The sequence below is a fragment of the Rathayibacter sp. AY1A3 genome, assembly GCF_002930975.1.
Taxonomy (GTDB): domain Bacteria; phylum Actinomycetota; class Actinomycetes; order Actinomycetales; family Microbacteriaceae; genus Rathayibacter.
Window position 1 is genome coordinate 1 of the sequence record NZ_PSTO01000018.1, and the last position, 57,359, is coordinate 57,359.

A 57,359-nucleotide genomic window follows, 5' to 3' on the forward strand; every position below is an offset into this window, starting at 1 on the left:
CGCCTCCCCCCGGCCCCCGCGCGCACCGCGGCAGCTCGGCGCCAAGCTCGGCGTCTGGGTCCTCCTGCTGATCGGCGCCGCCTTCGCGGGCCTGCCGATCATCTGGATGGCCGCAAGCTCGTTCAAGTCGAACACCGAGATCTTCGAGTACCCGCCGCGGCTGATCACCGACGCGTTCTCGTTCGATGCGTACTCGGGCATCCTCGGCGACCCGACCAAGGTGCGCTTCTTCATCAACAGCTACGTCGTGGCGATCGCCGTGGTCGTGCTGACGCTCGTGGTCGCGATCCTCGCCTCCTACGCGTTCAGCCGCTACGAGTTCCGCTTCAAGCGCCCGATCAACGTGATCATCGTCAGCGTCCAGGCGGTCCCGCCGATCACGCTGCTGATCCCGTTCTTCGGCCTGATGGTGGTGCTGCGCCTCTACAACACCTACCAGGGCCTGATCCTCACCTACCTGGTCTTCACCCTGCCGTACGCGATCATCATGCTGACCGGCTACTTCAACACCCTCCCCCGGGACCTCGACGAGGCGGCGCGGATGGACGGGGCCGGCCCGATGACCGTGCTGTGGCGGATCCTGGTGCCCATCGCGATCCCGGGCATCGTCTCGGTCGGCGTCTACACGTTCATGATCGCGTGGAACGAGTACCTGTTCGCGCTGACCCTCACGCGCACCGACGACATGCGCACCGTCCCCATCGGCATCCAGCTGCTGATGGGCCAGAACTCCTACGAGTGGAACGAGATGATGGCGATGAGCATCCTCGGATGCATCCCCGTCCTCCTCCTCTTCCTCTTCTTCCAGCGGTACTTCATCGGCGGCATGACCGCCGGGGCCGTCAAGAGCTGAGGCGCGCGACCGCGCGCCCGGAACCACCACAGAGAAGGACGATCACAGAATGCTTGTATCCGGAAAAGACCTCCTGGACGTCGCGAACGCCAACGGCTTCGCGGTCCCGGCCTTCAACGTCAGCGACTACGCGATGATGAACGGGCTGTTCGAGATCAGCGAGGAGAAGCAGTCCCCGCTCCTGATCGCCATCCACCCCGACGAGCTGAGCCACACCGGCGTCGACATCCTGCACGCGATCATCGCCCGCGCCCACCGCTCGAGCGTCCCCGTCACCATCCACCTCGACCACGGCGCGACCTACGAGCAGGTGCTGCTGGCGATCAAGTCCGGCTTCACCTCCGTGATGATCGACGGCTCGATGCTCCCCTACGACGAGAACGTCGCCGTCACCAAGCGCGTCGTCGACACCGCCCACGCGGTCGGCGTCTCGGTCGAGGGCGAGCTCGGCACGATCGGGAAGACCGACGACGAGGCCGAGGACGGAGCGGCGAGCATCATCTACACGGAGCCCGACGAGGCCGTCGACTTCGTCTCGTCGACCGGCGTGGACAGCCTCGCGATCGCGATCGGCACGAGCCACGGCCTCTACCCCGCCTCGATGAAGCCGGCGCTCAAGCTCGACCTGCTCGCCGAGATCAAGAAGCGCGTAGCTGTACCCCTCGTCCTCCACGGCGGCTCGAACAACCCCGACGCCGAGATCGCGGAATCGGTGAAGCGCGGAGTGAACAAGATCAACATCTCGAGCGACATCAAGGCGGCGTACCACAACCGCATGCGCGAGGTGCTGGCCGACCCGTCCGTCCGCGAGCCGAACACCATCCAGCCGCCGTCCATCGCGGCGATGAAGGAGACGGCCGCGCAGAAGATCGACCTGTTCGGCTCCGCCGGCAAGGCCTCGCTCTACTAGGCGCGGGAGACGTGGTGAACGCGAGGATCGTGCTCGGACTGGGCGGGACCGTCGACTACGAGATCGACTGGGACGACGCGGTCGTCCAGGCCCTCGTCGACGACTACCGGATCGCCCCGGACGAGCTCACGACGACGGCGCCGGTCGACACCGAGCGCGATCTCGTCGTCGCCCTCCTCGCGTTCCTCGCCGTCGGCGCGGGAGGGGAGAGATTCGCCTCCTCCTCCTGCGTCGTCGAGGAGTTCGCGCAGCGCTTCCCCCGCAGGATCACCCTCGGTGGGACGGGCGTCCGGGCCGGCTACGCACTCGCGGTGCACGGCCTCGTCGCGACCCAGCACCTGGTGAGCATCGACGACCACGTGCGCCGGCTGCTCCCCGTCGGCAACGACTACGTGCTCAGCGCGACGGCCGACAGCACCGACCCGCACCTGATCGTGCAGTTCCCCCGCGGCGCGCGGGTGCGGGTCGGCGATGCGGAGCTCGTCGCTCCGCACCCCAACCGGGTCATCGTCTCGAACGACCCGCCCAACCGCGAGCTGCTGCTGGCGGAGGAGCTCGGCACGGTCCTCGCGGACGCCCGCATCGTCCTCGTGTCCGGCTTCAACTCCATCCAGGACGAGGCGGTCCTCGACGACCGGCTCGCCACACTCCGCCGGCACCTCGACGCGCTGCCCCGCGGCGCGGTCGTGATCTACGAGGACGCGGGCTTCCACCTCCCCGAGCTCCAGGCACGAGCGCGGGCGGCGCTGCTCGATCGGGTCGACGTCCTCAGCATGAACGAGGACGAGCTCCAGGCGATGCTCGGCCGGCCGATCGACCTGCTCGACACCGTCGCGGTCGTCACCGCGCTCCGCGACGCCGCCGCGCAGCTCCCGGGACCGGTGCTGATCGTGCACACCCGGCACTGGTCGGCGGCCGTCGGCGGCCGGGCGCATCGGTACCGGGGGGCTCTGCGGGGCGCCGTCACGATGGCCAGTGCCCGCTACCTCCTCGGGGACGGCTTCACCGCCGCCGACTACGACCGCGTCGGCGGACTCCCTCCCCAGCCCGGCTCGCAAGCGGTGTGCGCAGCGGTGGAGTCGACGCTCGAGGCCTGCTGCGTCCCCGGGCTCGTCCTCGAGACGGACCGGCCGACGACGATCGGCCTCGGCGACACCTTCGCCGGCGGCTTCGTCTCCGCCCTCGCGCGCGACGAGTCCTGACGGCGGGCGAGGCCGGGCTCCGAGCCTCCGCAGGAACGCCGACGGCCCCGGACCCCGCTGCTGCGGGACCGGGGCCGAGGGCGTCGTCCGGGGAGGACTCAGCGGCGCTTGGACTGCGCGCGTCGCTCCTCGCGGTTGGCGGGGGCGTCCGAGCCGCCCGGCTTCTGGCCGAAGGCGCCGGTCGTCGGAGTCTCCTCCGCCTCGCCCTCGGGGAGCGCCTTGCGGGCCTCCTCGGCGCGGGCCTTCGCGGTGGCCGCCTGCTGCACCTGTCCGCGCTGGTTGCGGACCTCGACGCCGCCGGTGTCGCTCGGGGCCGAGTAGCTGAGCTTCTCGGCCGGAGCGACCGGCTGAGCGAGGCCCTTGGCCGCGACTCCGGCGACCTCGCCCTGCTTCTGGGTCACCTCGACCTCGAGGTTGAAGAGGAAGCCGACGGTCTCCTCGCGGATCTGCCCCATCATCTGCTGGAACAGGGCGAAGCCCTCGCGCTGGTACTCGACCAGCGGATCGCGCTGGGCCATCGCGCGCAGGCCGATGCCGTCCTTGAGGTAGTCCATCTCGTAGAGGTGGTCGCGCCAGCGGCGGTCGATCACCGAGAGCACGACGCGGCGCTCGAGCTCGCGCATGGCGGGAGAGCCCAGCTGCTCCTCGCGGTGCTGGTAGGCGAGCTGCGCGTCCGAGAGGATCTCGCGGCGCATGAACTCCTTGTTGATGCGGCCGCGGCTGCCCGCCTCCTGCACCACCTCGTCGATGGTGAGGCTGATCGGGTACAGCGTCTTCAGCTCGGTCCAGAGGGCGTCGAAGTCCCAGTCGTCGCCGTTGCCGTCGCCGGTGTGCACCTCGAGGATCTCGTCGATCACGTCGACGAGGAACTTCTGGGTGCGCTCGTGCAGGTCGTCGCCCTCGAGGATGTGGCGGCGGTCCGAGTAGATCGCCTCGCGCTGGCGGTTGAGGACGTCGTCGTACTTGAGGACGTTCTTGCGGATCTCGGCGTTGCGGGCCTCGACCTGCGACTGGGCGCTGCGGATGGCGCGCGAGACGACCTTCGACTCGATGGCGATGTCGTCCGGGACGTTGCCCCGGCCCATGAGCGCCTCGGCGGCGCCGGAGTTGAACAGGCGCATGAGGTCGTCGGTGAGCGAGAGGTAGAAGCGGCTCTCCCCCGGGTCGCCCTGGCGGCCCGAGCGTCCGCGGAGCTGGTTGTCGATGCGGCGCGACTCGTGGCGCTCGGTGCCGAGCACGTAGAGGCCGCCGGCGGCCTGGACCTTCTCGGCCTCCTCGCCCACCTTCTCCTTGACGGCGGCGAAGACCTCGTCCCACGCGGCCTCGTACTCCTCCGGGGTCTCGGAGGGGTTCAGGCCCTTGGCCGTCATCTCGGAGACCGCGAGGAACTCGGCGTTGCCGCCGAGCATGATGTCGGTGCCTCGACCGGCCATGTTGGTCGCGACGGTGACGGCGCCGAGGCGGCCGGCCTGGGCGACGATGGCCGCCTCCCGCGCGTGGTTCTTGGCGTTCAGGACCTCGTGGCGCACGCCCTTCTTGGCGAGCAGGCGCGAGAGGTACTCGCTCTTCTCGACGCTGGTCGTGCCGACGAGGACCGGCTGCCCGGCCGCGTGGCGCTCCGCGATGTCCTCGACGACCTGGGCGAATTTGACCTGCTCGTTCTTGTAGACGAGGTCGGCGTTGTCGATCCGCTGCATCTTGCGGTTCGTCGGGATCGGGACGACGCCGAGCTTGTAGGTCGACATGAACTCGGCGGCCTCGGTCTCGGCCGTTCCGGTCATGCCGGAGAGCTTCGCGTAGAGGCGGAAGTAGTTCTGCAGCGTGACGGTCGCCAGGGTCTGGTTCTCGGCCTTGACCTGCACGCCCTCCTTCGCCTCGATGGCCTGGTGGATGCCCTCGTTGTAGCGGCGTCCGGCCAGGATGCGGCCGGTGTGCTCGTCGACGATCAGGACCTCGCCGTTCAGCACGACGTAGTCCTTGTCCTTCTTGAACAGCGCGCGCGCCTTGATGGCGTTGTTGAGGAACGAGATCAGCGGGGTGTTCGCCGACTCGTAGAGGTTGTCGATGCCGAGGTAGTCCTCGACCTTCTCGATGCCGGGCTCGAGGACGCCGACGGTGCGCTTCTTCTCGTCGACCTCGAAGTCCTCGCCCTCGTCGAGGCGCTTGGCGAGGTTGGCGAACTCCGCGAACCAGCGGTTCGCCTCGCCCGAGGCCGGACCGGAGATGATCAGCGGCGTGCGTGCCTCGTCGATGAGGATCGAGTCGACCTCGTCGACGATGGCGTAGAAGTGGCCGCGCTGGACCATGTCCTGCGCCTGCCACGCCATGTTGTCGCGGAGGTAGTCGAAGCCGAACTCGTTGTTCGTGCCGTAGGTGATGTCGGCCGAGTACTGCTCACGGCGCTGCTCCGGGGTCTGGCCCGAGAGGATCACTCCGGTCGTCATGCCGAGGGCGCGGAACACGCGCCCCATCAGCTCGGACTGGTACGACGCGAGGAAGTCGTTGACCGTGACGATGTGCACGCCGCGGCTGGCGATCGCGTTGAGGTAGGCCGGGAGGGTCGCGACGAGCGTCTTGCCCTCTCCGGTCTTCATCTCGGCGATGTTGCCCAGGTGCAGGGCGGCACCGCCCATGAGCTGCACGTCGAAGTGGCGGAGGCCGAGCGTCCGGCGCGAGGCCTCGCGGACGGCGGCGAACGCCTCCGGCAGCAGGTCGTCGAGGGACTCGCCGTTCGAGTAGCGCTCGCGCAGCTCGACGGTCTCGTTCTTCAGCTCCTCGTCGCTGAGGTGCGTGAAGTCCTCTTCGAGGGCGTTGACGGCCTTCGCGTAGTTCTCGAGGCGGCGGATGACCCGCCCCTCCCCGACGCGAAGGACCTTTTCGAGGACAGAGGCCACGGGGTACTCCAAAAAAGTAGAAGACAGGAGTCGCGCGCCGGAGCGCGGACCGCGACCAGCCTAGCCGGGGCGGGCGGCGAGCGGTCGGGGCGACGCGTCCGCCCTGGGCGGACTCCCTGCCTGGGCACGGGGAGGGCCCCGGAGCGGATGCTCCGGGGCCCGGGGTCGGATCTCAGCCGGCGGCCTGCTCGGCGAGCTCGTCGGCCTCGTCGCCGAGGCCGATGACGCCGTAGTCCCAGCCCTTGCGGCGGTAGACCACGCTCGGGCGGTTCGTGTCGGAGTCGATGAAGAGGTAGAAGTCGTGTCCGACCAGCTCCATGTAGTCGACGGCGTCGTCGACGGTCATCGAGACGGAGGCGAAGACCTTCTTGCGGATGACGACGGGGCAGTACGGCTCCTCGACCTCGTCCTCCATCGGCTCCGGCGCCTCCTGCACGGGGATGACGCCCGTGCTCAGCTGCTCCAGCACCGCCGCGTCGGCCGGCTGGATGGCGACGACGCTGAAGTCGTCGGCGGCCGCGTCGCGGAGCGAGGTCGGCCGATGCTGGCCCCGATGGACCTTCTTCCGGTCCTTGGCGCGTCTCACCCGTTCGAGCAGCCGGCCGATGGCGACGTCGAACGCCGCGTACTTGTCGGCTCCGCTCGCCTCGGCCCGGACCACGGGCCCCTTGCCGATCAGCGTCAGCTCCACGCGGTCGCCGCCGGCCGAGCCCTTGCCCTCGGCGTGCCTGCTCGCCTTGATCTCGAGTGCGAGAGCACGATCGGCGAGGTGCGCCACCTTGTCCGACTTCTCCGTCGCGTACGCGCGGAAGCGATCGGTGATGTCGATGTTGCGTCCTGTGATGTCGATGTCCATGACAACCTCCCAGTCGAGTACGGCGTGCCGCCTTTCTCCGGGGCGGACCGTTCACGCCGTGCCCCCACCGTAGACCCCGGCCACCGGATCGTCACCGATAGTTCGTCCGGATTCTGCTGCTACGTTCCCTCCTCGTTGCGCGGTGCCGGCCAGGGCCGCCGCGGCCCGGACCGTCCCGCCGGCGGCACGCACGGCGCGCCGGAGCTCGAGCAGGGTCGCGCCGGAGGTGACCACGTCGTCGACGAGGACCACCGGCGGCCACGACGAGAGCGGACGGCGGGCGCGGAACGCCCCGTCGAGGTTGCCGCGCCGCTCGACGCGGCCGAGCCCGACCTGGTCGCGGACCATCCGCGACCGCCGGAGAGGACGCGCCGCCCGCCCTCCCGCCGCGGCGACCAGCTGCGCGACGGGATCGGCGCCCCGCCGCACGCGGCCGAGCCAGGAGCCGGGCGGGACGACCAGGATCGCGGGGCTGCCGGCGAGCGCCGCGCCGAGGGCCGGACGCAGCAGCGCGCCGAGCGGGGCGAGGCAGGCCGTGCGGCCCTCCTCCTTCAGCGCGACGACGAGGCGGCGCACCGTGCCCTCGTACGGGGCACCGGTGACGACGAGGAGCGGATCGTCCGGCGGCCCGACGACGCGGGTCAGCAGGCAGGCCGAGGCGGCCGCGTCGGCCGAGCAGTCCGGACAGGGCGCCCGGCTCGTCGGCTCTCCGCAGGCGGGGCACTCCAGCGGGAGGAGGACGGCGAGTGCGTCGAGCAGGTGATCGGAGAGCATGCCTCCACGTTCGCCGTCCGGGCCGCGGCGCGGGGGGTGGATCCGTCGGATCGGGACGATCCGCCTGCCCGACGCGCCTGGGGAGGAGCATCCGGAGCGCTCCGTCGTCGACAGGGCTCGTCGCCGCCGACAGGACCGGTCAGGACCCCATGCCGGTCTGCGCCGCGAGCAGCCGGATGTCCGTCGCGGTCGTCTGCCAGGCCGAGCCCCGCTGCTGCCGGAGCTCCCCGCCCTCGGCGAGGATCCGGACCTGGGTCGAGGTGTTGCCCGCGGCGATCTGGACCGTGCCCGTCGTCGTGCCGAGCGCCGTGGCGCCTCCGCCGAGCAGGTTCATCGTGACGGCGTCCTCTCCCGTCGAGCCGCGGACGACCGAGACCACGTCGAGCTCGTCCGTCCAGGCCGCGGCGACCGCGGTCCCCAGGGTCGAGCGGAGGACGACCGGCTCGCCGACCGCCACCGGGTCACCGTCCCGTGAGCGGGTGATGCCGGCCACCAGCACCGTCGCCTGCTGCCCGTCCTGGGCGAGCGCCAGCATCCGGGTGCCGTCGCGCGACACGGCGATCGAGGCGAGCGACTCGACCTCGCTCCAGGCCGTCGCGACCTGCATCGAGCGCGAGCCGTCCGCGGAGTACGCCACCAGCTGCCCGGGCGAGGCCGACGGCACCGACCAGACGTACCCGAGCGGATCGATGGACGGCGCGACGAGGCCCGACCGCGCGTCGAGGAGGACGTCGGCACCGTCGGGCTCCACGAGGCTCACGCCCGCGGCGGTGAGCACGGCGGCCGATGCGTCCGAGTCGGCCCCGCGCTGCTCGCCGAGGACCGCGGCCCGCGGCTGCAGCGCCTCGATCCGATCCGAGATCCCGAGGCCGGCCAGCCCGGAGGAGCCGAGGAATCCGAAAGCGTCGTCGGTCAGCACGAGCGGCCGGGTGTCGACGCGGGGCGAGGTCGGCAGGCCGGTGACCTCGGAGGGGACGTCGATCGGGTTCTGCTCGACCGAGAGCGCGACTCCGGTGACGTTCGAGACGTTCGCGAGGCTCCGGTTCAGCTGCAGGGCCATCAGCCGCCACTGCGCCGGATCGGCCTCGAGAGCGGCCGGGTTCAGGTCGACCACGGCGCGCTGCGACTCGACCGGGACGGTCTCGGCCGCCAGCGTCGTCCCGGTCGGGAAGGCCGACACGACGGCGGCGGAGTCCCGCAGCCACGGCGTGGGGCCGCGCAGCAGCTCGGTGACGATCGTGGTGCTGGTGGAGCTGTCGGCGCGCGAGGCGAACCAGCGCAGGTCCGGCACGAGGTACTGGTATCCGGGGTCGAAGAAGTAGAGCGCGTGCGTCGAGAAGACCTGCTCGAAGGTGGTGCGGTCGATCACCACGCCGCTCGGCGGCGCGCTGATGCGCCACTCGCCGTTCTCCTGGACGAAGCCGTAGTCGAGGGTCAGGCCGGCCGTGGTGGCGACGTCGGTGTAGACGCCGGTCGCGTCGACCTCGGCGACGGGCGTGATCGTCAGCGAGAGCGTGGATCCCGACTGCGGCGAGGCGGAGCGCTGGCCCTCGTCGACCGTCACGTGCTCGCCCGGCGTCCAGTCGGCTCCGGTGGAGAGGAACTCGCGGGCGATCTTGTAGTTGTTCTGCGGGCTCGACGCGGCGTCGATGAAGCCGGTCAGGATGTCGCGCTGCGACGCACCGACGGCGGGTCCCGACGGGAGGAAGTCGTACTGGAGGTCCTGCGGCGCGGTGTCGGGCCGTCCGACTCCGACGTCGCCGTCCCGCGGGATGCCGGCGCACCCGGCCAGCCCGAGCGCGAGCAGCGCGGCGGCCGCGGCGGCGCGGAGGACGCCGCGCCTCACGGGAGCACCCCCGCGGCCCCGACCGGAGGAGCCTGCAGCGGAGGGAGGACGATCGGGCCGCTGTAGGCCTGCTCGCCCGCGTCGACCGGGGGCAGCGGGAGCGGCGAGGCCTCGATCCGCTCGCCGCGGTGCCGGGGCACGGTCAGGCGGAAGCAGGCGCCGCGATCGGGCACGGACCAGACCTGCAGCCAGCCGTGGTGCAGGGCGGTGTCCTCCTGCGCGATGGAGAGGCCGAGGCCGGTGCCGCCGAGCGTGCGGCGGCGGGACGGGTCGGCGCGCCAGAAGCGGTCGAAGACGCGCACCACCTCCTCGCTGCTCATGCCGTGCCCGTAGTCGCGCACCGCGAGGGCGACCGCGCTGGCGTTGCTGTCGACGGTGACGACGACCTCGCGGCCGTCGCCGTGCTCGATCGCGTTGCCCAGCAGGTTGCGGACGATCCGGCGGATGCGGCGCGGATCGAGGTCGGCGTCGAAGTAGCCGCCCGGGGCGGAGAGAGTGAGCCGGGAGCCGTTCGCCTCCGCGATCCCGCGCATCGCCTCGATCTCGTCGCCGGCCAGCTTCACCAGGTTGACCGGCTCGAGCTCGAGCTCGGCCGATCCCGCGTCGTGGCGGGAGATCTCGAGCAGGTCGGCGAGGAGGCTCTCGAAGCGGTCGATCTGGCTGTGCAGCAGCTCGACCGTGCGCTCGGCGACCGGGGCGAAGTCCTCGCGCTGGTCGTACAGCACGTCCCCGGCCAGCTTCATCGTCGTCAGCGGCGTCCGGAGCTCGTGCGAGACGTCCGAGACGAAGCGCTGCTGGACCTGGCTGAGCGTCGCGAGCTCGCTGATCCGGTCCTGCAGGCTGTCGGCCATGCCGTTGAAGGACCGGGCGAGGGTCGCGATCACGTCCTGGCCCCGCTCGGGGATTCGCACGTCGAAGTCGCCGGCGGCGAGGCGCTGGCTCGTCTCGGCCGCGACCCGGACCGGGGCGACGACGATCCGCACGACGACCCAGCTGACCGCTCCGATCAGCAGGATGAGCAGGATCCCCGCCACGTTGAGCACCTGCTGCACGAACTGGAGCGTGCGCTCCGCGTCCGCGAGGGAGTAGCCGATGTACAGCTCGTAGCGCCCGGCCGAGCTCGGCAGCTCGAGGGTCGAGCCGACGAGGATGCCGGGCTGCTGCTGACCGGAGGCGTCGAGCGTCACCGACTGCCAGTACTGCCCGTCGGAGCCCGCCTGCACCCGCTCGCGCAGCGCGTCGCTGATCACGCCGTTCTGCAGCTCGCGGTTGTAGATGTCCTGAGGCGCCAGCGAGGACGCCTCCTGGTCGGGCGAGCGCACGACGGCGATCAGCGCGGAGGAGGAGGCGTCCCGGACGGCGGTGCGCACCGAGCTCATCACCTCCTCCATGTCCTGGCGGGTGGAGACTGTGGCGGCGTCGAGGTATCCCTGCGCGGCCCGGGTCGCGCGCGACGTGTCGCCCGTGACCTGCGTCAGCCGTGACTGGAACAGGTTGTCGCTGATGCTGTACGAGAGGTAGACGCCGGTCGAGCCGATGGCGATGCCGCTGAGCAGGACCGTGATCGCGACCGCGCGGAACTGCAGCGACGTGCGCCACACCCCGAGCACGCGGCGGGGCCACCGGCGCACGTCGGGAGCGGCGAGGCGGGGCACGGTCAGCCCGGGAGGAGGGCGCCGGCGCGGTAGCCGACGCCGCGCACGGTCATCACGATGCGGGGGTCGTCCGGGTCCTTCTCGACCTTGGCGCGCAGGCGCTGGACGTGCACGTTCACGAGGCGGGTGTCGGCCTTGTAGTGGTAGCCCCAGACCTGCTCGAGCAGCATCTCGCGGGTGAAGACCTGCTGGGGCTTGGAGGCGAGGGCGAGGAGGAGGTCGAACTCGAGCGGGGTCAGGCCGATGCGCGTCTCGCCGCGGCGGACCTCGTGGCCGGCGACGTCGAGGCTCAGGTCCCCGACCTGCAGCACCGCGTTCGCGGCGGCGGTGGCGGGACGCAGGCGCGTCCTGATCCGCGCGACGAGCTCCTTGGGGTCGAACGGCTTGACCATGTAGTCGTCGGCGCCGGACTCGAGGCCCTGCACGACGTCGGAGGTGTCGGACTTGGCCGTCAGCATGATGACGGGGACGCCGGACTCGGCGCGGATCGCGCGGCACACCTCGATCCCGTCGATCCCGGGCAGCATCAGGTCGAGCAGGACCAGGTCCGGCCGGGCCCGCCGGAAGGCCTCGAGGGCGCCGGAGCCGTCCGCGCAGAAGGAGACGTCGTACCCGTCGGCGCGCAGGACGATGCCGATCATCTCGGCCAGGGCGGCGTCGTCGTCGACCACCAGAATGCGCGCGCTCATCGGTCTGCTCTTCCTCGTCTCGGGTCGCGCCCGCCCACGGCGCGCACGGTGACCCGACTCAGGCTAACCGACGCACCTCTCCGTGGGCGGGGAGCGGGCTCTGCGGGCTAAGGGGGTCCGCTCGGGGGAGGACCCCGCCCGCACGCCTGTGACAGCATGGAGGGGATGACCGACGCAGCTCAGTGGCCCCCGCCCGCAGGGCGTCCGGACGACGCGGCCGTCCCGGCGCAGGACGGCGACCGGCGCAGGCCGCTGCCCGCTCCCGTCGCCCCGGCCTGGTCGCCCGCGCCGCCGAGCGCAGGTCCCGTACCACCCGCTCCCGCCGGGGGCTCCTGGTCGCCCGCGCCGCCGAGCGCAGGCCCCGTACCACCCGGTCCCGCCGGGGGCTCCTGGTCGCCCGCCGGCGCCGGCACCTGGTCGCCCGGACGCCCAGCGCCCGGCTGGACTCCCCCGCCCAAGCCCGGTCTCGTGCCGCTGCGCCCGCTCGGCTTCGGCACCCTGCTCGGCGCCCCGTTCCAGGTCCTCCGCCGCAGCCCCCGCACGACCCTGGGCGTCGCCCTGCTGGTGCAGGGCCTCGGGTCGGTGCTCGCCCTGGCGGTCTACGGCTTGATCGCGGTGCTCGCCGTCGGGCGCATCGCGCAGGCGGAGTCCGCCGACCGCGACGCCGTCGGCGCGGGCTCCCTCGCGGTCGTGGTCCTGGCCGCCCTCATCCCCCTCGCCGTCTCGCTCGCCAGCGGTGCCCTCGTGCAGGGCGTGGTCGTGCTCGAGGTCACCCGCGGCGTCCTCGGCGAGCGGGCGACCTTCCGACAGCTGCTCGCCCGGCTGCGGGGCCGCTTCTGGGCGCTGATCGGCTGGACAGTCCTGCAGGGCGTCGGCTACCTCCTCCTGGTGCTCCTCGCCGTGGCGCTCGCCGTGCCGCTGTTCGTCATCGGAGCGATGGACGGGACGTCGAGCGCGATCGTCGGCGGGATCCTGGTACTCGTCGGCTCCGGCCTGGTCGCCCTCGCGCTGGGGGTCTGGCTGTCGACGAAGCTCGCCCTGGTTCCGAGCCTGATCGTCGTCGAGCGGCTGCCGCTGCGCCGTGCGGTGGCGCGCTCCTGGCGGCTGGTGGCGGGCGGCTTCTGGCGCACCTTCGGCGCGCTCGCGCTGATGACCGTGATCATCCAGGTCGCCGGCCAGATCGTGGCCACGCCGTTCAGCCTGCTCATCCCGATCGCCGGCGCCCTGATCACCCCGACCGACCCGGATGCGCAGCTCGTCACCTCGCTCGTGGTGACGATCGCCTCCGTCGCCGTGGGCTTCGTGATCGGCGCCGTCGGCACCGTGCTCCAGTCGGCCGTGACGGGCCTCGTCTACCTCGACCGACGGATGCGCCGCGAGGGCTTCGACCTGGTGCTGATGCGCCACGTCGAGGAGCGCGCGGCGGGCCGCCCCTCCCCCGATCCCTTCCCCGTGCCGGAGCGCCCGTGATCCTCGCCGCGGCCCCTCTCGAGCCCGACGCGGAGCAGGCGCGCCGACTCCTCCTCGAGGAGCTCGCCGACCCGCGCTACCGGGCGGCCGAGCCGACCCTCTTCGACCGGGTGGTGCAGGCGGTGCGCGACTGGTTCGCCTCCCTCACGCTGCAGGGCGACGGCCCGCCGGTGCCGATCGCCGCCGTGATCGGCGTGCTGGTGCTGGTGGCGCTCGTGGTCGCCGCGCTCGTCATCGCGGGACGGCCCCGCGCCGGTCGCCGCAGCACCGTCACGGGAGCGGTGCTCGCCGACGACGACACCCGCTCGGCCGCGACCCTCCGCTCGCTCGCCGAGGCCGCGGCCGCCCGCGGGGACTGGGACGAGGCGCTCGTCGAGCGCTTCCGCGCCCTGGTGCGCTCCCTCGACGAGCGGACCGTCCTGCGGGTCTCGCCCGGCACGACCGCGCTCGGCCTGGCGTCGCGCGCCTCTGCGGCCTTCCCCTCCTCCGCCGCCGCGCTGCGCCGCACGGCCGACGACTTCGATCGCGTGCGCTACCTCGGGCAGCCCTGCGGCCCGGCCGAGTACGAGAGGGTCGCGGCTCTGGACCGCGAGCTCGCCGCGGCCTCGCCGGTCCTGGACGCCCTGGCGGCGCCCCGGTGAGCGCCGACACGGTCTCCAGCCCGACCCTCGGCGCACTGCTGCGCCGCGGACGGGTGTGGGTGCTCCTCCTCGTGATCGTCGCGGTCGGCACTCTGCTGCTCACCGTCGCGACCGGGACCCGGGTGGCCGCCCCGGACCTCGACGTCGACAGCGCGACCCCGGACGGCGCCCGCGCGCTCGCCCAGGTGCTGCGCGATCAGGGCGTCGAGGTCGTCCGCGCCGACGACCTGGACTCCGCTCTCGCCGCCTCCTCCCCCGACGCGACACTGCTCGTCGACGACCCGGACGTGGCCCTCGACGAGGCCCAGTACCGCCGGCTCGCCCGCGCCTCGGCCTCGCTCGTCCTGGTGACCCCGGGAGGAGCCGCGCTCGACGCCCTGCTGCCGGACGTCCGCTTCGCCGGCTCCCCGGCCGGCGACGGCCCCTTCCGCGCCGAGTGCCCGCTCCCCGCGGCCGAGCGCGCCGGGACGCTCCCCGCCGGAGGGAGCACGTACCGGATCCTCGACGACGGCGACGCCGTCGGCTGCTTCCCCTCGGGCGACGACGGCTTCCTGCTCGTGAGCACCGGGTTCCCGCAGGGCGCCGAGGTCACCGCGATCGGCGACGCCGACCTCCTCCGCAACGGCACCATCGGCCAGGACGGCCGCGCCGCTCTCGCGCTCGGACTGCTCGGCGGTGAGGACCGGCTGGTCTGGTACCGCGCCGGAGCCGCCGACTCGGCGAGCACCACCCCTGCACCCGCCGACCTCGCGCCCGGCTGGGTGACCCCGGCTCTCCTGCTGCTGGTGGCCGCGTTCGTCGCCTCCGCCGTCTGGCGCGGCCGCCGGCTCGGCCCGCTCGCGGTCGAGCCGCTGCCGGTCGTCGTGCATGCGAGCGAGACGGCCCGCGGCCGCGCGCGGCTCTACGCGCGCGGAGCCCTGCGGCCCCGCGCCCTCGACGCACTGCGCATCGGCACCCTCCGGCGGACGGCCGCGCTCCTGGGACTCGCTCCGGCGACCGGGGTCGACGAGATCGTCGCCGTCGCCGCCGAGCGCCTCGGCCGCGATCAGGCCGCGCTGCGCCGTCTGCTCGTCGATGACCTGCCGGGCGACGACGCCGCCCTCGTCGCCGCCTCCGACGACCTCCTCCGCTTCGAGAGCGCGCTCCGCGCCGCCCTCTCCCCGACGACCGCCCGACGACCGGAAGGCCCCTCCCGATGAGCGACACCACCCCCTCCGCCCGCGACGGAGCGCCGGTCTCCGACGACGACCTGCGCGCCGAGCTCGACCGGGTCCGCTCCGAGGTCGGCCGCGCGGTCGTCGGCCAGGACGGCGCCGTCTCCGGGCTCCTGATCGCCCTCCTCGCGGGCGGCCACGTCCTGCTCGAGGGCGTCCCCGGAGTCGCGAAGACGCTGCTCGTGCGCGCCCTGTCCGTCTCGCTCGGCCTCGACACCCGCCGGGTGCAGTTCACGCCGGACCTGATGCCCGGCGACATCACCGGCTCCCTCGTCTACGACGCCTCCACCTCCGGCTTCGCCTTCCGCGAGGGCCCGGTCTTCACGAACCTCCTGCTGGCGGACGAGATCAACCGCACGCCGCCGAAGACCCAGGCCGCGCTCCTCGAGGCGATGGAGGAGCGCCAGGTCAGCGTCGACGGGCGCACCCTGCCTCTGCCGGACCCGTTCCTCGTCGCCGCCACCCAGAACCCGGTGGAGTACGAGGGGACCTACGTGCTCCCGGAGGCCCAGCTGGACCGGTTCCTGCTCAAGCTCGTGCTCGACATCCCGCCGCGCGACGTCGAGGTGGAGGTGCTCTCGCGCCACGCCGCGGGCTTCGACCCGCGCAACCTCGACGCCGCGGGCGTGCGACCCGTGCTCGACGCCGCCCGTCTGCGCGCCGCGCAGGCCTCGGCCCGGCGAGTCGGAGCCGGTCCCGACGTCCTCGGCTACATCGTCGACCTCGCCCGCGCCACCCGCGAGAGCCCGAGCGTCAAGCTCGGCACCAGCCCCCGCGGCTCGACCGCCCTGCTCGCGGCGTCCCGCGCCTGGGCCTGGCTCAACGGCTACGGCTCGATCACCCCCGACCACGTGCAGGCGATGGTCCTGCCCGTGCTGCGCCACCGCATCCAGCTGGAGCCGGAGGCGGAGCTCGAGGGCGTCCGCACCGAGGCCGTCCTGGGCGGGATCCTGCAGCAGGTCCGCGTCCCGGTCTGAGCCGTGCACCTCACCGGACGCAGCGTCCTCGTCCTCCTCGTCGGCCTGGTGCCGGTCGTCCTCCTGGGCGGCCGCCCCGAGGTCGCCTTCGCCGTGCTCGGCGTCTGGCTCCTGGCCTGGGCGGTCCTCGTCGGGATCGACGTCGCGGTCGCGGGCTCGCCCCGGGCCGTGGTGCTCGAGCGGCGGGTGCCGGACCGGGTGCGGCTCGGCGAGAGGGCCGAGGCGACCCTCCTGGTCACGAGCACCGGCCGCAGGAGGATCACGGGGGTCCTCCGCGACGCCTGGGAGCCCTCGGCCGGCGCCCTCGAGACCCGGTCGTCCCTGCGTCTGCCGCCGGGCGAGCGCCGCGCGGTGACCACGGTCCTGGAGCCGATCCGCCGCGGCGAGCGCCGGGCACTCCACGTCACCATCCGCTCCCGCGGGCCGCTCGGGCTGGCCGGCCGCCAGGCGACGCGGGCCGCGCCGGCCGTCGTCCGGGTGCTGCCCGCCTTCCGCTCCCGTCGCCACCTGCCCTCGCGCCTGGCGCGGCTGCGTGAGCTGGAGGGGCGGACCAGCGTGATGATCCGCGGGCAGGGAACGGAGTTCGACAGCCTGCGCGAGTACGTCCGCGGCGACGACGTCCGCTCGCTCGACTGGCGGGCGACCGCGCGGCGCCGGGAGCCGGTCGTCCGCACCTGGCGCCCGGAGCGCGACCGGCGCGTGATCGTCGTGCTCGACACGGGCCGCACGTCCGCCGCACGGATCGAGGACGAGCCGCGCCTGGACACGGCGATCGAGGCGTCGCTCCTCCTGGCGGCCCTCGCGGCCTCGGCCGGCGACCGGGTCGACGTGCTCGCGTTCGACCGCACCCGGCGAGCCCGCGTGCACGGCGCCACCGGCACGGAGGTGCTGACCCGCGTCGTGGACGCCCTCGCCCCCGTGCAGCCCCAGCTCATCGAGACCGACTGGGCGGCGGTGCCCGCGCAGGTGCGCACCCTGGCCTCCCAGCGCTCGCTGGTGGTGCTCCTCACCGCGCTCGACTCGGTCGGCTCGGCGGAGGGGCTCCTCGCGGTGCTCCCGCAGCTCACCCGCGTGCACACGGTCGTGGTCGCCTGCGCGCTCGACCCCGAGCTGCAGCGGATGGCGGAGGACCGGAGCGACCGGGCCGCGGTCTACTCCGCCGCCGCCGCGGAGCGCTCGCTCGCGGACGTCGACCGGCTCTCGGCCGCCGTCCGCCGTCTCGGCGGGGACGTCGTGCTCGGCAGCCCCTCCGCTCTCCCGCCGGCGCTCGCGGACCGCTACCTCGCGCTCAAGGCGGCCGGACGGCTCTGACCTGCGAGAGGGGCCGTCGTCGGTCCCGGGAGCGCTGATCGACGGCCCCGCTCCGACGGCCGCGCTCGTCCGGCTCGGCTCAGCCGGCCGCGATGCTCCGCGACCCGGCCTCGAACCGGTCGAGGTCGCCCGTCTCCCCCGCCCGCACCGCGCGCCCGCCGACGACGATCATGTAGAAGAGGAACGCGCCGAGGGCGAGCGCCCCGATCCCGATCTTGAGCCACCAGGGCCAGGGTGCCGGAGTGACGAACCCCTCGATCACGCCCGAGACGAGCAGCACGAAGACCAGGCCGATCGCCACCGTGAACAGGCTCCGCGCGTCCTCGGCGAGCGCCTGGCCGCGGGTGCGCGCGCCGGGAGCGATCCAGGCCCAGAAGATCCGCAGGCCCGCGGCCGCGGCGACGAACACGGCCGTCAGCTCGAGCTGTCCGTGCGGCGCGATGTAGAGGAAGAACGTGTCGCCCTCCCCCACATGGAACATCACCGCGATCGACGTTCCGAGGTTCTGCGCGTTCTGCAGCAGGATGTACGGCACGTAGACGCCGACGATCCCGAAGGCCACGCACTGCGCCGCGATCCAGGCGTTGTTGGTCCAGACCTGCCCGGCGAACGAGGCGGCGGGGTTCTCGGAGTAGTAGTCGATGAAGTCGCCTCGGGCGAAGCGCCGCAGCTCCTCGTCGTCGCCCAGCGCGGCGAGCAGGCGCGGGTCGCCGAGGATCCAGAGCGCGTAGAGCGTCGCCACCACCGCGGTCGCGAGGGCGACGGCGAGCGTCAGCCAGCGCAGCCGGTGCAGAGCGGCCGGGAGCGAGAGGACGACGAAGCGGGAGACCGCGGCGAGCGGCTCGTCTCGCGTGCCGGTCAGGCGTCCCCGAGCCCGCGAGAGCGAGACGGCGAGCCGAGTGCCGACGGCCGTCGATCCGGCGGTGGAGGAGATCGTGGCGAGGTCCGCGGATGCCGCCTGGTAGCGCTCGATCAGCTCGTCCGCCTCGGCTCCGGTCAGGCGGCGCCTGCGCGAGAGCTCGTCGAGGCGGGTCCACTGCGCAGTGCGGGCGGCCGAGAGAGCGTCGATGTCCATCTCCTGACAGGATAGCCAGGCACGCCGCCGAGGCCGAGCATCCGGGAGGAGCACCGTGGAGGAGCAGCGCACCGAGTTCGACGACGCCGACCTGATCACCGGCGAGGCGATCGCGCTCGAGGTGCCCGTCACCTCGTTCGTGCTCCGCGCGGTCGGCGCGATCATCGACCTGATCGCGGAGCTCCTGCTCGCGCTGGGCCTGTTCCTGCTGGTCTCCTCCCTCTCCGGGGACGGCGGCCTGGACCCCGCCGCCTCGGCCGCCGTGGCGATCGCGGCCCTCGTCATCGCCGTGGTGATCGTGCCGGTCACCGTCGAGACGGCCAGTCGCGGCCGCTCGCTCGGGAAGCTCACCGTCGGCGCTCGCGTCGTCCGCGACGACGGCGGTTCCATCGGCTTCCGGCACGCCCTCGTGCGCGGCCTCACCGGCGTCCTCGAGATCCTGATGACCTTCGGCGGGCTCGCCGCGGTCGTCGGCCTCCTCTCGCGCCGATCGCGCCGTCTCGGCGACGTCCTCGCGGGCACGCACAGCCAGCTCGAGCGCGTTCCCCGCGCGGAGCCGCTGGTCGTCGAGATCCCGGAGCCGCTGCGGGGCTGGGCCGTCACGGCGGACACCGCGCGCCTCCCCGACGCCCTGGCGCGCCGACTGGCGCAGTTCCTCCGCCAGCGCCACGGCATGACGGAGCCCTCGCGCTCGCAGCTCGCCGCCGCGCTGGCCGACGAGACCGCCGTCCACGTCTCCCCGCTGCCCGCCGCGCCCGCGGAGGACTTCCTCCTCGCCGTGGCCGCACTCCGCCGGGCACGGGAGGAGCGCGCCCTGCTCCTGTCCGACCAGCGGCTCGAGCGGCTGGCCCCCGTGCTCTCGAGCACTCCGCGCGGCTTCCCCGAGCGGCCCTGACGCGCGCGGCAGCGGCCTAGGCGGGCCCCGCGCCGTAGCGGACGGTCTCCCAGCCGCGCGGGACGAGGAGCCGCCGGTCGTGCTCGGCGCAGAGGTCGTAGCCGTGCGGATCCGGCGCAGGACTCAGCGGCCCGACCGCCACCAGCGAGTCGCGGTAGTCGTAGGTCAGCGTGACGACGGCCTGCGCGCGGCAGCCCGTCCGCGAGCAGTGCCGTCCGGTCATCGCCGCCCACAGTAGCAATAGGCTGGAGCCATGCCCCGTGCTCGTCGTTCCGCCGCTCGCCCGACGAGCGGGTCGCGCGGAGGCTCCCGCGACCGGCACGGCCGCGGCGCACGAGGGCCGATCACCGGTCCGCACCTCCCCCTGCTGCAGACCCGCTCCGACTTCTTCGAGGCGACGATCGGCTCGGCCTTCGACTACCTCCGCGGCACCTGGCCGGAGGAGCTCGCCGGCATCCGCGTCGACGTCGCGGCGACTCCCGACGTCGACCCCGACCGGCTGCAGGGCACGGGCATCGCGCGGTGGCGCGTCGACCACGCCGCGCGCCGCATCACGCTCTACCGTGTGCCGATCGAGCGCCTGGCGAAGCTACACCGCCGCGACGAGTGGCACCAGCGCATGCTGATCGAGAGCTACGTGTTCCGCGCCGTCGCGGAGCTGCTCGGCCGCGACCCGTGGGACATCTCCCCGGACCGCTACCGGCACCCCTGAGGCGCCGGCAGCTCTGAGGCGCCGGGACCGCTGAGGCGCCGGCACGGCCGAGGCGCCGCCGCCCCGCGTCTCAGTGCGAGTAGACCGTGATCGGCGAGGAGAGCGGTCCCGGCGGGACGATCGTGTACGAGGCGATCCGCCCGTCGCGCGCGATCGAGACCGAGGCCTGCACCGGCTGAGTGCTGCTGACGACCGCGCCGTCGCCGTCCAGCGGGGTCGCGAGAGCCGCGAACGGGCCGAGCTCGAGCGTGCGGGTGCCGCCCGGGGCCTCGATCTCGACCGAGGCGGTCGAGTCGCTGCCGTTGACCAGGTGCAGTCGCGCGTCGCCCTCGCCCGTGCCGGCGACGCCGAAGGGCGTCGTGGTCGCGGTGCCGGAGGCGAACCAGGCGAAGTCCGTGCCGGCCGAGCCGGTCGAGGTCGTCCGCCCCGCCGCGACGATCGGCTGATCGGCCCGCAGGACGATGCGGTAGGAGCCGTCCGCCAGGCCCGTGAGCGGGACCTCGCCGACGAGGCCGGCGGGGACGACGACCTGGGTGGAGGCGCCCGACCCGCTCGGGTCCTCGTTGGTGACCTCGACCGAGACCGTGCTGTCGGCGTCGCCGGGGGTGAGGATGCGCAGCACGGGGCTGCCCGCGCCACCGCTGCCGTCGTCGCTCGCGGTCTCGGCCGGAGGCGACGTGACGGTGAAGCCGGCGATCACGGCGAGCGTGTCCGGGCCGGCGGAGGGGCCGGTGGTCTCGACGCCCTCCGGGGTGAGCCCGGAGATGGCGCTGCTCTGCATGCTCGCGGCGACCTCGCCGCCCCGTGCGGTCACGTGCACGACGGGCTGGACGACCCCGGGGGCGAGCCCCGCGAGCGGGAGGGCGCGGACCGCTCCGGCCGGAACGACGATGCCCGTGGCGCCAGTGGCCTGGACGGTGCCGGTCTCGGAGAAGAGCGTGAGGTCGACGGTGGAGGCGACCTCGCTCGGGTTCGCCAGGATCAGCACGGAGGTGCGCCCGACGTCGGTCGAGCCGGCCACGAGCCAGCTGTCGGCCGAGGGCTCGGCGCAGGCGCGGGCCGACAGTCCGGAGAGGGTGTCCGTGCCGATGGCCTGGACGGTGGCTCCGCCGGGAGCGGGGTCGGAGCCCGCGGGCACGCTCAGACCGGTGATGCCGGTGTCCGGTGCGGCGACGTCGTCCTCGTCGAGGACCGTGGGGTCCGAGGTGGAGCCCTCGGGCCGGACCGCGGTCGCCGCGCCGAAGAGGGCGCGCAGCTGCTCCGGCTCTCCGGCGTCGATCAGATCGCCGCCGCAGACCAGCGAGCTGTCGGCCGCGACGGGCGTCACGACGACGCCCTCCGCGGCGCTCGAGACCAGGGGGGACGGGAGGAGCTGGGGCACGACCACGGCGGCCGCGACGATCACGACTCCGGCCGCGCCCACCGCACCGCGCAGGGCCGTCCGGCGCCGACGGGCGGCCGAGGGTGCGCGATCGGGCGTCGAGGCCACGGAGCGATCGGCGCGGCGCTCCGCGCGGGAGCGGCGGGCGGAGGACTCGGGCATCTGCTTCTCCTGGTCGGCGGGGTCAGACATCGTCGTTCCCGTCGTCGAACTGGCCGGTGGCCTCGCCCGGCTCGTCGTCGATCCCGGCGACCGCGCCGCTGGAGCGGCCCCGCTCGAGGGAGAGCCCGGTGGGCACCGCCAGCAGGAGGGCGACGACGAAGACGAGGAGGAGGGCGATCGTGTAGGCGATCCCGAAGGGTCCGACCACGCCGGACGGAGCGGCCTCGGTGCGGGTCCCCTCCGTGTCGACGGCCGTCCAGAGGAGCCCGTAGCGGGTGTCGCCGACGGCCGAGAACGCCGCGTTGCCGTCGAGGGAGACGGCCGCCCGCGCGCGCACGGCGGCGGCCGCGTCGCCGACCTGGGTGCCGGCCGGCTCGGTCAGCACGACGAAGCGCACGCCGAGGCTCTCGAGCGCGGAGGGGACGTCGTAGCCTGTCCGCGAGACGAGGTTGCCCGCCAGCTCGTCGATCGCGTCCGTGCTCTCGGCGCCGGTGTTCGCGAGGGTCGACTGCTGGTCGAGGGTCGCGCCCGCTCCGCGCTCCAGCCGGGCGAGGACGCCGCCGTCCGCCTGCGGGACGAGCACGATCGTGCCCACCCGCGGGTCGTTCCGGGCCTCGGCCGCCACGTAGGCGGGGAGCGAGCGGTCCGACGTGGTCGACACCGACGTGCCGGCGCCGGTCGGGAAGGCCACCACGAGCGGACCGACCAGTGCTGCCGCCGCGGCCGTGACGACGAGCGCCGGCACCACGCGCACCGAGCGCACGGCGGCGAGCGAGAGCGACGCGCCGATCACCAGGCCGAGCCAGTAGAGGCTGAGACCGGTGCCGCTCCAGACGGAGACCGCCTCGGAGCCGGTGGTCGCGACCTGCACGCCCTGGGCGAGCGAGGCGGTCACGAGACCCGCCGCCGCGACGCCGACGCCGCCGAGGGCCGAGAGGTTGTTCGGGAGGAGGAGGGCGGCCAGCGCTGCGACGATCAGCGGCACGACGAGCACGGCCGTGACCAGCGGGGCGGCGGAGGCGCCGATCCCCAGACCGCCGAGGAACGCGAGCCATCCGTCGGGCAGACCGGCCGGGAAGCCGGCGAGCAGCGCGACGAGGTCCGACTGCGCGGAGGGCAGCGGGACGCCCGGATCCGCGAGGACGCCGAGCCAGTCGCCCCGCGGTGCGCGGGCGACCACCAGCGGGAAGAGGAGGACGGCCGCGGGGATCGGCAGGCCGAGGAAGCGGCCGATCCGCCGCCCCGAGGTGGCGACGACGACGAGCCAGATCACCAGGAGCGGCACGGCCAGCACCGGCGCGCACGCGACGACGGCCGCAGCCAGGATCGAGGCGCTCGCGGAGGCGGACCAGGAGCGGTACGCGCCGAACCCGGCGAAGAAGAGCCAGGGAAGCAGCACGTGCACCAGTAGCGGGGCGGGGCGCCCGTCGGCCTGCGCGGCGAAGAAGGCGGGAGCGAGGATGTAGACGAGGGCTCCGGCGGCGCGGGCGGTCGCGCGCGGGGTGAGCCGGGCGATCATCAGCCAGGCGCCGAGGGCGGCAGCGGGGAGCGCGACGAGGTAGAGCAGCACCATCGAGTAGCTGGGCGACCAGAAGGTCAGCGAGCCGAGCACGGCGAGGACGGCGGCGAACGGGTCCGCCGCGCCGATGAACCCCGAACCGAGGTCGCGCCAGCCGTAGGCCGCGTTGCGCCACAGCTCGCCGACGGTCGGCGAGAGCGTCAGCAGACCGCCGCCGCTGAGCGCGGGAGCAGCGAGGAGCGGCGTGTAGATCACCAGGCCGGCGAGCGCGGCGACGAGGACGACCCACACTCCCCCGCCCTGGAAGAAGTGCAGCGGATGGCGGTCCCGCCCGGCCTGCACGCGCACGGCGTCGTGGCGCACCGAGCGCAGCTGCCGCACCACGTCCAGCGGGATGCGCAGCGGCGCGACGGCCTTCCAGCCCACGTTCTTCGACGAGCGGAGAACGGTGCGGGCCCGCAGCACCTTCGTCCCCCCGAAGGCGACGACGAGGGCCGCCAGCAGCTCCCCTCCGACCAGCCCGGGCTGCTTGCGCAGCAGGCGCACGACTGCGCGGCCGATAGCCAGGGGGACGAGCGAGAGCCAGTGCAGGAGGAGGAGCGCGACGGGCGCGTAGGCGAGCCGGCGGTGCAGCTGCGCGGTGCGGTGCTGGCGCGCGCGGCGCCGCTCCCCGCTGTCGATGCGGCGGCCGTCGGGGCGCTGCAGCCCGATGCGGGCGGTGGTGACGCGGGCGTCCGGCACGCGGCTGACCCTGTGCCCGGCGAGCCGGGTGCGGATCGAGAAGTCGAGCGCGTCGTCGACGACCGGCAGGCCGGGGTCGAAGCCGCCGAGCTCCTCCCAGAGGGAGTGGCGCACGAGCATGCCGCCGGCGGCGACGGCCAGGACGTCGGGCGTGGAGTCGTGCTGGCCCTGGTCGAGCTCGTCCTCGACGAGGTGGACGGTCGTGCCGTGCTTGGTGATCGACTCGCCGTAGCTGCGGATGTAGCCGGAGCGCGTCCAGTCCATGATCTTGGGACCGGCTACGGCGACGGAGGGGGCGACCTCGACGGCTCCCAGCAGCGCCGCGAGGGCGCCGGGCTCGGGGGCGGAGTCCTGCGCGAGCAGCCACAGCCACTCGTCCTCTCCGGCCGGCGGCTGCATCACGCGGACAGCGCGGGCCACGGCCTGGCCGAAGGGAAGGTGCTCGGCGACCTGCACGAGCTGCGTCGGACCCCAGGACGCGAGGAGCTCGTCGGTCGTGTCCTTCGAGCCTCCGTCGACGAACACCGTCGCGTCGGGCTGACGGGTCTGCGCCCGCAGGGCCGCGAGGGTTCGTTCCAGATAGGCCGCGCCGTTGCGCGCGACGAGGACGGCGGTGACTCGTGGATACATCGCGGACCACCCTAAGCGATGCCGCCGCGCCGCCCGCCTGCGGCTCGCCGCCCCGTCGGTCGGGTCGCGGCGAGGAGGGGACTAGGCCCGGCGGCGCAGCTTCCGGCGCTCGCGCTCGGAGAGGCCGCCCCAGATGCCGAAGCGCTCGTCGTTCTCGAGCGCGTACTCGAGGCACTGCGCCCGGACCTCGCACGAGGTGCAGATCTTCTTGGCGTCGCGGGTCGAGCCGCCCTTCTCGGGGAAGAAGGCCTCGGGGTCGGTCTGCGCGCACAGCGAGTCGACCTGCCAGGAGAGCGCGCCCCCCGGCGCCTCGGTCGCGGTGTCGATACCGGGTCGGACCCCGGGCACGCCCAGACGGACCGGATCGACGAACCAGTCCTCGGGGACTCCGGAGTGCTGTTCCGGAAGCGTCATGCCGTCTCCTACCCCGCCTGCGAACCGATGATCGGCGGCCGCTCCTCCCGGAGCCGCTGCCTAGGTAATTACAGCGGTGTCATTCGCTCAGGTCAAGTCGCGGACCATAAACCCTCAACCCGCCGTGGAGGGTTCACGACACACCGGCGTGTCGCGAACGTGAGATCCGGTCAGGCGGTCGCGGCGCTCCGTGCGCGCCAGGCGCTCTCCACCATCTCGGCGACCGTGTGCCGCATCTCCCAGCCCAGGTCGCGGGCCGCTGTCGCGCCGGAGGCGACGATGCGGGGCGGGTCGCCCGGCCGCCGCGGGGCGACCTCGGGCGTGAAGGCGATGCCGGTGCTGTCGGCGATCGCGCGCATGATCTCCCCGACGGAGGCCCCGGATCCGCTGCCCAGGTTGTAGACCGGGTCGATCGGCTCGCCGGCGGCCAGGCGGCGCGCCGCGGCGACGTGCGCGAGCGCCAGGTCGGCGACGTGGATGTAGTCGCGGACGCAGGTGCCGTCCGGCGTCGGGTAGTCGTCGCCGTTGATCCGGGGCGTGCGGCCGTCCAGCAGCGCCTCGAAGACGAGGGGGAAGAGATTGTGGGGGCTGGTGTCGTAGACGTCCGGGTAGCCGGACCCGACGACGTTGAAGTAGCGCAGGGAGGCGTGCCTGACGCCGTGCGCCCGCCCCGCGTCCGCGAGCAGCCACTCGCCGATCAGCTTCGACTCGCCGTAGGGCGACTCCGGGCTCTTGGGGGTGTCCTCGGTGACGATCTCGACGTCGACCGCGCCGTAGACGGCAGCGCTCGAGGAGAAGACGATCGAGGAGACCCCGGCGCGCTCCATCGCCGCCAGCACGCGCATGGTGCCGGTGACGTTCTGCTCGTAGGTGTGCAGAGGGCGCTGCACCGAGACTCCGGCGTACTTGAACCCGGCGACGTGGACGACGCCCTCGATGTCGTGCTCGGCGAGCACGCGGTCGAGCAGGGCCTCGTCGAGGATCGAGCCCTGGTGGAACGGGACGCCCTCGGGCACGAACGACGCGTGCCCCGAGGAGAGGTCGTCGAGGACGACGGGGTCGATGCCCTGCTCCGAGAACGCGCGCACCACGTGCGCCCCGATGTACCCGGCTCCCCCGGTGACCAGCCATGCCATGTGGATCCTCCTCGGTGCGGGCCCGCGACTCCGCGCGCCGGAAGACACCCTAGCGGCGGGGATCGACGGCGTGGATAGGCCGGATGACGACGGGTGGCGATATCCTGCCGCCGTGCTCCGCTCCGTCGCCCTCCTCGCCCTGCCCGGCCTCGCGCCGTTCGAGTTCGGGGTCGTCTGCGAGGTGTTCGGGATCGACCGCGGCGCTGACGGAGGGCCCGCCCTCGACTTCCGGATCGCCACTCCCGATCCGGGCCGCGTCCGGACGAGCCTCGGATTCGACCTGCTGATCGCCGATGGTCTCGACGCGGCCCGGGACGCGGACCTGATCGCCGTCCCCGCCCACGGCCGCGGGCCCGCCGACGAGCGGGTCCTCGACCTCCTCCGCGAGGCTCACGAGCGCGGCGCGCGGATCCTCAGCGTCTGCAGCGGGGCCTTCACCCTGGCGCAGGCGGGCCTGCTCGACGGCCGGCGCGCGACCACCCACTGGATGCACGCCGCGGAGCTCGCCCGGCGCTTCCCCTCCGTCACGGTGGACCCGGAGGTCCTCTACGTGCAGGAGGGGCGCATCGTGACGAGCGCGGGCACCGCGGCCGGCATCGACGCGGCGCTGCACGTGGTGCGCGAGGAGCTGGGCGCGACGGCGGCGAGCGTCGTCGCCCGGCGGATGGTCGTGCCCCCGCAGCGCCACGGCGGGCAGGCGCAGTACCTGCGGACCCCCGTTCCCGAGGCGCGCGCGGACTCGCTGGCCGAGGTCACCGAGTGGATGCTGGAGCACCTCGACGAGGACCTCTCGATCGAGGCGCTGGCCCGTCGGGCCCTGATGGCCCCCCGCACCTTCGCGCGCCGCTTCCGGGCCGACCTCGGCACGACTCCGCTCGCCTGGCTCACCCGCCAGCGCCTCCTCCGGGCGCAGGTGCTGCTGGAGGAGACGGAGCTGACCCTCGAGGCGGTCGCCGCGCGGGTCGGCTTCGGCACGGCTGCGGTGATGCGCCACCACTTCACGCGCGTCCTGCGGACCACGCCGGCGGCCTACCGCCGCACGTTCGCCGCCTGAGCGGCCGGGTCGTTGGAGGGGTCAGACCGTCGCGACGAAGAGCGTGCCCCGTCCGGTGACGGCGAGAGCGCCCTCCGACGGGGTCACGAACACGCTGCCGCCGCGCTCGACGCGGACCGAGCCCTCGGCGCCCTCGAGCGAGAACGAGCCCTCGGTCGCGACCGCGATGGCGGGCCCGTGCAGGGCGACGCGGGCCGGCTCCTCCGACGCCGGCTGCACGACGGCGAGCACGAAGTCGGGGACGTCCGGACGGTAGACGCGCACGCCCGGCCCGGCCTGCTCGGCCGGGAGGTAGGGCACGGGCAGCGGCGAGAACTCGAGCACGCTCACCAGCTCGGGCACGTCGATGTGCTTGGGCGTGAGGCCCCCGCGCAGCACATTGTCGGAGGCGGCCATCAGCTCCACGCCCGTGCCCGCGAGGTAGGCGTGGATGTTGCCGGCGGGCAGGTAGAGCACCTCGCCGCGGGCGAGGCGGACGCGGTTGAGCAGGAGCGAGAGCACGATGCCGGGATCGCCCGGGTAGCTCTCGGCCAGGTCCCGGACCGTGGTCGTCTCGAGGCGGTCGTCGCCCGCGGACGCCGCGACGACCGCGGACACCAGCGCGGCGACCTCGGCACGGTCGCCGTCGGCGAGCAGCCACGACACGGCGCCGCGGAGGACCTCCGAGGGCTCGCCCTCGAGCGTCCGGGCGAACCGCGCGATCGCGGCCGCCTCCTCCGCCGGGGCGCGCCCGGCCAGCTCGGCGAGCAGCGCCCGGGCGTCCGCCGGCTCACGGAAGCCGCAGAGCGCGTCGAAGGTCTCGCTGAGCGCGTAGATCAGCTCGGGCTTGTGGAACGGGTCCTTGTAGTTGCGATCGGCGGCGTCGCGGGGTATGCCGGCCTCCTCCTCCTCGACGAACCGGCGCCGGGCCCGCTCGGACGAGGGGTGGGCCTGGAGCGACAGCGGCCCGCCCGCCGCGAGGATCTTGAGCAGGAACGGCAGACGGGGAGCGCCCGAGACCGGATCGACCGACCCCTCCACTCCGGCGAGCGCCGCCTCGGGGTGCTCGCCGATCCACTCGGCGAGCGTGCCGGCGCCGACCGAGGCGGGGTCGAGGATGCGCGCGGGCGAGCCCGGGTGCGCGCCGAGCCAGAGCTCGGCCTCGGGGGCGCCGGAGGGCGCGGTGCCGAGGGCCTCCGAGATGCCGGTGAGCGAGCCCCAGGCGTAGTCGCGGGGGGTGTTGCCGATCGGGATGAACACGGGAGCGCTGGCCTTCCGTCCGAGGGGTGGGTCCGAGCCGCTCAGCCGGACGCGCCGGGGCCGCTCCGCTGCGACGCTAGCAGGATCCACAACGCCGGCCCGGGAGGAGGGCCCGCCTGTTGGTGCTCTCCGCCAGCGGACGCGGCACTCGCAGGCGCGCTTCGTACGCTGGGAGTCGCAGCACTGTCGCCGTCGGAGCGGTCGCCGTGCCGCATCCGACGAGCGAGGGAGCACAGAGCATGGACAGCACGACCTTCGAGACCCTGGGGGCCGACTTCTACGGGTTCGAGGCGGCGCTCACGCCCGCCGAGAAGGAGCTGCTGGTCGGCGTCCGCGCGTTCCTCGAGGAGCAGGTGCGGCCGATCGCCGACGAGTACTGGGAGCGCGCGGAGTTCCCGCGGCAGCTGATCCCCGGGATCCACGCCACCGGCGTCATCGGCCTCTCCTGGCCCGAGACCCGCGCGATCGAGAACTCCGCCGTGTTCCGCGGCTGGGTGGCGCTCGAGCTGGGCCGGGTGGACGCGGGCATCGCGACCTACGTCGGCGTGCAGAACGGCCTGGTGATGGGCACGGTCGGCGTCGCCGGCTCCGACGAGCAGCGCGCCGAGTGGCTGCCGAAGTTCGCCTCGGGCGAGGTCGTCGGCGCCTTCGGCCTCACCGAGCCGCACTCCGGCTCCGACTCCGCCCAGGGCCTGCGCACCACCGCCCGCCGGGACGGCGACGACTGGATCCTCGAAGGCGAGAAGCGCTGGATCGGCAACGCGACCTTCAGCGACGTGACCGTGATCTGGGCGAAGGACGCGGAGGACGGCCAGGTGAAGGGCTTCCTCGTCCCCACCTCGACACCGGGCTACCGCGCCACCGCCATCGCGCGCAAGCAGAGCCTGCGCACGGTGCAGAACGCCGACATCGTGCTCGAGGGCGTCCGCGTCCCGGAGTCGCTGCGCCTGCAGGGCGCGAACTCGTTCCGCGACACCGCGAAGGTGCTCCGGCTCACCCGTGCCGAGGTCGCCTGGCAGGCCATCGGCGTCGCGATCGGCGCCTACGACGCGGCGCTGCGCTACGCGAAGGAGCGCGTGCAGTTCGGCAAGCCGCTCGTCGGGCACCAGCTGGTGCAGGACCTCCTGGTCAAGAGCATCGGCAACATCACGGCCAGCATCGCCCTGGCGACCCGCGTGTCCGAGATGCTCGACGCCGGCGAGCAGCGCGACGAGCACTCCGCCCTCGCGAAGGCCTACGCGACGGCCCGGATGCGCGAGACCGTCGCCTGGTGCCGCGAGGTGATGGGCGGCAACGGCATCGTCCTCGACTACGGCGTCGCCCGCTTCTTCGCCGACGCGGAGGCCCTCTACTCCTACGAGGGCACCCGCGAGATGAACACGCTGATCGTCGGCCGCTCGATCACCGGCACCGCCGCGTTCGTCTGAGCCTCCCGTCCAAGCCGTCCTCCCCGAGGGGACGCCCCGGCCGGGGAGCGAGCGGCGGCGCGCCCGGCACGCCGCCGCGCCGCCCCCGCTCCCTAGACTGGTCGCCATGATCCGACGCGCCGCCCCCGCCGCTCCCCGAGCGCTCGCGGTGGCGGTGCTGGCCGTGCTGCTGGCCGGCCAGTCGCTGCGGAACCTCGCCGGATGGTGGGGCTGGGGCGTCGTCGTCGCGCTGCTCCTGGGCGCCTCGATCGCCGTGCTCGTCCGCGCCCGCCCCCGCCCGCGCTGGGCCCGCACGCCGAAGTCGCTGGTCCTCTTCCTCGGGCTCGCGGTGCTCTCGCTGCTGTGGTCCGCCTATCCGGGAGCGAGCGCGATCGGAGTCACGGCGCAGCTCGCGACGACGCTCGGCGGCGTCGTCCTCGCCGTCACGCTGAGCAGCCGGGAACTGCTCACGGCTCTCGGACGGGCCCTGCGCCTCTCCGTCGGCCTCTCGCTCCTCTTCGAGCTCGTGATCGCGGTCGTCGTGCGGCAGCCCGTCCTGCCGTTCGGCGTCGAGCCTCCCGCCGACGGACCGACGCCCGACGCCTTCTACTGGTCGCAGGCAGCCCTCTTCACCGGCGAGCCCGTCCAGGGGATCGTCGGCAACCGCAACCTCCTCGGCTTCCTCGCCCTGCTCGGCCTGATCGTGATCGCGATCGAGCTGGCGGCCCACTCGGTCCGGCGCCGCTGGGGAGCGGTCTGGGTCGCCCTGTTCGTCGCGACCCTCCTGCTCACCCGCTCGGCCACCGTCCTGCTCTGCCTCGTCGCCGTCGTCCTCGCGGCCGCGTTCGCGCTCTGGGCTCGCCGGAGGGGCGAGTCCCGCCGCCGTCCCGTCTACCTGACCGCCGCGGGGCTGGCGGTGGCCGCCGTCGCCGGAGGCGCCGCGGGCTGGGGCGCCCTCCTGGGCCTGCTCGGCAAGAGCGAGGACGCCACGGGCCGCCTCGACATCTGGGACTCGGTGATCGCGCTCACGCTGCAGCGCCCGGTCCTCGGCTGGGGCTGGGTCAGCTACTGGGCTCCCTGGGCCGCCCCGTTCGACACCCTCGCCGAGCGCAAGGGCGTGCTCTACCTGCAGGCCCACGACGCCTGGCTCGACGTCGCCCTCCAGCTCGGAGCGGTCGGCCTCGTCCTCTTCGCGGCGCTCGCCGTCTCGACGCTGTGGCGCTCCTGGTTCCGCGCGGTCGACCGCCCGCGGCGCGACGCGACCTCGACCCTCCCCTACACGGCCGTCAGCCTCGCTCCGCTGCTGATCGTGGTCGCCCTCCTGGCGCAGTCGCTGTTCGAGAGCCGGATCCTGATCGAGGGAGGCTGGCTGCTCCTCGTCCTCTTCGCGGTGCAGACCAAGCGACCGGCGACCGAGACGCCCGAGGTCCTCGCCGCGACCCCGCTCCCCCTCGCTGACGCCTCCCCGAGGCGATGAGGCCCCGCCGCCCCTCGCTCCCCGCCTCCGTCGCCGACGCGACGGCGTCCCCGCAGTTCGCGGCGGCCCTCGCGCAGACCACTCTCGTCACCGTCCTCTGCGCCCCGGCGGTCCGCGGGCTCATCGGCTGGCCCGGCTACATCGCCGCCGTCGCCACGCTCACCGCCCTCGCCGCGGTCATGCTCGTCCTGCGGCGCGGGCGGCTCGACTGGGAGGGCCTGCTGCCCACGAGCATCCTGGTGTTCCTCGGCTGGATCGCGCTCAGCGTACTGTGGAGCGACTACACCTGGGCCACGGTCTCGAGCGTCGTCTACCAGTTCGCCCTGGCGTTCCTGGCGATCGCGATCGGCCTCACGCGCGACATCATCCAGATCATCCGCTCGGTCGGCGACGTGCTGCGGGTCGTGCTGATCGCCTCGCTGGCCGTGGAGGTGCTCTCGGGGGTGCTGATCGACCAGCCGCTGCGCTTCCTCGGCGTGGAGGGCCTGCTCGCGGTCGGCGGGCCGATCCAGGGACTCGTCGGCACGCGCAACCAGCTCGGGCTGGTCTGCCTGCTGGCGATCGTGACGTTCTCGGTGGAGCTGATGACCCGCTCCGTCGCCCGCGGGCCGGCCGTCGCCTCGATCGCCCTCGCCGCGGTCACCCTCCTCTTCACGCGCTCCGCCGTGAGCGCGGGCGTGCTCGCCGTGGCCGTCGTCGTCGCCCTCGCTCTGCGCTGGGTGCGCCACGGCGACGGCACCCACCGCCGTCGGCGGCAGTTCGCGGTGCTCGGCGTCGCCGCCGCGGCCTCCCTCACCGTGTGGCTCCTGCGCTACCGGGTGATCGAGCTGCTGAACGCGGGCAGCGAGTTCGAGTTCCGGCTGCGGCTCTGGCAGCAGGTCTGGCGCTTCACGGACCTCGCTCCGATCGTCGGCTGGGGCTGGGTGGGCTACTGGCGGCCCGACCTCTACCCCTTCACCGCCATCGACTACCTCTCGGGCCGCCCGCACTCGTCGAGCCTCAACGCGCTCTTCGACGTGGCCCTGCAGGTCGGCGCGGTCGGGGTGGTCCTCTTCGTCGTGCTGATCGGCCTCGCGCTCTGGCGCTCCTGGCTGATCGCCTCCGAGCGCAAGGCGGTCGTGCACGTCTGGCCGGTGCTGGTGCTGACCGTGCTGATGGTCACCGCGCTGGCCGAGAGCTCGATCCTGCTCGACGCCGGCTGGCTGCTCGTGGTGCTCTGCGCGATGCGCGCGGCCCAGGGACTGAGCTGGCGCCGGCTCCTGCACCCGCGGGACTGACCGGACTCCTCAGCGCCCGCGCCGCCGCGCCACCTGGCGGAGCACGGCGAGGTGCTCCTCCCGGCAGCGCTCCCAGCTGAAGGACCGGGCACGCTCGACGCCGAGCGGGCCGAGCTCGCCGGTCCGCTCGATCGCCTCGAGGATCCCGTCCGCGATCGAGCGCGGCTCGAGCGGATCGACGTAGACCGCGGCGTCCCCGCAGATCTCCGGGAGCGAGCCCGCGTCGGACGCGGCGACCGGGCATCCCGACGCCATCGCCTCGATGGGCGGGAGGCCGAAGCCCTCGTAGAGGCTCGGGAACGCCAGCACCGCGGCTCGGCGGTAGAGGTCGGCGAGCTCCTCCGGAGTGACGTGGCCGCGCCACTCGACGAAGTCCGGCAGCGGGCCGAGGCGGTCCAGATCCCCTCCTGTCAGCACGAGGCGGAGGGCGTGCCCCTCCTCCCGCAGCAGGCGCACCGCCTCGAACAGGCGGGCGTGGTTCTTGTGCGGCCAGGCGCGCGCCGGGTAGAAGACGAAGTCCTCGCGTGTGCCCAGATTCGCGACGAAGCGCCGGGTGTCCACGCCGAGATGCGACACGTGGATCCGCTCCTCCGGGATGCCCAGCAGCTCGACGATCCGCCCCTTGGTGAACGCGCTGATGGTGATGACCGCGTCGGCGCGGCGAGCGGTCGCCTCGTAGGCGAGCCGGCGGAAGACGCGCTCGACGCGGGGGAAGAGGTGCGGGAGGTCGCGGTGCTGCAGGTCGAACAGCATCTGCACGTGCCCCTGCCGCCGCGACGGCCACGGGAGCGGGACCGTGAACGGGAAGTAGAGCACTGCGTCCCGGCCGAGGCGCCGACGCAGGCGCGGCGTGCGCAGGAGCGCCTGGAGCATCCCCACGGCCCGGCGGCGGTGGCCCGCACCGCTGACGACCCCCTCGGCCACGACCTCGGGCACGCCCTCGCTGAAGCCGCGCGCGTTCTCGGGGACGAGCACCTGCACGGCGGGCCCCTCCTCCCCCGGCCGCGGCGCCAGGAGGCGCGTGAGCGCGCGCGCGTAGGTCTCGCCGCCGCCCATCCCGCCCGGGTCGACGGTGAGCACGGCGAGCGTGACGGGGCGGAGTTCCGGCATGGCGTCCAATCGGTCCGAAGCCCGGCCAGGATACCGGCGGGCCGCATCGCTCCCGGCGCCCGGCCGTGCCCGTGGGTAGTATGTGTCCCGCTGTCATCGACCCCGACGAATTGGACCACCACGTGCCCCGCGCTTTGATCACCGGAATCACCGGCCAGGACGGCCTCTACCTCGCCGAGCTCCTCCTCTCGAAGGGCTACGAGGTCTTCGGGCTCGTCCGCGGGCAGAACAACCCCAAGTACGAGCTGGTCCGCCGCACCGTGCCCGAGGTGACCCTGCTCACCGGCGACCTGACCGACGTGTCGAGCCTCGTGCGCGTGCTCGCCGCCGCCCAGCCCGACGAGGTCTACAACCTCGGTGCGATCTCGTTCGTCGCCTACTCGTGGGAGAACGCGTCGCTCACCACCGATGTGACCGGCAAGGGCGTGCTCAACATCCTCGAGGCGACCCGCCTCTACGCCGGCTCCGACATGTCGCGCGTGAAGTTCTACCAGGCCTCCTCCTCCGAGATGTTCGGCAAGGTCCAGCAGGTCCCGCAGAGCGAGGAGACGCTGCTCTGGCCGCGCTCGCCCTACGGAGTGGCCAAGGTCTTCGGCCACTACATGACCATCAACTACCGCGAGTCGTACGGCATGCACGCCTCCTCCGGCATCCTCTTCAACCACGAGTCGCCCCGCCGCGGCCCGGAGTTCGTCACCCGCAAGATCAGCCTCGCGGTCGCCCGCATCAAGCTCGGCCTCCAGGAGACGCTGGAGCTCGGGAACCTCGACGCGAAGCGCGACTGGGGCTTCGCCGGCGACTACGTCGACGCGATGTGGCGCATGCTGCAGCAGCCCGAGGGCGACGACTACGTGGTCGCGACCGGCGAGACCCACGAGATCCGCGAGTACCTCGACATCGCCTTCAACCACGTCGGCATCGAGGACTGGACCCCGTACGTGACCCAGAACCCCGCGTTCATGCGTCCCGCCGAGGTGGACCTGCTGATCGGCGACCCGGCGAAGGCGCGGGACGTCCTCGGCTGGGAGCCGAAGGTCTCGTTCCCCGAGCTCGTGGCGATGATGGTCGAGAACGACCTCGCCGAGCAGTCCGCGCTGATCAAGTAGTCATGCCTGCCGCTCTCGTCACCGGAGCGAGCGGTCAGGACGGGGGCTACCTCGTCGAGCGCCTGCTCGCCGACGGCTGGGAGGTCTCCGCGCTCGTGCGCGGGACCGACGACGCCGCTCTTCCCGCCGCCGTCCGCCCCTTCGAGGGCGACCTCCGCGACGCCTCCGGCCTCGGCCGTATCGTCGCGGAGGCGCAGCCGGACACGGTCTTCCACCTCGCCGGCCTCTCCTCCGTCGCGCTCTCGTGGAAGGAGCCCGTGCTCACGGCCGAGGTGACCGGCACCGCGGTCGCCGCGCTCCTGGAGGCCTCGCTGGCGCTCCAGGAGTCGGCGGGCCGGGAGGTCCGCTTCGTCCAGGCCTCGTCCTCCGAGATCTTCGGGGCCGCGACCGAGAACCCGCAGACCGAGCGGACCCCGATCCGCCCGGTCTCGCCCTACGGAGCCGCGAAGGCGTTCGCGCACCACCTCGTCGCGGTCTACCGCGGCCGCGGGCTGCACGCCTCGTCCGGCATCCTCTACAACCACGAGTCGCCGCGTCGGCCGCTCGGCTTCGTCACCCGCAAGATCACCGCCGGAGTCGCGGCGATCGCGACGGGCGCCGAGTCGGAGCTCTCGCTCGGCAATCTCGACGCGCGCCGCGACTGGGGCTGGGCCCCCGACTACGTGGACGCCCTCGTGCGCGCCTCGCGCGCCGAGGAGGCGGGCGACTACGTCGTGGCGACCGGAGTCGCGCACTCGGTCCGCGACTTCGTCCGTGCCGCCTTCACCGCGGCCGGCGTCGACGACTGGGAGCAGCGGGTCACGATCGACCCGCGGTTCGCGCGCCCCGTGGACGCACCCGAGATGCGCGGCGACTCCGCCCGGGCTCGCGAGGTGCTCGGCTGGGCGCCCACCGTCGGCTTCGAGGAGATCGTCGCCCGCATGGTCGAGAACGACCTCGAGCTGGCGCGCCGCTCCCGCTGAGCCGCGCGCACCGCGTGCAGAAGGCCCCCGCTCCTGGAGCGGGGGCCTTCTGCACGCGGTGGATCGAGGACGCCTAGGCGGTCGCGTCCGACTGCTCGGCCCGGGCCCGCTCGTCGACGCCGTCTCCCTCGACGAGGTACGACCAGACGCGGGCGGCGTACTCGTCCCAGGTGCCGCCGTCGATCGCGAGCGCCTCCGCCGAGAGCCGCGCGTGCAGCTCGTCGTCGGTCAGCAGCCGCTCGAGGGCCGCGGCGATGTCGTGGTCGTCGTGCGGATCGACGAACAGCGCGCCGCCCGAGGCGGAGACCTCGTGCATGCTGCCGAATCCGGAGGTCACGACCGGGGTGCCGACCGAGATCGACTCCACGATCGGGAGACCGTAGCCCTCGTTGATCGAGGGGAACACGGTGCACCGGGCCAGGCGGTAGGCGCTCCAGAGCAGCGCGTCGGTGATCTTGGAGAGCGAGCGGACCGGACGGCCCTGGCCCTCGAGGACCTCGAGTCGGTACTCGAACTCGGCGCTGCTCCAGGCGTTGCCGCCGATGAAGACCAGGCTGAAGCGAACGCCCCGGCGCCAGAGCAGCTCGGCGGCCTGGAGCACCGCCAGGTGGTTCTTCCGCGGCTCGTGGCTGCCGACGCAGACGACGAGCGGGAGGTCACCGGTCACCAGCGAGCGCGCGGCGGTGGCCAGCTCCTCGTCCGAGACGCTCTCCGGCTGCGAGGGCAGCAGGATCGGCCGGATGTCCGGCCCCTGCATCCCGACGCTGCCGAGCATGTGGCGCCAGCCGGAGTACTCGGTCGCGGCCGCCTCGGAGATGGTCGCGATGCGGTCCATGTGCGACACGGCGACGAGCGTGCGCGAGAAGGCGGCACTGATGCCGGTGCTCGCCGTCTCGGCGGTGGTGACAGGCACGCAGTCGAAGCCGATGGTGCCCGTGCGGTTGCCGCTGAACTCGGCCAGAGCGGAGACGCGCGACGTCCGCTCGTCCTCCACGGCGAGCTCGGGCAGGAGGTAGGTGCCCTGCCACGGGACGATCACGCGGGAGCGGTCCTCCGCGGCGTCGGGCACGTCGCCCGAGACGGCGTTCCGGCTCTGCTCCGGGGTGAGCATGACGAGCGACTCGTGGGTCGAGTCCCAGCCGGCGAGCAGGATCTCGTGGTCGCGCGTCCAGCGGACGAGGCTCTGGCGCACCACGCGCTGGATGCCCGTGGCCAGTCCCGTGCGCGCGGTGTGGTGAACGTCGACGACGACCGCGCCGACGACCACCTCGACCTCGGGGTGGTGGAAGCGGGCGAAGACCCGGTTCGAGGCGATGGTGGACGCGGCGTGGGTGAGCAGACCGGCGGTGCCGTCCAGCCGGGCCCGGCGGCGGCCGTCGACGACGTCCTCCCGGCGCGGGAGCGTGCCGCGGAGGACGGCGAGCACCAGCCAGACCTCGCGGTCGGTGGGGGCGGGCAGCAGAACGCTCAGCTGTCCCGTGAGGGCGTCGACGCTGCCCAGCGGCTCCACGGTGGGGGCCAGGGTGCGCACCAGGGTGGCGAGACGGTCGACCAGGTACTGCTTAGAGCGCACGGGGCGCCTCCTCGTGCTCGATGAGGGCCGAGGGGCCGATCAGGGCGGCCCACAGCTCCCGGGCGTAGTCGTCCCAGGTGCGCTCGGGCCGCTCGGCCGCCTCGAGGCGGAGCTCGTCGACGAGCTCCGGCGACGTCAGCAGGCGGCGCATGCCGTCGGTGATCTCCTCGTCGGACTCCGGGTCGATCAGGACGCATCCGCCGTGCTCGGCGATCTGCGCCGTGCTGCCGTAGCGCGAGGTCAGCACGGGGAGCCCGATCGACAGCGCCTCGGCGACCGGCAGGCCGTACCCCTCGTGCAGCGACGGGAACGCCAGGAACAGCGCCTCCCGGTAGCTCGCGATCAGGACGTCGTCGTCGGCTCCGCGGAGCACCTCGACCGGGCGTCCGGCGGCGACCAGCTCGCGCACGCGGGGATCGAAGACCTGGTGCGCCCACGGGTTGGCCCCGCCGATGAAGCGGACGCGGAAGCGCAGGCCCTCGCGCCAGAGGACCTCGGCGGCGTGCAGCACCGCGAGGTGGTTCTTGCGGGGCTCCTGGCTGCCGACGCAGAGCACGAGCGGCAGGCCGGACGCGCTCCGGCCCTCGGAGCGCAGGCCGTCCGGGAGCTCCACGGGCAGCGGGACCGGGACGACGGTCGGGCCGGTGAGGCCCTGAGCGGGGAGCGCTCGCACGAAGCCCTCGAACTCCAGCGCGGCCGCGGCGCTCACCGTGGCGACGCGCTCGGCGTGCTTGACCACGGAGAGGAAGTTGACGAAGCGCACCGTCTCCTCCGGCGGCACCGTGTCGGCGCTGACGACGGGGATGGCGTCGTGGCCGAGGACGACGACCTCGTTGCCGGAGTACTCGGCGAGGGCCGCGAGCGGCCCGCACTGGTTGTAGTCCGGCACCGAGGGGATGACGACGACGCTGCGGTAGGGCACGACGAACTCGATGCGCTCCGGATCGCCGTGCTCCCAGTCGCGCCGCCCGGCGGAGGACCAGTCGACGACGCGCTCGTGCTCGATCGCGCTCAGCCGCCGGAAGGACATCGATCCGTGGACCCAGGCGACCGGGACGATCTCGTGCTCGGCGTCCCAGCGGGACACGGTCTGGCGCACGACCCGCTGGACGCCGGTGTTGTGCCCGTGGCGGGCGGGGAAGTCGACGTCGATCAGGACGGCCCCGGTGACGACCTCGACGCGGGCGTCCAGATCGGCGAACCCGGTCGCGGTGCGGGAGCCGGCCTCGAGGAAGATGCGCAGCGCCGCCTCCTCGGGGGCGAGCTCGAGGGCGCGGCGGAACCAGTCGAACAGCTCGCTCGTCGGGTACGCGGCCGTGAACGACACCAGCGCGACCCAGGTCAGCTCGTCGTCCTGGCGCGAGCGGATCTCTCGGGCCACCTCGTCGAGGTACGGGCCGGGCCCGCGGGTGCGCAGCGAGGCGCGGCGCTCCTCGTCGAAGAGGAGCGCGCCGATCTGCTCCAGGCGCTGCAGCATCGCCTCCGTGCGGTGGGCGCGCGCGGCGGCCGCGCCGGCGGCCGAGACCTGCGACCGGTCGCTCATCGCGCCCGACCGGACAGGCGGCGCTTCACGAAGCGCGCGCTGTGGCCGACGGCGCCCGACAGCCCGAGCTGCTCGACGCGGATCTGGAAGGTGCGCACCAGGCGGAGCGGCTTCGTCACCCGCCAGGAGAGGGTGCGCTCGAAGCCGGAGGCGGTCACTCCGCCCACCTGGATCCGCTCGACCCACTCGTCGAAGGGGTCGTTGAGGAGCGAGTCGACCTGCGCGCGCAGGCGGGCGAGCTCCTCGTCCGGGGACTCGGGCTCGGCGAGACGGGGCTCCACCGGAACCCCGGACGTGCGCGCGGGCTCCGCTGGGACGGCTGCGGGAGCGGCGTCGCCGACGGCCGACTCGAGGCTCGGGTCGGGAGCGGGAGGAGCGTCCTCGCCCGTGCCGCCGAGGTCGGGGGCGGGGTCCCCAGCGCTCTGCGGCGCCGGGTCCAGGGGGACGTCGGAAGGCTGCGTGGGCATGGCGAACACCTCGTTCGTGTCGTTCAGTCGGCGAGCGGGAGCAAGACTACCCGCCATGCGCCGCGCACCGGCACGCCAGCCAGGGGGCTCCAGGGTGGGCCGCACGTATAATGATGCGGTCCGTCGCCCGGCGGAGGCCGAGAGCTTGGAGTTCCATGCCCAGCAAAGCTGTGGATCGCGCGCGCGCGATCGCCGACGAGCCGTTCCAGATCGCCGGCACCACGTCGGCCGTCGGCGGCGGCTCGGGCGGCTTCATCGCCTCCCTCGCCGAGATCCTGCGGCACCGCGAGCTGCTCCGCCTGCTCGTGGGGCGCGAGCTGAAGTCGCGCTACAAGGACAGCAGCCTGGGCTTCGTCTGGAGCCTCGTCCGGCCGCTGATCATGCTCCTCATCTACTACGTGGCGATCGGCCAGATCCTCGGGGCCTCTCGCGGCGTCCCGAACTTCGCGATCTTCGTCTTCTCTGGGCTCACCCTCTGGGGCCTGTTCAGCGAGATCGTGACCGCGGGCACCACGTCGATCCTCGGCAACGGCGGACTGATCAAGAAGGTGTACCTGCCGCGGGAGATCTTCCCGGTGGCGGCCATCGGCTCGGCCCTCTTCAACTTCGGTGTGCAGTTCGTCGTCCTGATCGCGGGAGCCGTCCTCACGGGCTCGCTGATCTTCGGCGTCCAGCTCCTCTACATCGTGCCCGCGCTGGCGATCGTGCTCGTGTACGGCCTCGCGCTGGCCCTGGCCCTCTCGGCCCTCAACGTCTACCTCCGCGACGTCCAGTTCCTCGTCGAGGTGGGGCTGCAGATCTTCTTCTGGCTCTCCCCCATCGTCTACGCGTGGAACTTCGTCGTCGCCGCCTCCACCGGAGCGGGCCACGGCTGGGCCGAGCAGCTCTACCTGATCAACCCGATCTCGAACGCGATCCTCGCCTTCCAGCGCGCGATCTGGGGAGACGGCTCGCGCGTCAGCATCATCGACGGCAACGAGATCGCCCCCCAGGTGTGGCCGCCGGACATGGAGCTGCGCCTTCTCATCGTCCTCGTCGTCGGGCTGGTGTTCGTGTGGATCGGCCACCGGATCTTCCGCCGCCTCGAGGGCAACTTCGCCCAGGAGATCTGATCGTGACCCTCACCAGCAAGCAGGAGTCCGTGCCCGCCTCCTCCGGCACCCCGACCGTCGTCCGTGTGCGCAACGCCTCCAAGCGCTTCGTCATCCGCAAGGACAAGTCGTTCAAGGAGCGGATCGTCAACTTCGGCCGCGGGCGCAAGCACCGCGACGAGTTCTGGGCACTCCGCGACGTCGACCTCGAGATCCCACTGGGCTCGACCGTCGGCCTCATCGGCGCGAACGGATCGGGCAAGAGCACGCTCCTCAAGCTCATCGGCGGCATCGTGCAGCCGACGACCGGCACCGTGGAGCGCCGCGGACGCCTCGCCGCGCTCCTCGAGCTCGGAGCGGGCTTCCACCCCGACCTCACCGGGCGCGAGAACGTCTACCTCAACGGCGCGATCCTCGGACTCTCGCGCAGCGAGCTGGACAGCAAGTTCGACTCGATCGTCGACTTCTCCGAGATCGCCGAGTTCATCGACACCCAGGTCAAGTTCTACTCGTCGGGCATGTACGTGCGGCTCGCCTTCGCTATCGCGATCCACACCGATCCCGACCTGCTGCTGGTCGACGAGGTGCTCGCCGTCGGCGACGAGCCGTTCCAGCGCAAGTGCATGGACCGCATCCGCGCCTTCCAGCGCGCGGGGAAGACCATCGTGCTGGTCACCCACTCGCTCGAGCAGGTCGGCGAGCTCTGCGACCGCACCATCGTCCTCGAGAAGGGCACCGTCGTCTTCGACGGCGAGACCTCCGAGGGACTCCAGGTCCTCCGCGAGAGCTTCGAGGACCGTCGGGCCGCCCGCCAGGAGCGCGAGGCCGAGGCCGCCGAGGCCGCGGACGAGCCCGCCCCCCAGCTCATCGAGATCCTGGGCTGCCGACTGCGCGGCGGATCGATCGAGCACGGCGGCACGGTCGTCCGCAGCGGCGAGACCCTCGAGTTCGACGTCACGGTGCGCACCAGCCGCCCGGTCGACGACTGGAACATCGGCATGGGCATCGACACCCCCCTCGGCCAGCGCGTCTTCGGGACGAACACCGAGCGCATCGGCACGCCGCTGAGCGCGGTCGACGGAGAGATGACGGTCACGTTCACCCTCCCCGACCTGCACCTCGGCGCCGGCAACTACGCCGTGCACGCCTCCTCGGCCACCTTCTCGCAGGGCGAGACCATGCGGATCCCGGTCGCCGCGACCTTCACGGTCGAGCGGGCCTCCGTGCACGACGGCGTCGTCGACATCGACTCCACCGTCCGCCTCAGCAGGCCGTGACCGCGCGGCGCCGCCGCCTCCTGGTCGACGCGACCGCCCTCGCGGCGCCGCGCCTGACCGGGGTCGGCCGCGTCCTGCTCGGTTTGCTGCACGCGCTGGACACCGACGCGACCGCCGCAGAGGTCGAGGTGCTCCTCGTCGTGCCGGCGAGCGAGGCGGGCTCGCTCGGGCGCTTCGGCTTCCGTACGCTGCGCGTCCGACCGGTGCCGCTGCCCCGGCCGGTGTGGAGCGCACTGACCCGAGTGCCCGCGCCGGGGATCGACCTCCTGCTCGGCCGTGGCGCCTACTTCTTCCCGAACTTCCGGAGCTGGCCGCTCGCCCGCTCCCGCTCGCTCACCTTCGTGCACGACGTCTGCTTCGCTGTGATGCCCGAGCTCGTTCCGCGCGAGCGCCGAGAGCTGCTGTCGCGGTCCGTGCCCCGGTGGATCCGGCGCAGCGACCTTGTCCTGACCGGCACCCCGTCCTCCGCGGCCGAGGTCGAGAGCGCTCTGGGCGTCGATCCGGCGCGCGTCCGCGTGCTGCCGACCACGATCGACGCCGACCTCTTCCATGCCCGCGGCGAGGAGGAGGTACGGCGGGTCCGCGCGGAGCACGGGCTCGGGTCCTACCTGCTCTTCGTCGGATCGATCGAGCGCCGCAAGAACCTCGTCACCCTGGTGGACGCGTACCGGCAGGCCGAGCGGCCGGAGGACCACACCCTGCTCCTGGTCGGCGGGGACGGCTGGGACAACGAGGACGTCCACTCCGCCGTCGCCCGCGCGGTGGCCGCAGGAGCCGACGTGCGCTTCGCCTCCTCCTACGTCGCCGACGAGGATCTGCCGGCCCTGCTCACGGGGGCCGACGCCGTCGCCATGCCCTCCTGGCACGAGGGCTTCGGCCTGCCCGCCCTCGAGGCCGTCGCCTGCGGCACTCCGGTGCTCGCGGCAGACATCCCCGGCCTCCGCGACGCGCTCGCCGGGCGGGAGTCCGCCGCCGTCTTCATCGACCCGGCGGACCGCACCGGGTGGTCGGCCGCGATCGGAGAGGCGCTGCGCCGTCCCCGGCGACTCGCACCGGAGCCCATCCCGGGGTGGGATCGCACCGCTCGGCGCCTGCTCGAGCTGGCCTTCGACGACCGCTGATCAGCGCCGGGTCGTGAACAGCAGCCAGCGCCCGGAGGCGGAGGCGACCTCGGGCTCGACGTCCCCCGTCGCCGCCTCGACGTAGGCCCGCCAGCCGTCGGGGTCGTCGGTGTAGCCGGCGGTGTCCACGTAGACGGCGCAGGCGCCGCTGCCCGCCACGGCGTCGGCGAACTCCGCGGGGTCGTCGACGTCGCCCCAGACGTCCCAGCCGTAGGTGCCCTCCACCGCCCCGTAGCTCCAGCGGAGGCGTCCCTCCTCGGTCGCGAGGTAGGGCAGCGCCTCGTCGTAGTCGGAGAGCGCTCCGATCCGCCCGCTGTCGGGGAAGCTCTTCAGGGGGAGCTCCACCACACCGCAGCCGTCGTCCAGCTGCGCGTCGGCCTCCGACACGAACGAGCGCATCTCGGAGTCGTCGGTCGGAGCGATCGGCACCGCGGCCGATACTCCGGCCAGCTGATCGACCACGGCGACGGCGGCGAGCAGCGCCGCCACGAGGATCCGGACACCGCCACGGGCCGTGATCCGATCGAGCAGGAGCGCGAGCACGCCGAGGACGAGGACCGCGATGACGATCGACATCCGCGCCCACGCACGGATCGTCGGCCCCGCCACCAGCGAGACCACGACGCCCAGGCCCGTCACCGTGTAGAAGAGGAGCGCGGCCAGTGTCGCCACGGCGAGGACGCGCACGCGGGCGTCCGAGAAGAACCGGCCGACCGCGGTCGCACGGAGCGCCCGTCCGCCGCCGAGCGCGGTGATCGGAAGCGCCACGAGCGTAATCAGGAGCGCGACGCTGGCGAGGATCGAGAACCCGGGCGGCTCCGTCGTCGGCGCCACGCCGGACTGGCCCGCGTAGGTGTTCAGCAGGCCGTACCCCTGCGGCAGCCCGGTTCCCGACCAGGGCAGGCCCAGCAGCACGAGCTTGCCGGCGTAGGCCTCCGACTCCCCCACGGTCCGCGACGTGAAGTACGGGCTGTAGCGCTCCCCGAAGTCGAGCGAGAGCAGCAGCAGCGAGAGCCCGACGAACACGCCGAGCGCGAGGATCGGCACCGACGAGACAGCGAGCACGCGCAGCCGCTCGCGGGAGAGGAGCCCGGCGGCCGTGCTCACCGCCCAGGTCGCTCCGAGGACCAGGACCGCGAAGACGTAGTAGTAGCCGCCCGTGCTCGCCACCAGGAGCCCGAGCACGACTCCCGGGACGACGGAGCGCAGCACGCGGCTCCTCCGTGTCGCGCCCCGCTCGGCCCAGGCGCGGAGAGGATCGGTGCGCGGTCCGGCGACCATCAGCACCATCACGCCCAGGAGCGGGATCGCCCAGTAGTTGGCGAGGAACGCGTGGCCGAATCCGATCCGGAGGAAGTGGTACGGCAGCAGCGACAGCAGGACCGCGGAGAACGCCGCGACCCAGGGCCGCGTGCGGAGGGCGCGGAAGAACCCGTAGCCGGTGACGGCGACCGTCGCGAACGTGCCCAGGTAGAAGACGTTCAGGAGGGTCGTCCCGTCGCGCACCACGAGGGCCAGGACCGAGACGGCGAGGGCGGAGGCGACGTCGAACTGCGCGCTGAAGAAGGCGTTGAAGCCGTCGGGGAAGCCGAGCGCCGCGTTGCCGTCGAAGGGGAACGCCTGTGTGGCGCTGGTGAAGAGCGTGTAGTGCAGGATCTGGTCGTCGCCGCCCACGGTCCAGCGGGCCGTCAGGTCCTGCGGCCCGATCCCGAGCGCGAGCACGGCGGCGACGACCGAGACGAGGGCGGCGACGAGGGCCCACCCGAGCTCGACGAGCGTCCGGCGCCGCCGACTCGCCGTCCGCGGGCCGCGCACGTCAGTAGCCGCGCTCACGGCGCTGCTCCTCCACGCTGGTCTGGACGATCCGGTTCAGCTCGGTCTCGCCGTCGGTGCCCGCGTAGTCGTAGATGTCGAACCCCCCGCAGGCGACGATATCGGAGGGAGCGCCGAGCGTCCCGCGCGCGAGCCCCGCCCAGTCGGGAGAGCGGTCGGCCAGCACGAAGCTGTACTGCCGGTCGCGGTAGTCGCTCAGATTGTTCATCCACAGCTGCACCGTGAAGTCGAAGTTGACCTGCTGGACGTGCAGCGAGGCCGGCCCGTAGAGGTCCAGGGGCCGCGTCGACCAGAACGAGCCGACGCCCGCGAGCTCGCGGCCGTCGATCCAGCGCTCCAGGCAGTCGGCGTCCGGGTCCGATCGCGCCTCGGCCGCCGCCGAGGCGACCGCCGTTGTGGCCGGCACGGCGGCCACGACGAGGCCTGCCGCAGCCAGCGGGGCGACGACGCGGACGACCGGCGCCAGCCGCGCGCCCGCAGCACGCCGGTGCGCCGCCGCGGCGCCGATCAGGGCGATCACGACCACGGTCGCGGTCACCGGGATCGGCATCAGGTAGCGGCTGACCGAGCTGCCGGTGAAGACCTGCACCACCAGGAGCACCGCCGTCTGCGTCGGCAGGAACGCGCACACCGCGAAGCGCGCACGGGCCGCCTCATCGAGGGCGGCTCCCCGCGCCAGGCGGGCGACACCGGCCACGACGACGGCGAGGGCCGCCAGCAGCAGCAGACCCAGCAGCGCCACCTCGAGCTTGCCGATCAGCGGCGCCTTCAGCACCAGGAACTGCACGATCAGGTCGTCCAGGGCCGTCCCGGCGAGCGGCAGCCGGAGGTACCCGCCGGCGTCGGTCCCGATCAGGAAGCCGAGCGGGACCCGCAGCGCGGCTCCGAGCGCGGCGGCCCCGAGGACCGTGCCCGCGACGATCAGCACCGCTCGGGGAGCAGCGAGAGCGAGCACCAGCAGCACGACGAGGACCACCAGCAGGGGGCCGACGAACTGCACGAGGAGGAGCGGATCGGAGAGGGTCGTCGCGGCGACGGCCGCTCCGACCAGGAGCAGCGGACGCGCGGCCGGACGGCGCTCGCGCAGCGCGCCCAGGGCGACGGCGAGCCCGGCGAGGCCTGTGAGCACCGCGCCGTAGTAGTAGGTCGTGAGGAGGAAGGTGGTCGCCAGGGCCCCCTCGTTGTTGAGCGCGCGGCCCTCCGTCAGGCAGAGCACCAGCAGCACGGCGATGCCGGCGAGCGCGGCGGCGGGCCGCAGCCGGCGGTGCCGGTCCGCGACGAGCCGTCGCGCGAGCATCCGGAGCACGCCGTAGAGGAGGACGACGTTGAGCACGGCGTTGACCGCGAGCGCCGCCGCGGGATCGCCACCGGTCAGCAGCCACGCGACGCCGAAGACGGGGAGCTCGGGGAAGAGGAAGAGCTGGCTCGTCATCACCCACGCCGCGGGGCGGCCCTCGGCGAAGGACTGCAGGATCAGCGGCAGCGCCAGCGAGTCGCCATCACGGAAGAGCAGCGGCCGCCACGGCGTGCCGAGCATGAACCCGAGCACGAGCAGGGTCCCGCTGACGACGACGGCGAGGGCGGCGAGCTCGAGGAGGGCCCTCCGGGTCCGAGGGGATCCCGTCGGACCCGCCGTCACCGGTGCTTCCCGCCGAACCGGATGGCCAGGACGAGCAGGAGGTTCTTCAGGAGGGTGTCGCTCGGGATCTTGGAGTTGCCGACCGTGCGGTCGAGGAAGACGATCGGGATCTCCTTCACTCCGCGGGCCCGGCGCAGCGCCCGGTACTTGAGCACGATCTGGAAGCCGTAGCCGGCTGCGCGGATCGTCTCGAGGTGGAGGGTGCGCAGGAGGTCCGCGCTGAAGAGGTTGAAGCCGCCGGTCCAGTCGGTGATCTTCGAGCCGAGGAAGAGGCGCGTGTAGAGGTTGCCGCCACCGCTCAGCAGCTTGCGGTCGAGCGTCCAGTCGGGAGTGCCCCCGCCGGCGATGTAGCGGGAGGCGACCACGAAGTCGGCGCCCGCGCGCACCTCGCGGAGGAAGGCGTCGATGTAGTCCGGGTCGTGCGAGAGGTCGGCGTCCATCTGCAGCAGGTAGTCGTAGCGGCGCTCGGCCGCGAGGAGGTGCTGGAAGGCCCAGATGTACGCCGCGCCGAGCCCCTCCTTCTTCTCGCGCGAGAGCACGAGGACCTCGAAGGTGTCGGACCCGAGCTCGACCGCGAGCTCGCGCGCGCGGTCCGCGGTGCCGTCGGGGGAGCTGTCGTCGATGACGGCGACGGTCACGTGGAAGTCGGGGTTGCGGGACGCCGCGAGCGCGACCCGCGGCAGCGCCGTCGCGATGTTCGCGACTTCGTTGTAGGTGGGGACGACGACGGCGAGGGAGCGCATGAGGCGGGGAGGATCCGTTCTTCCGGTGCACCGGCTGACCGGTGAGAGCCCTGCGAGTATAACGAGGCGGTGCTCGCGAGCCTCCGAGCGCGCCCCGCGGCCCGCCGCCCCGTCCGCGCACTCTCTCAGGAACATGGCACCGGCTGTTCGACCGCCCGGCAGGGGTCCGCGGTTACGATGGACGACAGTGCACGGCGGTTCACCCCTTGTTCGCCTGCCCCGATGGACGCCCGTCGGAGCCCGACGGTCGGGCATCGACGCCAGAGGGGGACGGGAAAGAGCACCGCAGATGAAGAGACTCCTCGAATCGCAGAAGGTCCGCTTCCTCATCGCGGGCTGCACCAACACGGCGATCGACTTCCTCATCCTCAACACGCTCGTGCTCCTGCTCGGTCTGCCGACCCTCGTCGCCAACGTCTTCTCCGTCCTGGTCGGCATCACGATCTCGTACGCGCTGAACCACTTCTTCGTCTTCCGCCACCCGGGCAGGGTCTCGGTCGCCACGTTCGCGAAGTTCTTCCTCGTCACCGGGTTCAGCTCGCTGGTCCTGCAGTCGGCGATCATCTACGGCTTCGAGGTCTTCTTCGACACCCGCTTCGGCAACTCGCTGCTCTTCCTCCCCAGCTCCGGCGAGAACGCCTTCCTCGCGATCAACATCGCCAAGGCCGTCGCGGTCCTCGTGGGACTGGTGTGGAACTTCTGCATGTACAAGTTCGTCGTCTTCCGCCGTCCGGCGCACGATGCGCTGCCCGCGATCGAGACGGTCTCCCCCGCCGCCGTGGCCGTCAGCACCGAGCCCGTCGACATCGTCCGCTGAGGGCCGCAGGCTCCCGGGCACCGCTCGACCCGCGTGCTAGCCTCGTCGAGTTCTTCCGACGGGGCACTCCTCCCGTCGACGCCGCACCACCCGGAGGCTCCCATCGCCCGCTCGACGTTGCCCATCGCGGTCGTCGTCGTCACCCACTTCTCGGGTGAGGTCCTCCGCGCGTGCCTCGAGTCCGTGCCGGAGGCGACGGAGCACGACGTGCGCATCGTGGTGGTCGACAACCTGACCACGGACGACTCCGTCCGCAGCGTCGTCGAGCGCCTGCCGCAGGTCGAGTTCCACGAGACCGGGCAGAACCTCGGCTACGGCCGGGCCGTCAACTACGCGGTCGACCGCCTCGGGCCCGATGTCGAGTGGATCCTGGTGACCAACCCGGACACGGTCTTCCTCCCCGGCTCGATCGACGCCCTCTACGCCGCCGCGACGGCGGACGACCGGATCGGCTCGATCGGGCCCCGGATCCTCGACTCCGACGGCACGATCTACCCCTCCGCCCGCGCTCTGCCCTCGCTCGGCACGGGCGTCGGGCACGCCGTCTTCGCCCACGTCTGGCCCGGCAACCCGTGGTCGGCGACCTACCGGCGCTCGCGCGCGGTCGAGACCCTCCGCCACGGCCGGATGGAGGCGGGCTGGCTCTCCGGCGCCTGCGTGATGGTGCGCCGCACGGCCTTCGAGGAGATCGGCGGGTTCGACGACCGCTACTTCATGTACTTCGAGGACGTCCAGCTGGGCGACTCGCTCGGACAGCGCGGCTGGACCAACGTCTACCTCGCCGACGCGGTCGTCTCCCACCTCGGCGGGCACTCCACCCGCCTGGCCTCGGCGCGGATGCTCGCGGTCCACCACCGCAGCGCCTACCTCTACCTCGCGCAGAAGTACGGGGCCTGGTACCAGGCGCCGATCCGTGCGGCGGTGCGCGCCGGGCTGGGCGCCCGAGTCGCGCTGATGCGCCTGCGCTCGAAGAGCTGATCCGGTCCGGTCGGGCGTGCCGCCTGGCCGGCGCCGGGCGGCCCGTCCGCCGGATCGGCGGTCAGGACGCGGAGTCGAGCTCCGTGTAGAAGGCCCGCGCCTCGTCCCAGGTCGGCAGCAGGCCCTGCGCCTGGGCCTCGGCCAGCGTCGGTGCGTCGGTGTCCTTCGGCGAGAGGAGCAGCTCGCCGGCCTCCTCCGGGAAGCGCAGGCCGATCTGCTCGTCGAGCGGGTCGATACCCTTCTCCCGCACCGGGTCGAAGGTGGCGTTCACGAGGTACGAGACCACGGCGCCCTCGGTCAGCGCCACGAAGGCGTGCGCGACCCCCTCGGCGATGTAGACGGAGCGGCGGTCGACGTCGTCGAGCAGGATCGACTCCCAGCGCCCGAAGGTCGGCGACCCGACGCGCACGTCGATCACGTAGTCGAGGACCGCGCCGGAGAAGCACGAGACGTACTTGGCCTGCGACGGCGGGATCTGCGCGAAGTGGATGCCGCGGACGGTGCCGCGCCGCGAGACGGAGGTGTTGCCCTGCCGCAGCGAGAGCGGGTGCCCGACCTTCTCGGCCAGGCGGTCGAAGCGGTAGAACTCGTAGAAGACCCCGCGATCGTCGGGGAACTGGCGCGGAGTCACTTCGTAGACGTCGGGGATGTCGAGCTCTCGGATCTGCACGGTCGCCAGTGTAACGACGGCGTGTCACGGGCCCGCGACGCCTCTCTGCGCCACCCGGCGGCGTGCCGGAGCGCCGACCGTCGGCCGACGGACCGCTCGGGCATGATGAGGAGGTGACCTTCCTCATCACGGGCGCCTCCGGCATGCTCGGCACCGACCTGCGCGCGGCCCTCGGCTCCCGCCCCAGCACCGCCCTCGGCCGCTCCGACCTCGACGTGACCGACCTCGACGCCGTGCGCGCCGCCGTCGCGGGACACGACGCCGTGGTGAACTGCGCCGCGTACACCCGCGTCGACGACGCCGAGACCGACGAGGAGGAGGCGCACCGCGTCAACGCCGTCGGAGCGCGCAACCTCGCCCTCGCCACCGCCGAGACGGGAGCCGCGCTCGTGCAGGTCTCCACCGACTACGTCTTCGACGGCTCCGCGACGACCCCCTACTCCGAGGACCACCCCCGGAACCCGATCTCGGCCTACGGCCGCACGAAGGCCGAGGGCGAGCGCCTGGTGCTCGAGGCCAACCCGGAGCGCGGCTACGTCGTCCGCACGGCCTGGCTCTACGGCGAGCACGGCGGCAACTTCGCGAAGACGATGGTGCGACTGGCGGGCGCGCACGAGACGCTGACCGTGGTCGACGACCAGCACGGCCAGCCCACCTGGACCGCCGACCTCGCCGCGCGCCTGATCGAGCTGGTCGACGCGGAGGCCCCGGCCGGCGTCTACCACGGCACCAGCTCCGGCGAGACGACCTGGCTCGGCTTCGCCCGTGCCGTCTTCGCCAAGGCGGGCCTGGATCCCGAGCGCCTGCGCCCGACCGACAGCGGCTCGTTCGTCCGCCCCGCTCCGCGTCCGGCCTACTCGGTCCTCGGCCACGACGGCTGGAGCCGGGCGGGCCTGCCGCCGCTGCGCTCCTGGCAGGACGCGCTCGCAGCCGCACCCCTCGAGGCGGTGACCCCGTGACCACCACTCTCCGCGTCGTCGTCGACCAGATGCTCGCCCGCGTGCCCGGCGGCATCGGCCGCTACACCGAGGAGCTCACCCGCGAGCTGATCGCGACGGCTCCCCGCGACTGCGAGGTGGAGGCCGTCGTCTCCGCCCACCCGCCCGAGAAGGAGGAGGAGCTGCGCCTGCGCCTGCCCGGCCTCGCGCGCATCCACCGGCTGCCGCTCGGGCGCCGCGAGCTCTCGCGCGCCTGGCAGTACGGGATCGCCATCCCGGCCGGCGGCGGCATGATCCACGCCCCGAGCCTCTTCGCACCGCTGCGCAGCCACGACGGGAGCGAGGGCGAGCAGATCGCCGTCACGATCCACGACACGGTGCCGTGGACGCATCCCGAGACCCTCACCCCGCACGGCGCGAAGTGGCACCGGGCGATGGCCAAGCGCGCCCGCAAGCACGCGGACGCCGTCGTCGTCCCCACCCACGCCGTCGCCCACCAGCTCTCCCAGCTGATGGACTTCGGCGATCGACTGCGCGTGATCGGCGGAGCCGTCGGCTCCGGCCTGGTCGTCCCGGAGGACGCCGACGAGCGCGCCACGGCGCTGGGCCTCCCCCCGGAGTACGTGCTGAGCGTCGGCACGTTGGAGCCGCGCAAGGGCCTGGTCTCGCTGATCGCGGCCTTCGGAGGAGCGTCCGCGCCGGCGATCCCGCTGCTCCTGGTCGGCCCGACCGGCTGGGGCGACCTCGACGTGGCCTCCGTCGCCGACGAGCAGGGCCTCGACGAGACGCGCGTGCGCGCCCTGGGAGTCCTCAGCGACGCCGACCTCGCCGTCGTCCTCTCCCGGGCCACCCTCTTCGTCTACCCGAGCATCGCCGAGGGCTTCGGCCTGCCCGTGCTCGAGGCGATGCACTTCGGAGTGCCGGTGGTGCACTCCGACGACCCCGCGCTGATGGAGGTCGCCGCTGACGCCGGCGTCGCCGTCGAGCGCGGCGACGCGAAGGACTACCCGGACCGCCTCGCCCTCGCCATGAGCAGCGTGCTCGCCGACACCGGGCTGCGCGAGCGGATGTCGGTGGCCGGCCGCGACCGCTCCCGCGCCTTCAGCTGGCGCGACTCCGCCGAGCGCGTCTGGGCGCTGCACGCCGACCTCTGAGGCGTGCGGCACCCGGCCGTCTACGGCGCGGAGTCGCCCGACAGTCCGGCGCTCACCAGCGAGTGCACGACGTCGTAGTCCGGGTCCTCCGGGTCGACGGCCGGCGGGACCAGCTCGATCGGATCCACCGGCTGCGACTTCGTCTTGAGCCCCAGCTGCACGAAGTAGCCGAGCATCCCCTGCGGGACGTCCGTCTTGATGACCTGGGACCCGGCGGACGCGACGTCCTGGAACTTGGCGAGGACGTTGCCCGGCTCGAACTGGGCGAGCAGCGCCTCCTGCACCTGCCGCTGGCGCGCCATCCGGTCGTAGTCGCTCGTGGTGTAGCGCGAGCGGGCGTAGGCGAGGGCCTGCTCGCCGTTGAAGTGCCAGTGCCCGGGATCGATCCACTGGTTGACGCCCTGCATCACGCCGTCGGAGTCGGGCAGCCCGCCCAGGGGCAGCGGCTCGTCGGCCACGTAGTCGATGTCGATGCCGCCGAGCGCGTCGATCAGCTGGGCGAAGCCCTCCATGTCGATCAGCGCGTAGTACTGGATCCTCAGGTCGAGGATGCCCTCGACCGCGTCGCGCATCGCCTCGATGCCGGGCTCGCTGCCGTGGTCGACGGCGTCGGGGTAGAGCTCCGGGTGCTTCAGCTCGACCTCGGTGTAGACCGAGTTGAGCTTGCAGACGTCGACGGCGCAGTTGTCGGTGTCGTAGCCGTCGGGGTAGAGCTCGTGCATCGGGCTGGTCTCGGGGAACGGGAAGTCGACGAACTCGCGCGAGACGCCGATGATCGAGGCCTTGCCGCTCGACGCGTCGATGCTGACCACCGAGATGCTGTCGGGGCGCAGACCGTCGCGGTCCTCTCCCGCGTCGCCGCCGAGGAGCATCACGTTGTAGCGGCCGTCGATCGGCTGCTCGATCGCTCCGCCGCCGAAGATCGACGACAGCGTCCCCCGTGTCACGCCGAGCAGGTAGGTGCCGTAGGCGGTGGTGCCGACCGAGACCGCCATCAGCGCGATCGTCGCGAACGCGAGCACGCCGCGCATCCGCGGGCGCACCCGGACGACGCGGATCAGGCGGAGGGTGTCGAGCGTCAGCACGGCCCAGACCACCCCGTAGACGACGAGCGCGGCCTGGAGCGCGAGCATCGAGACGTCGAAGGTCGCGAGCGTGTAGAGGCCGGTCGGGAAGACGAAGTAGAGGAGCACCGCGACCAGGAGGGCGACCCAGAGCCCGAGGGTGAAGCCGAGCCCCAGACGCCCGAGCCGGCGGTTGCCCGCGAGGACCTGAGCGGACCCGGGCACCAGCAGGTTGACGATCAGCAGCCACCACGCCCGCCGCGTCATGAAGGCGCGGGAGGCGACGTCCGGATGCCGCAGCGGCAGGGCGACGGCCGTCACAGGCCCGCCACCAGGGCGTCGTTCTTCGCGGCGACCTGCACCTCGAGGTCGGCGGCGAAGGCGTCGAGCGCTGCGGAGAGGGCGTCGTCCGCGGTCGCGAGGATCTTCACCGCGAGCAGTCCGGCGTTCCGCGCTCCGCCGATGGAGACGGTGGCGACGGGGACGCCCGCGGGCATCTGCACGATCGAGAGGAGGGAGTCGAGCCCGTCGAGTCGGGCGAGCGGGACCGGCACTCCGACGACGGGGAGCGAGGTCACGGCGGCGAGCATGCCGGGGAGGTGGGCGGCTCCGCCCGCTCCGGCGATGACGACCTTCAGGCCGCGGCCGCGGGCCTCGCGGCCGTACGCGATCATCGCCTCCGGGGTGCGGTGCGCGGAGACGACCCGGACCTCGTGCGCCACGCCGAACTCGGCGAGGACGGTGGACGCCGCCTGCATGACGGACCAGTCCGAGTCCGAGCCCATCACGACGCCGACGAGCGGCGCGGGCCCGTTCACGAGCGCGTCCGCGCTCACGAGAGGGCTCCGGCAGGGGTCGGGGAGGTCGGCAGGCTCGTCACGGCGACCATCGTACGGGTCAGTCCGTGAGAACGGCCGCCGCCGCGCGAGCCTCGTAGACCACGAGGTCGAGGTCGTCGCCGGTGGCGTTCACGTGCCCGACCTTGCGGCCCGGTCGCGGCTCCTTGCCGTAGTTGTGCACCTTCACGCCCGGGTGATCGGCGAGCACCCGCGGGTAGCGGTCGGTCAGCGACTCCCCCACCGGGCCGCCGAGCACGTTGACCATCACGGTCCACGGGTCGCGGCAGCCCGTCGCGCCGAGCGGCAGGTCGAGGACCGCGCGCAGGTGCTGCTCGAACTGCGACGTGGTCGATCCGTCCATCGTCCAGTGGCCGCTGTTGTGCGGGCGCATGGCCAGCTCGTTGACCAGGATCCGGTCGTCCGTCGTCTCGAACAGCTCGACGGCCAGGACGCCGGTGACCCCGAGGCTGTCGGCGATCGTCTGCGCGATCTCGGCCGCGGCTGATGCGAGCCGGCCGGCGGACGCGGGGGCCGGAGCGATCACCTCGGCGCAGACGCCGTCGCGCTGCACCGACTCCACCACCGGCCAGAGGATGCTCTCGCCGGAGGGACGCCGGGCGACGAGCTGCGCGAGCTCGCGGCGGAAGCCCACCAGCTCCTCGACCAGGAGCGAGCCGCCCCGGCCGTCCTCGGCGAGGGCGGTGAACCAGTCGTCCGCCTCGTGGGCGCCGCGCACCACGCGCACGCCCTTGCCGTCGTAGCCGCCGCGCGCGGTCTTCACCACGGCGCTGCCGCCGTGCTCGGCCAGGAACTCCCCCAGCTCCTCGGCGGAGGAGACCTCGGCCCACTCGGGCACGGGCACGCCGAGCTCGGTCAGGCGGCGCCGCATCATCAGCTTGTCCTGGGCGAACAGCAGGGCGTCGGGGCCGGGGTGCACGGCGACGCCGCGGGCGACGAGCTCGCGGAGGATCGGCTGGGGAACGTGCTCGTGGTCGAACGTCACCACGTCCACGGTCTCGGCGAAGGCGAGCACGGTCGCCTCGTCGCGGTGGTCGCCGACCCGTGTCGCGGCGAGCCCCGCCGGGGCGCCCTCGCTCTCGGCGAGCACGGCGATCTCGATGCCGAGCTCCACCGCCGCGGGGATCATCATCCGGGCGAGCTGGCCGCCCCCGATCACGCCGACGCGCATGGCGCTCCTCCGTCTCCGCCCGCTGGCGCGGGGCGGCTCCATGCTACCGAGGCCCCGACGCGCTCACGCGGGCGGCGGCCACTCCTGCTCGAGAGCGGGAGCCGCGCCGATCGCCTCCCGCAGCAGGTCGGCCGTGAGCTCCGGATCCGGCAGGTCCCGCAGCACGAACACCTCGGCTCCCGCCTGCAGGATCCGGACGTCGCCGCACCGGGCGAGGCGCTGGCCGAGGGAGCGCTCGACCGCGACCTCCATCCTCCGATCGAAGACCACCTCGGCCCGCCGGATCGACGCCACCCCCCGGCGCGCGCTGAGGCCGGAGGCGGTGACGCGGTAGCGCACGCTCGCCCAGCCCGCGATCCCGGGAGCGCAGAGGAGAAGCACCAGAAGTGCGGTGCCGAGCCCGATGATCCAGCGCTGCAGGGCGAGCTCGAACTGCGCGGCGAAGTAGAAGCCCGTCCAGGTGAGCAGGAGGAGGCCGACGACCGGTGCGACCGCCCGGCGGGCGCGCGGGGTCAGCCGCGCCAGCTCGCGGTCGGCGGGGTCGGTCCTGGCCATCAGGAGCGCAGATGCGTGACGTCGCCGGCCGGGAACGAGCGCAGCGCGCCGCCCTGCTCGAGCAGGAGGGAGCCGTCCGGGGCGAGTGCGGCGGCGGTCCCCTCCTCCTGCGTGCCGTCGGGCAGCTCGAGCCGGACGCGCGTTCCGAGGGTGCCGCAGGAGGCGCGGACGGCGGCGGCCGCTCCGGAGGCCTCGGGGTCGCCCTGGGCGAGCAGCGGAGCCAGCAGGCCCTGGAACCCGGTCAGGAACGCGGCGAGCACCTCGTCGGCGCTCGTCGTCCGCGCTCCGGCGAGGGCGAGCGAGGTGGCGGTCGGGACCGGCAGCTCCGCCTCCGTCAGCAGCAGGTTCACGCCGGTGCCGACGACGACCCGTCCGTCCGGCAGTCGCTCGGCGAGGACCCCCGCGACCTTCCTGCCGTCGATCAGGACGTCGTTGGGCCACTTGACGGCGACGTCCCCGTCGACGAGGGGTGCGAGGGCCCGGGCGAGAGCGGCGCCGGCCACGAGCGGCAGCCAGCCGGAGGCCTCGGCGCCGAGGGCGGAGGCGTCGACCAGAGTCGAGGCCGCGAGCGTGCGGCCCGCGGGCGCCTGCCAGACGCGCCCCAGCCGGCCGCGCCCGGCTCGCTGGTCGCCGGTGGCGACGACGGAGAGGTGCGGCCACGCGGCGGGGTCGGCGGCCGCCCGCTCGCGGAGCTCGTCGTTCGTCGACCCCGCCGACTCGAGCGCGAGGACGCGGGGGGAGACGGCGGAGGAGAGCGGGAGGAGCATGCCGCCACGGTAGCGGCGGCTCCCGCGAGGCCGCTCCGAGCGCCGCGCGCGACGGCCCGCCCTTGTCCGGATCCTCCCGTCGGGAGCGGCCCTCCCTGTGCGAGTGCGACAAGAGGAGGCGTCCGCCCCGCCGGTAGGGTGAGCGGGTGACCGCGAACACCGAACGTCCCGCGCCCGATCTGTACACGACCGCGGGGAAGATCGCGGACCTCAGGAACCGCTACCACGAGGCCGTCACGGCCAGTGGCGAGGCGGCGATCGAGAAGCAGCACGCAAAGGGCAAGATGACCGCACGGGAGCGGATCGACACCCTCCTCGACCCGGGCTCGTTCGTCGAGCTGGACGAGTTCGTGCGCCACCGCACCCACGCCTTCGGCATGGAGAAGAAGCGCCCCTACGGCGACGCCGTCGTCACCGGGACCGGCACCATCCACGGCCGCCAGGTCGCCGTGTACTCGCAGGACTTCACGATCTTCGGCGGCTCGCTCGGCGAGGTGGCCGGCGAGAAGATCATCAAGGTGATGGACCTCGCCCTGAAGACCGGCGTCCCGATCATCGGCATCCTCGACTCCGGCGGAGCACGGATCCAGGAGGGCGTGGTCGCCCTCGGCAAGTACGGCGAGATCTTCCGCCGCAACACCGCGGCGAGCGGCGTGATCCCCCAGATCTCGATCATCTGCGGCCCGGCCGCGGGAGGCGCGGTCTACTCCCCCGCCCTGACCGACTTCGTGATCATGGTCGACAAGACCAGCCAGATGTTCGTCACCGGGCCCGACGTGATCAAGACCGTCACCGGCGAGGACGTCGGCATGGAGGAGCTCGGCGGTGCGCTGACCCACAACAAGATCTCGGGCGTCTCGCACTACCTCGCGAGCGACGAGAACGACGCGCTCGACTACGCGCGGACGCTCCTCTCCTTCCTCCCGGACAACAACCTGTCGCCGGTCCCCGTCTTCGAGACCGAGGTCGACCTCGAGACGACCGACGCGGACCGCTTCCTCGACACGGTCATCCCGGACAGCCCGAACCAGCCGTACGACATGCGCGCCGTCATCGAGCACATCGTCGACGAGGGCGACTTCCTCGAGGTGCAGCCGCTGTTCGCGCCGAACATCGTGATCGGCTTCGGCCGCGTCGAGGGCCGCTCCGTCGGCATCATCGCGAACCAGCCGAGCGCCATGGCGGGCACGCTGAACATCGAGGCGGGCGAGAAGGCGTCCCGCTTCGTCCGCTTCTGCGACGCGTTCTCGCTGCCGATCCTGACCCTGGTCGACGTCCCGGGCTACCTGCCCGGCACCGACCAGGAGTGGACCGGCGTCATCCGCCGCGGCGCGAAGCTGCTCTACGCCTACGCCGAGGCGACCGTGCCGCTGGTCACGGTCATCCTGCGCAAGGCGTACGGCGGCGCGTACATCGTGATGGGGTCCAAGCAGCTGGGAGCCGACATCAACCTCGCGTGGCCGACCGCCGAGATCGCCGTCATGGGCGGCCAGGGCGCGGTGAACATCCTCTA

General features: G+C 73.2%; 50 protein-coding genes (1 of these 50 running past the window's edge). 24 read left to right on the top strand and 26 right to left on the bottom strand.

Annotation, left to right across the window (positions count from 1 at the left end; all coding sequences use genetic code 11):
* Nucleotides 1-67: 67 nt before the first annotated feature.
* From C5C10_RS09995 to C5C10_RS10005, 3 genes are read left to right on the top strand one after another with little or no spacing between them, the layout of a single operon-like run.
* Nucleotides 68-853: a carbohydrate ABC transporter permease gene (locus C5C10_RS09995; protein WP_374953346.1), complete on the top strand. Its 786-nt coding sequence runs from the start codon at nt 68-70 to the stop codon at nt 851-853.
* 49 nt (nt 854-902) lie between these two features.
* Nucleotides 903-1,763, top strand: coding sequence for a ketose-bisphosphate aldolase (locus C5C10_RS10000; protein ID WP_104238058.1), 861 nt, complete (start codon nt 903-905; stop codon nt 1,761-1,763).
* Nucleotides 1,764-1,774: 11 nt separating this feature from the next.
* Nucleotides 1,775-2,965, top strand: coding sequence for an ADP-dependent glucokinase/phosphofructokinase (locus C5C10_RS10005; RefSeq protein WP_258060529.1), 1,191 nt, complete (start codon nt 1,775-1,777; stop codon nt 2,963-2,965).
* Nucleotides 2,966-3,063: 98 nt separating this feature from the next.
* On the opposite strand, the gene secA is transcribed toward C5C10_RS10005, so the two are convergent.
* From secA to mtrA, 6 genes are all read right to left on the bottom strand, one after another.
* Nucleotides 3,064-5,859 (bottom strand): preprotein translocase subunit SecA, encoded by a 2,796-nt coding sequence (gene secA / locus C5C10_RS10010; protein WP_104329149.1) that lies wholly within the window; start codon nt 5,857-5,859, stop codon nt 3,064-3,066.
* Nucleotides 5,860-6,031: 172 nt separating this feature from the next.
* Complete coding sequence (gene hpf, locus C5C10_RS10015; RefSeq protein ID WP_104329150.1) at nt 6,032-6,715, bottom strand: ribosome hibernation-promoting factor, HPF/YfiA family; 684 nt, start codon at nt 6,713-6,715, stop codon at nt 6,032-6,034.
* Between the two features lie 51 nt (nt 6,716-6,766).
* Nucleotides 6,767-7,489: a ComF family protein gene (locus C5C10_RS10020; protein WP_104329151.1), complete on the bottom strand. Its 723-nt coding sequence runs from the start codon at nt 7,487-7,489 to the stop codon at nt 6,767-6,769.
* A gap of 139 nt (nt 7,490-7,628) precedes the next feature.
* On the bottom strand, nt 7,629-9,335 hold the full coding sequence (locus tag C5C10_RS17835; protein WP_181073439.1) for an LpqB family beta-propeller domain-containing protein: 1,707 nt from the start codon (nt 9,333-9,335) through the stop codon (nt 7,629-7,631).
* The gene (gene mtrB, locus C5C10_RS10030; protein ID WP_244229464.1) at nt 9,332-10,990 is read right to left on the bottom strand and encodes an MtrAB system histidine kinase MtrB; all 1,659 of its coding nucleotides are present in this window, start codon (nt 10,988-10,990) and stop codon (nt 9,332-9,334) included. The genes C5C10_RS17835 and mtrB overlap by 4 nt, the downstream gene beginning before the upstream one ends.
* A gap of 2 nt (nt 10,991-10,992) precedes the next feature.
* Nucleotides 10,993-11,679, bottom strand: coding sequence for an MtrAB system response regulator MtrA (mtrA, locus tag C5C10_RS10035; protein WP_104329152.1), 687 nt, complete (start codon nt 11,677-11,679; stop codon nt 10,993-10,995).
* Between the two features lie 468 nt (nt 11,680-12,147).
* Here mtrA and C5C10_RS10040 point away from each other — a divergent pair, with 468 nt between their 5' ends.
* Genes C5C10_RS10040 through C5C10_RS10060 form a run of 5 tightly spaced genes read left to right on the top strand, consistent with a single transcriptional unit; the run spans nt 12,148 to nt 17,292 of the window.
* Nucleotides 12,148-13,149, top strand: a complete 1,002-nt coding sequence (locus tag C5C10_RS10040; protein ID WP_104329153.1) for a hypothetical protein — start codon at nt 12,148-12,150, stop codon at nt 13,147-13,149.
* On the top strand, nt 13,146-13,790 hold the full coding sequence (locus C5C10_RS10045; protein ID WP_104255252.1) for a DUF4129 domain-containing protein: 645 nt from the start codon (nt 13,146-13,148) through the stop codon (nt 13,788-13,790). The genes C5C10_RS10040 and C5C10_RS10045 overlap by 4 nt, the downstream gene beginning before the upstream one ends.
* Nucleotides 13,787-14,989 carry a DUF4350 domain-containing protein gene (locus tag C5C10_RS10050; protein WP_104329154.1) on the top strand — a complete coding sequence of 401 codons (1,203 nt, stop codon included), beginning with the start codon at nt 13,787-13,789 and terminating at the stop codon, nt 14,987-14,989. The genes C5C10_RS10045 and C5C10_RS10050 overlap by 4 nt, the downstream gene beginning before the upstream one ends.
* Nucleotides 14,986-15,981 carry a MoxR family ATPase gene (locus tag C5C10_RS10055; RefSeq protein WP_104329155.1) on the top strand — a complete coding sequence of 332 codons (996 nt, stop codon included), beginning with the start codon at nt 14,986-14,988 and terminating at the stop codon, nt 15,979-15,981. Before C5C10_RS10050 ends, C5C10_RS10055 begins: the two co-directional genes overlap by 4 nt.
* Nucleotides 15,982-15,984: 3 nt before the next feature.
* Nucleotides 15,985-17,292 carry a DUF58 domain-containing protein gene (locus C5C10_RS10060; protein ID WP_104329156.1) on the top strand — a complete coding sequence of 436 codons (1,308 nt, stop codon included), beginning with the start codon at nt 15,985-15,987 and terminating at the stop codon, nt 17,290-17,292.
* Between the two features lie 79 nt (nt 17,293-17,371).
* Here C5C10_RS10060 and C5C10_RS10065 read toward each other — a convergent pair whose 3' ends face one another.
* Nucleotides 17,372-18,367: a stage II sporulation protein M gene (locus C5C10_RS10065; protein WP_104224139.1), complete on the bottom strand. Its 996-nt coding sequence runs from the start codon at nt 18,365-18,367 to the stop codon at nt 17,372-17,374.
* A 55-nt stretch (nt 18,368-18,422) separates the two neighbouring features.
* Here C5C10_RS10065 and C5C10_RS10070 point away from each other — a divergent pair, with 55 nt between their 5' ends.
* Nucleotides 18,423-19,262 carry an RDD family protein gene (locus C5C10_RS10070; RefSeq protein ID WP_244230605.1) on the top strand — a complete coding sequence of 280 codons (840 nt, stop codon included), beginning with the start codon at nt 18,423-18,425 and terminating at the stop codon, nt 19,260-19,262.
* A 16-nt stretch (nt 19,263-19,278) separates the two neighbouring features.
* Here C5C10_RS10070 and C5C10_RS10075 read toward each other — a convergent pair whose 3' ends face one another.
* On the bottom strand, nt 19,279-19,485 hold the full coding sequence (locus tag C5C10_RS10075; protein ID WP_104224141.1) for a DUF3499 family protein: 207 nt from the start codon (nt 19,483-19,485) through the stop codon (nt 19,279-19,281).
* A gap of 30 nt (nt 19,486-19,515) precedes the next feature.
* Between C5C10_RS10075 and C5C10_RS10080 the strand changes: the two genes are divergently transcribed.
* On the top strand, nt 19,516-19,974 hold the full coding sequence (locus C5C10_RS10080) for a metallopeptidase family protein (protein WP_104224142.1): 459 nt from the start codon (nt 19,516-19,518) through the stop codon (nt 19,972-19,974).
* 70 nt (nt 19,975-20,044) lie between these two features.
* On the opposite strand, the gene C5C10_RS10085 is transcribed toward C5C10_RS10080, so the two are convergent.
* The 4 genes from C5C10_RS10085 to galE all read right to left on the bottom strand — a co-directional run bounded on the left by C5C10_RS10085 (nt 20,045) and on the right by galE (nt 25,957).
* Nucleotides 20,045-21,547, bottom strand: coding sequence for a DUF5719 family protein (locus C5C10_RS10085; RefSeq protein WP_146082151.1), 1,503 nt, complete (start codon nt 21,545-21,547; stop codon nt 20,045-20,047).
* A complete protein-coding gene (locus C5C10_RS10090) occupies nt 21,540-24,407 on the bottom strand; it encodes a glycosyltransferase family 2 protein (RefSeq protein ID WP_104329158.1) in 2,868 nt (955 codons plus the stop codon). Before C5C10_RS10090 ends, C5C10_RS10085 begins: the two co-directional genes overlap by 8 nt.
* 81 nt (nt 24,408-24,488) lie before the next feature.
* Nucleotides 24,489-24,821 (bottom strand): WhiB family transcriptional regulator, encoded by a 333-nt coding sequence (locus C5C10_RS10095; protein ID WP_104224145.1) that lies wholly within the window; start codon nt 24,819-24,821, stop codon nt 24,489-24,491.
* A gap of 170 nt (nt 24,822-24,991) precedes the next feature.
* Nucleotides 24,992-25,957, bottom strand: coding sequence for a UDP-glucose 4-epimerase GalE (gene galE, locus C5C10_RS10100; RefSeq protein WP_104232806.1), 966 nt, complete (start codon nt 25,955-25,957; stop codon nt 24,992-24,994).
* 112 nt (nt 25,958-26,069) lie between these two features.
* Here galE and C5C10_RS10105 point away from each other — a divergent pair, with 112 nt between their 5' ends.
* Entirely contained in the window at nt 26,070-27,011 is a 942-nt protein-coding gene (locus C5C10_RS10105) for a GlxA family transcriptional regulator (protein ID WP_104329159.1), read from the top strand.
* 21 nt (nt 27,012-27,032) lie between these two features.
* Here C5C10_RS10105 and manA read toward each other — a convergent pair whose 3' ends face one another.
* Entirely contained in the window at nt 27,033-28,250 is a 1,218-nt protein-coding gene (manA, locus tag C5C10_RS10110; RefSeq protein WP_104329160.1) for a mannose-6-phosphate isomerase, class I, read from the bottom strand.
* A 239-nt stretch (nt 28,251-28,489) separates the two neighbouring features.
* Between manA and C5C10_RS10115 the strand changes: the two genes are divergently transcribed.
* From C5C10_RS10115 to C5C10_RS10125, 3 genes are all read left to right on the top strand, one after another.
* On the top strand, nt 28,490-29,677 hold the full coding sequence (locus C5C10_RS10115) for an acyl-CoA dehydrogenase family protein (RefSeq protein ID WP_104329161.1): 1,188 nt from the start codon (nt 28,490-28,492) through the stop codon (nt 29,675-29,677).
* A gap of 106 nt (nt 29,678-29,783) precedes the next feature.
* Entirely contained in the window at nt 29,784-31,133 is a 1,350-nt protein-coding gene (locus C5C10_RS10120; protein ID WP_104283357.1) for an O-antigen ligase, read from the top strand.
* Nucleotides 31,130-32,410: an O-antigen ligase gene (locus C5C10_RS10125; RefSeq protein ID WP_104325375.1), complete on the top strand. Its 1,281-nt coding sequence runs from the start codon at nt 31,130-31,132 to the stop codon at nt 32,408-32,410. Before C5C10_RS10120 ends, C5C10_RS10125 begins: the two co-directional genes overlap by 4 nt.
* 9 nt (nt 32,411-32,419) lie before the next feature.
* Here C5C10_RS10125 and C5C10_RS10130 read toward each other — a convergent pair whose 3' ends face one another.
* Nucleotides 32,420-33,520: a glycosyltransferase family 1 protein gene (locus tag C5C10_RS10130; RefSeq protein ID WP_104246673.1), complete on the bottom strand. Its 1,101-nt coding sequence runs from the start codon at nt 33,518-33,520 to the stop codon at nt 32,420-32,422.
* Nucleotides 33,521-33,642: 122 nt separating this feature from the next.
* Between C5C10_RS10130 and C5C10_RS10135 the strand changes: the two genes are divergently transcribed.
* Nucleotides 33,643-34,626, top strand: a complete 984-nt coding sequence (locus C5C10_RS10135) for a GDP-mannose 4,6-dehydratase (protein WP_104275317.1) — start codon at nt 33,643-33,645, stop codon at nt 34,624-34,626.
* Between the two features lie 2 nt (nt 34,627-34,628).
* Nucleotides 34,629-35,588 carry a GDP-mannose 4,6-dehydratase gene (locus C5C10_RS10140; RefSeq protein ID WP_104329162.1) on the top strand — a complete coding sequence of 320 codons (960 nt, stop codon included), beginning with the start codon at nt 34,629-34,631 and terminating at the stop codon, nt 35,586-35,588.
* Nucleotides 35,589-35,661: 73 nt separating this feature from the next.
* On the opposite strand, the gene C5C10_RS10145 is transcribed toward C5C10_RS10140, so the two are convergent.
* Genes C5C10_RS10145 through C5C10_RS10155 form a run of 3 tightly spaced genes read right to left on the bottom strand, consistent with a single transcriptional unit; the run spans nt 35,662 to nt 39,171 of the window.
* On the bottom strand, nt 35,662-37,161 hold the full coding sequence (locus C5C10_RS10145) for a glycosyltransferase family 1 protein (protein ID WP_104232815.1): 1,500 nt from the start codon (nt 37,159-37,161) through the stop codon (nt 35,662-35,664).
* On the bottom strand, nt 37,151-38,704 hold the full coding sequence (locus C5C10_RS10150) for a glycosyltransferase (RefSeq protein WP_104232816.1): 1,554 nt from the start codon (nt 38,702-38,704) through the stop codon (nt 37,151-37,153). Before C5C10_RS10150 ends, C5C10_RS10145 begins: the two co-directional genes overlap by 11 nt.
* Entirely contained in the window at nt 38,701-39,171 is a 471-nt protein-coding gene (locus tag C5C10_RS10155; RefSeq protein WP_146082152.1) for a hypothetical protein, read from the bottom strand. The genes C5C10_RS10150 and C5C10_RS10155 overlap by 4 nt, the downstream gene beginning before the upstream one ends.
* A gap of 155 nt (nt 39,172-39,326) precedes the next feature.
* On the opposite strand from C5C10_RS10155, the gene C5C10_RS10160 reads away from it, so the two are divergent.
* From C5C10_RS10160 to C5C10_RS10170, 3 genes are read left to right on the top strand one after another with little or no spacing between them, the layout of a single operon-like run.
* Nucleotides 39,327-40,283, top strand: coding sequence for an ABC transporter permease (locus tag C5C10_RS10160; RefSeq protein WP_104329164.1), 957 nt, complete (start codon nt 39,327-39,329; stop codon nt 40,281-40,283).
* 2 nt (nt 40,284-40,285) lie between these two features.
* On the top strand, nt 40,286-41,539 hold the full coding sequence (locus C5C10_RS10165; protein ID WP_244229465.1) for an ABC transporter ATP-binding protein: 1,254 nt from the start codon (nt 40,286-40,288) through the stop codon (nt 41,537-41,539).
* The gene (locus C5C10_RS10170; protein ID WP_104329165.1) at nt 41,536-42,660 is read left to right on the top strand and encodes a glycosyltransferase family 1 protein; all 1,125 of its coding nucleotides are present in this window, start codon (nt 41,536-41,538) and stop codon (nt 42,658-42,660) included. Before C5C10_RS10165 ends, C5C10_RS10170 begins: the two co-directional genes overlap by 4 nt.
* On the opposite strand, the gene C5C10_RS10175 is transcribed toward C5C10_RS10170, so the two are convergent.
* Genes C5C10_RS10175 through C5C10_RS10185 form a run of 3 tightly spaced genes read right to left on the bottom strand, consistent with a single transcriptional unit; the run spans nt 42,661 to nt 46,875 of the window.
* Nucleotides 42,661-44,493 (bottom strand): hypothetical protein, encoded by a 1,833-nt coding sequence (locus C5C10_RS10175; RefSeq protein WP_146082153.1) that lies wholly within the window; start codon nt 44,491-44,493, stop codon nt 42,661-42,663.
* On the bottom strand, nt 44,477-46,132 hold the full coding sequence (locus C5C10_RS10180; protein WP_104329167.1) for a hypothetical protein: 1,656 nt from the start codon (nt 46,130-46,132) through the stop codon (nt 44,477-44,479). The genes C5C10_RS10175 and C5C10_RS10180 overlap by 17 nt, the downstream gene beginning before the upstream one ends.
* Entirely contained in the window at nt 46,129-46,875 is a 747-nt protein-coding gene (locus C5C10_RS10185) for a polyprenol monophosphomannose synthase (RefSeq protein WP_104329168.1), read from the bottom strand. Before C5C10_RS10185 ends, C5C10_RS10180 begins: the two co-directional genes overlap by 4 nt.
* Nucleotides 46,876-47,164: 289 nt before the next feature.
* Here C5C10_RS10185 and C5C10_RS10190 point away from each other — a divergent pair, with 289 nt between their 5' ends.
* Entirely contained in the window at nt 47,165-47,692 is a 528-nt protein-coding gene (locus tag C5C10_RS10190; RefSeq protein WP_104223158.1) for a GtrA family protein, read from the top strand.
* A gap of 117 nt (nt 47,693-47,809) precedes the next feature.
* The gene (locus C5C10_RS10195) at nt 47,810-48,670 is read left to right on the top strand and encodes a glycosyltransferase family 2 protein (RefSeq protein ID WP_244230604.1); all 861 of its coding nucleotides are present in this window, start codon (nt 47,810-47,812) and stop codon (nt 48,668-48,670) included.
* A gap of 61 nt (nt 48,671-48,731) precedes the next feature.
* Here the strand turns inward: C5C10_RS10195 and C5C10_RS10200 are convergent, their stop codons facing one another.
* Complete coding sequence (locus C5C10_RS10200) at nt 48,732-49,340, bottom strand: dTDP-4-dehydrorhamnose 3,5-epimerase family protein (RefSeq protein WP_104329169.1); 609 nt, start codon at nt 49,338-49,340, stop codon at nt 48,732-48,734.
* A gap of 113 nt (nt 49,341-49,453) precedes the next feature.
* On the opposite strand from C5C10_RS10200, the gene rfbD reads away from it, so the two are divergent.
* Both rfbD and C5C10_RS10210 read left to right on the top strand, forming a co-directional pair.
* A complete protein-coding gene (gene rfbD, locus C5C10_RS10205; protein ID WP_104283345.1) occupies nt 49,454-50,299 on the top strand; it encodes a dTDP-4-dehydrorhamnose reductase in 846 nt (281 codons plus the stop codon).
* On the top strand, nt 50,296-51,432 hold the full coding sequence (locus C5C10_RS10210; RefSeq protein WP_244229467.1) for a glycosyltransferase family 1 protein: 1,137 nt from the start codon (nt 50,296-50,298) through the stop codon (nt 51,430-51,432). Before rfbD ends, C5C10_RS10210 begins: the two co-directional genes overlap by 4 nt.
* Nucleotides 51,433-51,452: 20 nt before the next feature.
* Here C5C10_RS10210 and C5C10_RS10215 read toward each other — a convergent pair whose 3' ends face one another.
* The 5 genes from C5C10_RS10215 to C5C10_RS10235 form a co-directional block, all read right to left on the bottom strand.
* Entirely contained in the window at nt 51,453-52,817 is a 1,365-nt protein-coding gene (locus C5C10_RS10215) for an LCP family protein (RefSeq protein WP_244230602.1), read from the bottom strand.
* Complete coding sequence (gene purE, locus C5C10_RS10220) at nt 52,814-53,281, bottom strand: 5-(carboxyamino)imidazole ribonucleotide mutase (protein WP_104225651.1); 468 nt, start codon at nt 53,279-53,281, stop codon at nt 52,814-52,816. The genes C5C10_RS10215 and purE overlap by 4 nt, the downstream gene beginning before the upstream one ends.
* Nucleotides 53,282-53,393: 112 nt before the next feature.
* A complete protein-coding gene (locus tag C5C10_RS10225; RefSeq protein WP_104246679.1) occupies nt 53,394-54,524 on the bottom strand; it encodes a 5-(carboxyamino)imidazole ribonucleotide synthase in 1,131 nt (376 codons plus the stop codon).
* A gap of 63 nt (nt 54,525-54,587) precedes the next feature.
* A complete protein-coding gene (locus C5C10_RS10230) occupies nt 54,588-55,079 on the bottom strand; it encodes a PH domain-containing protein (RefSeq protein ID WP_104232824.1) in 492 nt (163 codons plus the stop codon).
* Nucleotides 55,079-55,846, bottom strand: coding sequence for a biotin--[acetyl-CoA-carboxylase] ligase (locus C5C10_RS10235; protein ID WP_104329170.1), 768 nt, complete (start codon nt 55,844-55,846; stop codon nt 55,079-55,081). The genes C5C10_RS10230 and C5C10_RS10235 overlap by 1 nt, the downstream gene beginning before the upstream one ends.
* 146 nt (nt 55,847-55,992) lie before the next feature.
* On the opposite strand from C5C10_RS10235, the gene C5C10_RS10240 reads away from it, so the two are divergent.
* Nucleotides 55,993-57,359 carry the 5' portion of an acyl-CoA carboxylase subunit beta gene (locus tag C5C10_RS10240; RefSeq protein ID WP_104223164.1) on the top strand. Its footprint extends 238 nt past the window's final position, so only the first 1,367 of its 1,605 coding nucleotides appear in the window; it begins with the start codon at nt 55,993-55,995; the stop codon falls past the right edge of the window.

Coding starts and splice junctions, on each gene's coding strand:
- C5C10_RS10000 (WP_104238058.1), top strand. CDS start 903: ATGCTTGTATCCGGAAAAGACCTCCTGGACGTCGCGAACGCCAACGGC.
- hpf (WP_104329150.1), bottom strand. CDS start 6,715: ATGGACATCGACATCACAGGACGCAACATCGACATCACCGATCGCTTC.
- C5C10_RS10020 (WP_104329151.1), bottom strand. CDS start 7,489: ATGCTCTCCGATCACCTGCTCGACGCACTCGCCGTCCTCCTCCCGCTG.
- mtrA (WP_104329152.1), bottom strand. CDS start 11,679: ATGAGCGCGCGCATTCTGGTGGTCGACGACGACGCCGCCCTGGCCGAG.
- C5C10_RS10055 (WP_104329155.1), top strand. CDS start 14,986: ATGAGCGACACCACCCCCTCCGCCCGCGACGGAGCGCCGGTCTCCGAC.
- C5C10_RS10065 (WP_104224139.1), bottom strand. CDS start 18,367: ATGGACATCGACGCTCTCTCGGCCGCCCGCACTGCGCAGTGGACCCGC.
- C5C10_RS10075 (WP_104224141.1), bottom strand. CDS start 19,485: ATGACCGGACGGCACTGCTCGCGGACGGGCTGCCGCGCGCAGGCCGTC.
- C5C10_RS10080 (WP_104224142.1), top strand. CDS start 19,516: ATGCCCCGTGCTCGTCGTTCCGCCGCTCGCCCGACGAGCGGGTCGCGC.
- C5C10_RS10085 (WP_146082151.1), bottom strand. CDS start 21,547: ATGTCTGACCCCGCCGACCAGGAGAAGCAGATGCCCGAGTCCTCCGCC.
- C5C10_RS10090 (WP_104329158.1), bottom strand. CDS start 24,407: ATGTATCCACGAGTCACCGCCGTCCTCGTCGCGCGCAACGGCGCGGCC.
- C5C10_RS10095 (WP_104224145.1), bottom strand. CDS start 24,821: ATGACGCTTCCGGAACAGCACTCCGGAGTCCCCGAGGACTGGTTCGTC.
- galE (WP_104232806.1), bottom strand. CDS start 25,957: ATGGCATGGCTGGTCACCGGGGGAGCCGGGTACATCGGGGCGCACGTG.
- C5C10_RS10115 (WP_104329161.1), top strand. CDS start 28,490: ATGGACAGCACGACCTTCGAGACCCTGGGGGCCGACTTCTACGGGTTC.
- C5C10_RS10120 (WP_104283357.1), top strand. CDS start 29,784: ATGATCCGACGCGCCGCCCCCGCCGCTCCCCGAGCGCTCGCGGTGGCG.
- C5C10_RS10125 (WP_104325375.1), top strand. CDS start 31,130: ATGAGGCCCCGCCGCCCCTCGCTCCCCGCCTCCGTCGCCGACGCGACG.
- C5C10_RS10130 (WP_104246673.1), bottom strand. CDS start 33,520: ATGCCGGAACTCCGCCCCGTCACGCTCGCCGTGCTCACCGTCGACCCG.
- C5C10_RS10140 (WP_104329162.1), top strand. CDS start 34,629: ATGCCTGCCGCTCTCGTCACCGGAGCGAGCGGTCAGGACGGGGGCTAC.
- C5C10_RS10150 (WP_104232816.1), bottom strand. CDS start 38,704: ATGAGCGACCGGTCGCAGGTCTCGGCCGCCGGCGCGGCCGCCGCGCGC.
- C5C10_RS10155 (WP_146082152.1), bottom strand. CDS start 39,171: ATGCCCACGCAGCCTTCCGACGTCCCCCTGGACCCGGCGCCGCAGAGC.
- C5C10_RS10160 (WP_104329164.1), top strand. CDS start 39,327: ATGCCCAGCAAAGCTGTGGATCGCGCGCGCGCGATCGCCGACGAGCCG.
- C5C10_RS10185 (WP_104329168.1), bottom strand. CDS start 46,875: ATGCGCTCCCTCGCCGTCGTCGTCCCCACCTACAACGAAGTCGCGAAC.
- C5C10_RS10190 (WP_104223158.1), top strand. CDS start 47,165: ATGAAGAGACTCCTCGAATCGCAGAAGGTCCGCTTCCTCATCGCGGGC.
- purE (WP_104225651.1), bottom strand. CDS start 53,281: ATGGGCTCGGACTCGGACTGGTCCGTCATGCAGGCGGCGTCCACCGTC.
- C5C10_RS10225 (WP_104246679.1), bottom strand. CDS start 54,524: ATGCGCGTCGGCGTGATCGGGGGCGGCCAGCTCGCCCGGATGATGATC.
- C5C10_RS10230 (WP_104232824.1), bottom strand. CDS start 55,079: ATGGCCAGGACCGACCCCGCCGACCGCGAGCTGGCGCGGCTGACCCCG.
- C5C10_RS10235 (WP_104329170.1), bottom strand. CDS start 55,846: ATGCTCCTCCCGCTCTCCTCCGCCGTCTCCCCCCGCGTCCTCGCGCTC.